The sequence below is a fragment of the Kribbella sp. NPDC004536 genome (genome assembly GCF_042873835.1).
Taxonomy (GTDB): Bacteria; Actinomycetota; Actinomycetes; order Propionibacteriales; family Kribbellaceae; genus Kribbella.
This window is the reverse complement of sequence record NZ_JBIALY010000001.1, coordinates 2,347,940-2,403,615: the sequence shown is the minus strand read 5'-3', so window position 1 is coordinate 2,403,615 and position 55,676 is coordinate 2,347,940. Positions and strand designations below refer to the sequence as shown.

The window sequence follows — 55,676 nt, the reverse complement described above, 5'->3', positions numbered from 1 at the left end:
CACGGATCGCGAGGTGGACTGAGGCTGTCGAGCTCGAACCGGCGGAGCTGCGCGGGAGAGGAACCCGCACAGGTCAGGCGAGCGTCGACGGTGTCGAGGTGGGCTGACACCTCTACGGTCAGTGTGCCGTTGGTGGATGCGAGGAGGATTCGCCAGCGCTGGTCGGAGAGCGCGTGCACGTCCTGCGGAAGGAGGTTGCCAAGAGCAAGCGAATGGCCGGCAGCGCGGGCGAACTCCTGCGCGGCCTGCACCGGCGGTACGAACGCACCCGATCCGCGGAGGAGCTCGGGTACGACGTCACCGTCGTCGTAGCGCCGCGCAACGTCGAGGGCCTGCGCCGGTGAGACCTGCCCGTAGAACAGGCTGTGCGGCAACACCACCACGTTAGCTGCGAACCGATCCCCACCGATATGGCTGCACTCCCAGGTCCGCTCCGGATACGCCGCGGCAAGAGCAGCTGCCACGGGACGTCCGCGCACGGCACAGCACGCGTCGTGGCGGCCATGCGTACACACCAGATACACGGGCTCGCTGCTCGGACTACCAAGACGATCCGCGGCCGCCAGCTCGCTGCTCGTGGTGCCGAGCCCATCCGTTGCCGCCGGCTCGCCTACGTTGTCTAGGACCGTTAGTAGGTGGTCGTCGGAAGGCAGTTCGCCCCAGCGGACAGCCTCGCGGCCGGGGCGGGAGTCGATCAGGCCGAAGCGACGGGGTCGGGTGCGGTCGACCCGGCCATAGCGGCGGATCAGTACTGGACGGATTGCAAGAGCTCGACAGCGGCGGGCCACCTCGTCGCCCAGGTGCGGCAGGGAGGTGAGGGCCTGACGGGGCCAGGGAGTGTGGGACTCGATCAGCAGCCAGCGTTCGGCGGGCGGAGCGGTGGCGGTCAGGGAGTCGCGGCGGAGCTCGGCCTGGGCTGCGCAGCCGGTTTCCGGGCGGTACCTGACGTCCACAACACCTCAACTAACAGGACAAAGCCAACAGGGGCGAAGCTGACACGGCGGAACTGGCCGGGCAAAGCTGACGCGGCGAAGCTGACGCGGCGAACTGGCGGGGCAAGCTGACACGGCGAAGCTGACACGGCGGGGCTGGCCGGGCAAAGCTGACGCGGCGAAGCTGACACGGCGAGTTCACCGCGCGTCGGCGACGACGACGACTGCCTCGGTGAGGAGGCGGCGGACCAGCACCAACTGGTCGGCGTCGTCGAGACCGGGTAGGTCGCCGACCTTGCAGTCGGCGCCGGACGTGAGCTCGGCGACCGCCGCGGCGGTACTCGGCGGAAAGGTGATCGTGCGGTCCGGGAGCTGCAACACGACCGGCCCGCCCGACGCCAGCGGACCGCCCGGCACGAGCCGACCGCCCGACGCCAGCGGCTCGCCCGGCGCCGGCGGATCACCCGGCACGAGCGGATCGCCCAGCGCCAGCGGACGACCCGACGGCAGCGGATCGCCCGGCGCTAGCTCGCCCAGCGGTAGCGGACCACGCGGCGCTAGCGGGTCGCTCGGCAGGAGGCGGCAGGGGAGGCCGGGGCGGAGGCGGACCGTCGTTCCCACGGCCAGTGACGCGATCGACGCGGCATGCGCCAGGGGTGGTAGCGGGGCAGGGCGGTTGCTCGACCACGTACGGCGTCGCAGTCGGTCGGCCAGGGCATCCGCGGTCGCCGCGTGGAGCTCCTGCGTGAGGAGGTCGATCACCTCCGGCAGCACCTGCGCCAGCTGCTCCGGGGCACCAACGTCGAAGCCGAGTGGCAAGGCAGTACGGAGCGACGGCTGGTTCGCGGCAAGTGCGGCCAGCTCCTGCACGAGCAGGTACCGCGTGAGAGTGTGCAGGCCGACCGTGAGGTGAGCACTCACTCCACCGAGCGCCTTCGCCGAGTGCAGGAATCCCCGAGGCACGTAGAGCGCGTCACCGGGGCGCAGTACCTCGTCGATCACCGGGGCTTTGTCACGTGCGGCAGCCTCAACGGCGCGGGAGTGGTCGGTCCACGGCTGGTTCCGCAGCGGATCGGCGTACACGGGCTCGTGTACCGTCCAGTGCTTCTCGCCCGCGACCTGCAAGACGAACACATCGTGTACGTCGTAGTGCGCGGAGAACCCCTGCGACTCGGCAGGGGTGATGTACGCGTTGATCTGTACCGGGTGGCCCGCGTCGGCGGCCAGCTGCGTCGAGAAGTCGACCAGCGCCGGCCAGGTCCGGTGCAGCGCCTGTAGTACGACGGTGTGCCCGCCGGCGAACAGGGCGGCCACCTTGTCGTCCCGCACCTGGTCGGCGATCTCCGCACCGGCGCCTGCGGATCCGGTGAACTGGTTGTCTCCGACGACGGCGCCGTTCTTGGCGATCCGCAGGAACGGCGTCCGGAGACCGCGGCGGGACAACAGCTCGTCCGCGGCGTCGAGGCTGAACAGGTCGTCGAATGGCGCAGGTAAGTCTGGGCCGTGTGACAGCAGGGCCTGTGAGCCCCAGTAGGAGCGGGCGAACTCGTCGAGGTCACCTGCTACACAGCGCCGGAGTGCCGGGCGTTCGTCGCGCAGTGATCCGCCGCCGTTGGGCTGCGGATCCTGCGGGAACGGCCCGGCCCCCGGCACCGTACTCACCAGCTTCCGGAGTTCCCGCCGGCGCCGCCGTCCGCGCCACCATCGGCACCACCGTCGGACCCGGAACCACCACCCGAGCCGGAGTCACCGCCCGACCCATAGCCACCGTCCGAACCGGAGTCACCGCCCGAACCCGAGCCGTCGTCGGAACCCTCCGAGCCGCCCGACCCGTAGCCGCCGGCACCACCGCCGGCACCACCGTCGGCGCCACCGTCCTGGCCGCCCGCCGAAGCGCCACCGTCGGCCGGCCCCTCGCCGCCCGAGTCACCACCGGAGCCGCCGGAGCCGTAGCCACCACCGTCATCACCGCTGCCACCGTCGCCGCCGGAGCCGTACCCACCGCCACCGTCGCCACCGTCGCCGCCGGAGCCATAGCCACCACCGTCATCACCGCTGCCACCGTCGCCGCCGGAGCCGTAGCCACCGCCGCCGGCACCGCCATCGGCGCCACCGTCAGCCCCACCATCCGAGGAACCACTACCCGAGCCACCGTCCGACGAGTCACCGTCCGAAGACCCGCCGCCGTACCCGCCGCCCGACTCTTCCTCAGAGCCGCCGCCGTAGCCGCCACCCGGAGCAGCCGACTCGCCTCCGCCCGAGCCGCCGTACCCGCCGGCACCACCATCAGCACCGCCGTCGTGGCCGCCCTGGTTGGCGCCGCCGTCGGCGAGGCCTTCGCCACCTCCGGACGAGGTGTTCATGTCGTCGTCGTTGAGACCCATCGTGCTACTCCCTTCGCGAACGGCCAGAAAGTTGCCCCGTGACATCAAATGGGCACCTGGCCATCTTGTGCGCAAAGTGCAGTTCAGCTAAACCCCCTGGCGCGTTACAGCGCCAACTCGATTACCTCGGCGAGCACCTTCACGAATCCGTCGGTGACGTCCTCCGGCCGGACGGCGATCCGCAACCAGTCCGGCCCCAGCCCGGGAAACGTGTCCCCGCGCCGCACCGCAAACCCCTGTGCACGAAGGGATTCCCGCACCCGAGCCGCCCCCGGAACCTGCACCAGCACGAACGGCGCCCGGGCCGCTCCGTACGTCGAAACGCCATTAACGGTACGCAAACTGTCAATCAAATGGACACGTTGCCGTTCGATGTCCAGCGCCGCCTGCGCCGCCTCGTCGACAGCACGCTCGTTGCTGCAGGCAATTGCCGCCGCGAGCGCAGGAGTGGACACCGGCCAGTGCGGCTGCACGGCGGCCAGCTGCTCGATCAGGCTCGCGCCCGCGAGGACGTACCCGACCCGCAGCCCGGCCAGCCCCCACGTCTTGGTCAGGCTGCGGATCACCACCAGCCCTGGGATCGGCGCGCCGGCCAACGACTCGGGTTCGCCCGGTACGGCATCCATGAACGCCTCGTCGACGACCAGGATCCGGTCCGGCCGTGCGAGTTCCCGCAGGTCGTCGGCGCGGTGCAGCACCGACGTCGGGTTGGTCGGGTTGCCGATCACGACGAGATCCGCATCGTTCGGGACGGCGGCCGGGTCCAGTACGAACCCGTTCTCGGGCCGCAGGACCACCCGGTCGACCAGGTGCCCGGCCGAACGCAGCGCCGCCTCCGGCTCGGTGAACTGTGGATGAACCACCACCGGGTGCCGCGGCCGGAACGCCCGCGCGATCAGTACGAACGCCTCCGCCGCGCCCGCGGTCAGCAGTACCCGGTCCGGTGCGACCCCGTGCCGCGCAGCAACCGCGCGTACGGCCGCGTCCGCCCGCGGGTAGGCCGCCAGGTCGGTCAGGCTCGCCGTGACCGCGTCGAGCAGCCAGGGTGGCGGCGTGCCCGCGCGCACATTGACGGCGAGGTCGATCAGCCCCTCACCGACCTCGAGATCGCCGTGATGCTCCAGATCAAACCCATCCAGCACGCTCAGGAGGCTAACGGGTCAGCAAGTCTTCCGGACCACGGGGCGTGTCCTGGTCAACGCGGTGTGACGGAGTAGCGGCGGTTCTGCAGTGACGGGTTGCGCTTGCGTACGTCGGCCAGCCGCTCAGCGGAGACCTCCGCGTACGCGTGTCCGTCCGACTCACCTACTGATGCGAGGGCGATGCCCTGCGGGTCCACAACCTGGCTGAGGCCGCAGTACTTCTTGCCGTTCTGTGCGGCGGCTGCGACGTAGCAGGTGTTCTCGATGGCTCGCGCGGTGAGCAGCGTGGTCCAGTGGTGTTCCTTTAGCGGTCCACGTACCCAGGCGGCAGGTACTACTAGGACCTCCGCACCGGCGTCCACGAGCGCACGGGAGAGCTCCGGGAAGCGCAGGTCGTAGCAGGTCATCAGGCCGAGCGTGCGGTCGCCGACGTGGATCACTACCGGTGCCACGTCGCCTGCCGTGAGCTGGTCGGACTCTCTGTATCCGAAAGCGTCGTACAGATGGATCTTGCGATAGGCGCCGAGAAGTACGCCGTCAGCACCAACAGCGAGCAGGGTGTTGTACGGACGGTTCTGATCGCAGCTGCGCTCGAACATGCCGGCCACGATCGCCACGCCGTGCTCCACCGCAGCCTTCCGCAGGGTCGCGACGAACTCCCCGTCCAGGGGCTCTGCTGCGTCCGCCACCGACTCCCCGTCGACAGCGAAGTCGGACATCATCGCTTCCGGCAGTACGACGAGGTCCGGCCGACCCTCCGCCGCTTCCGCGACCAGACGGGTGACCAGGTCGCGGTTGGCGGCCTTGTCATAGCTGCTGGCGGTCTGCACTACGGCAATCCTCATCTCTCCATGGTGCCGCACCACGCCATGTCAGGGTGCGAGACTGCGAGCGTGGAGTTTGACGCACTGGTGTTGGCGGGCGGTGGGTCCACTCGGTTCGGCGGGGTGGACAAGGCGATGCTCGTGTTGGACGGGGTCTCGTTGCTGGATCGGGTGTTGACGGCCACCGCAGCGGCTGAGGAGACCGTGGTGGTCGGGGCGATGCGGACGGCGTACCGCCCGGTGCAGTGGACGTTGGAGGATCCGCCGGCGGGCGGGCCGGTGGCCGGGCTGGCGGCGGGGCTGGCGTACGGAGCAGCGCCTGTCGTCGTGGTGGTGAGCTGTGACCTGCCCTGGATCACCGCACAAGACGTAGACCAGCTCGTGAACGGGCTGGGCGACCACGACGGGCACGGACTGCGTGACACCGCAGGCCAGGAGCAGCAGCTCGCCGCGGCGTACCGGCGTACCGCTCTGGCCGACGCCATCGCACAAGTAGGCGACCCTCGCGACAAGTCGGTACGACGTACTCTCGCCACCCTCGACCTCGCCTGGACCGAGCCGACTCGGGCAGGCGACGACGTCGACACCTGGGCCGACCTGGACGACTGAAAACCGCTGGACGCCGCCCGTAGGTTCAACAGCATGGACGTCGCGCGACTGGTCGAGGACGCACTCCACACCAAGGCCAGCACCACAACGGAACGCACCGGCGGTCAGCTGAGCACCGTGTACGAAGTGCAGACAGCAGACGGCCCCGTGATCGTGAAGGTCTACGCGCCCGAGTGGCGTTGGAAACAAGCGAAAGAAGTCCATGTCTACGGCATGCTCGAGCCAGTGGTCGGCGGACACGTCCCGAACGTCCTACATGTCGGCGACGGCGTCACCATGCTCAGCAAGCTCGACGGCGTACCGCTTTCGCAAGTAGAACCAGCCGACTGGCGTACTACGTACGCGCAGCTCGGCGAGCTACTCCGGCGGATCCACAGCGTCGGGCAACCGGAGTACGGCTACCTGACCGACCAGATCCTCGACCCGTTGCCGGACAACGACCAGTACATGCGCCGCCAGTTCGCCAAGAAACTCGACGAGTTCGAAGGCGATCCGGAACTGCAGGAGAAGATCGCAAAGTACGTCGAGCAACACCAGCACCTGTTCGCGGACAACAAGTCGGCCGTCCTGTGCCACAACGACTTCCACGAGGGCAACATCCTCGTCGACCCGGCGACCGGGCAGGTCAACGGCTTCATCGACGTGGAGAACGCGATCGCCGCCGACCCGTTGATCGACCTCGCGAAGACGATCCAGTACTCGGCGCACGACGACGCCGCGAAACTCGCGGGCCTGTACGACGGGTACGGCACCGTGCCGCAGGACCGGATCGACCTCTACCGGCTGTACCACTCGCTCGAACTCTGGGACTGGTTCAAATCGACAGGCGAAACCACTTACCTGGACAGCATCGCCCAGGACATGGAGAAGCTCGTCAAGTAGGTTGAGAACCATGCGAGCTGTCGTGTGTAACGGTGCCGGCGGAATCGACGTACTCGGGATCGGCGAGCTGCCGGACCCGGAACCGGCCGTCGACGAGGTCGTCATCGACGTCGTCGCCGCCGGTGTGAACCGCGCCGACCTGTTGCAGCGCCAGGGCTTCTACCCGCCGCCACCCGGTGCGCCCGGGACGATCGGGCTCGAGGTGTCCGGCCGGATCGCCGAGGTCGGCGCCGAGGTCGAGGGCTGGTCGGTCGGCGACGAGTGCTGCGCGCTGCTGGCCGGCGGCGGGTACGCCGAGAAGGTCGTCGTACCGACGCCGCAGGTGATGCCGGTACCGGACGGACTCGACCTGGTCAGTGCGGCCGCGCTGCCCGAGGTCGTGGCGACGGTCTGGTCCAACATCTTCATGACCGCACACCTGAAGGCCGGCGAGACGCTGCTGGTGCACGGCGGCTCGTCCGGGATCGGGTCGATGGCGATCCAGCTCGGCGTCGCGCACGGCGCGCGGGTGCTGACCACGGTCGGCAGCAAGGAGAAGATGGAGTTCTGCACCCGGCTCGGTGCGGACGTCGCGATCAACTACAAGGAAGCTGAGTGGGCCTCCGTGGTCAAGGAGGCCACGAAGGGCGCGGGCGCCGACGTGATCCTCGACATCATGGGCGCGAAGTACCTGAGCGACAACGTGAAGACGCTCGCGTTCGACGGGCGTCTGGTCGTGATCGGCATGCAGGGCGGCGCGACCGGTGAGCTGGACCTCGGCCGGCTGATGAGCCGCCGCGGTTCGATCATCGCGACCGGCCTGCGGTTCCGGTCGGTCGAGGACAAGGGCCGGATCCTCGCCGAGGTCGTCGGCCACGTCTGGCCCCTGATCGAGGCCAAGAAGGTCCTCCCGGTCGTGCACTCGACGTTCCCGCTCGCCGAGGTCGCCAAGGCCCACGAGACGTTGGAGCGGTCCACCCAACTCGGCAAGGTCCTCCTCACCACCTGAGGCGGACCTCCAACACTCACCATCGTCCGGCGGCGCGGCCGCCCCACGCTCAACGCGCCCACGTTCGCGCGGCGCAGAGCCACATAGTGCGTGCTGGAGGTCCGCACCACCGGCTCATGGGGCCGTGGGCAGGTTGGCCGCGACCCATTCGGGGTCGGGCTCGACCAGTTGGATCACGTCGATCCACGTGCCGGCCGGGTCGCGGACGAAGAAGTGCCGCTGGCCGAACGGCTCCGTCACCGGCTCGCCCTCGAGCCGTACGCCGCCTTCGCGGAGCGCATTCGCGACCTTGTCGGCGTCGTCGACGATGAAGCCGAACACATTGGTGCTCTCGGTCAGCGCCGACACCGCGGCCGGCACCGTCGGGTGGCCGCGTTCGCAGATCGCGAGTTCCCAGTCCGCCGTACCGCGGCGGACCGTGACGAACCAGCCGAGGTCCAGCCCGATCTGCAGATCCAAGTATTGCGTGTAGAAGGCGGCGACGTCCGCGGGCCGGTCGGTGACCACGGTCGCGCCGAATACTGCAGGTTGCATACGTTCTCCTGACTACTACAGCTGTCGTTGTTGTGTACGACAGTTGTAGTGGAACTCTGCTAGCCTGTCAACATGCCCCGGAACCCGGAACGCCGCGCCCAGCTCGCCGACGCCGGCCTCGCCGTACTCGCCGCCGAGGGCGCACGCGGCCTGACCCACCGCGCCGTCGACGCCGCCGCCGAACTCCCGGCCGGCACGGCGTCCAACTACTTCAAGACCCGCGACGCCCTGCTCGGCGCACTCGGCGAGCGGATCTTCGAGCGCCTCGCCCCCGACGAGGCCGTCCTCGAACCGCTGGCCAAACGCGAGCCGGGGATCGAACTCGCAATCGACTACGTGCACTACATCGTCGAGCGCCTGCTCGCCCGGCCCGAACTCACGCTCGCCCTGTTCGAGCTCCGCCTCGAGGCCGCCCGCCGCCCCGGCCTGCACGAGATCCTGTCCCGCACCCTCCGGCAGGGCTTCGACGCCGACGTCGCCTTCAACGCGCACGCGGGCCTGCCCGGCGGGGCCGAGGAGATCCGGCTGCTGCATTTCGCGATCGACGGCCTGATGCTCGACCAGCTCGCCCCGGGCACCGGACGCCCGTACGACGTGGACGCGATCACCGCCCGCCTGGTCCGCCGCCTGAACCGCGAGGATTGACGCCAGCATACCCAGTATGCATACTCAGTATCCATGTCGATCAAGCATGGATTGCTGGCTCTGCTCCAGGACGGGCCGAAGTACGGCTATCAGCTCCGGGGCGAGTTCGAAGCCGCCACCGGAGCGACCTGGCCGCTGAACATCGGCCAGGTCTACACGACGCTGACGCGCCTGGAGCGCGACGGACTGGTCCGGGCCGCGTCCAACGAGGGCGACGGCCGGTCGATGTACGAGATCACCGACGCCGGGCGGACCGAGCTCGCGAAGTGGTTCGAGACCCCGGTGACCCGGGAGTCGCGGCCGCGGGACGAGCTCGCGATCAAGCTCGCGCTCGCCCTCGCCGTACCGGGCGTCGACGTCAGCGCCGTGGTGCAACGGCAGCGGATGTCGACGATGCAGTCGCTGCAGGAGCTGACCCGGCTGAAGCGGAACAGCACCGACGGCGAGATCTCCTGGCAGCTCGTGATCGAGTCGATGATCTTCGGCGCCGAGGCCGAGATCCGCTGGCTCGACCACTGCGAGGCGATGCTGTTACGCCACCGCGGCAAACCACGGACCATGCCCCAGACGTACGACGTACCGAATGAGCAGGAGGCCCGCTCGTGATTCTCGACATCCGCAGCCTGACCCGGACGCACGGCGAGGGCGAGCAGGCCGTACATGCCTTGCGTGGCGTGGATCTGAGCGTCGCCGCCGGCGAACTGGTCGCCGTGATGGGCCCGTCCGGTTCCGGCAAGTCGACGCTGCTCACCTGCGCCGGCGGTCTGGACCGGCCGAGCAGTGGCGAAGTACTTGTCGACGGCAACGACCTCGCGACCCTCAGTGCGAACGCGGTGGCCGCGCTCCGGCGGCGCCGGATCGGGTACGTGTTCCAGGACTTCAACCTGATCCCGGCGCTGACCGCCGGCGAGAACGTCGCGCTTCCGCTGGAGCTGGACGGCACCCGGACCCGGAGCGCCCGCAAGTATGCGGTCGCCGCGCTGGAAGAGGTCGGCATCGGCGACCTCGCGGACCGGTTCCCCGACGACATGTCCGGTGGCCAACGGCAACGAGTCGCGATCGCCCGCGCGATCGTCGGCGAGCGCCGCCTGCTGCTCGCGGACGAGCCGACCGGTGCGCTCGACTCCGAGACCGGTGAAGCCGTACTGCGGTTGCTCCGGGATCGTTGCGACCAGCACGGAATCGGCGGCGTACTCGTCACCCACGACGCCCGCCACGCCGCCTGGGCAGATCGCGTCGTCTACCTCCGCGACGGCGTACTGGTCGGACAAGCCGGTCCGCTGGCCGGCGCCGACGCGCTCCTCCAGGACACTCACTGATGGGCCCGGCCCTGCGGATCGCCCGGCGGACCGCGCGAAGATCGCTCGGCCGGACGATCCTCGTCGCCGCACTGATCGGCCTGCCGGTCCTGGCCGCGAGCTGGCTGGGCATCGTGCTGAAGAGCGCGAGCCCGACCGGCGAGACGCTGGCGAACAACACGATCGGGCGCGCGGACGGGCGGCTCGACGTCACCCAGTACGACAAACTCCAGGTGCCGCCCGGCGAGACGATGCTGTACGGCGAACCGTCGCCGGCCGAGGGGCACGACAAGGCCGTACGGACACCGGCGTCCTTCGACCCACTGCCGCTCCTGCCACCGGGGAGCAGGATCGCGCGACAGCTCGTCGACTCCGGGATCGCCGAGCTCCGTACGCCGGACTCGAAGACGTCGGCGACGCTGATCACCGGTGACGGATCGAGCCCGCTGGCGACCGGGACCGTGAAGGTCGACAAGGGCCGGATGCCCGCAAAGGCCGACGAGGTCGCGATCTCGCCGTCGCTGGCTGCCAGGCTCGGTCCGGCCGGCACGGTGACCAGCGCGGACGGTACTAAGTACACGGTCGTCGGCATCGCGCGGATGATCACCAGCCAGAGCACGCCGACGATCTTCGGTACGCCGGACAACGCCTTGGTGGACACGGACCAGACCCGCACCGTCCAGTACCTCGTCGATCTTCCGGACGCCACCGACGCGGACCAACTGAACGTGAAGCTGGTCGACCAGGGACTATATCTCTTGCCGCGGGCAACGATCATCGACCCGCCGCCGTCGCCGTACGGCACGACCGCCGACGACATCGGTCCGTACGCGGCGATGGCACTGGTGATCGGCTTCGGGATCCTCGAGATCGTGCTGCTCGCCGGTACGGCGTTCGCGGTCGGCGCACGCCGGCAGACGCGGGAACTCGGCCTGGTGATGGCCGCAGGCGGTACGCCGCGAGACATCCGCCGAATCGTCATGACGCAAGGGCTGTTCGCCGGCCTCGTCGGAGTGCTGGGCGGGCTCGTGCTCGCGGGCGTCGCGGTGTTCAGCGCGAAGCCGGTGTGGGAGGCGATGACCGACTCGATCTTCACCGCGTGGCAGATCCCGTGGAGCACGATCATCGGCATCGCCGTGCTCGGTGTCGGAGCGGGAGTCGCAGCGGCCGTCGTACCCGCGATCAGCGCCGCGCGGCAGGCGCCGATGGCCGCGCTGGCCGGTCGGTTCACGGTCACGGCGAAGGCGGCGCGGATCCGGATCTTCGCGGTGATCCTGCTGGGTGCCGGGCTGGCGTGCGTGTTCGGCGGCAGCGCACTCATCGCGGCCGCGCTCAGGTCGGCGCGGCATTCGTCACTCGGGACGCAGGCGACGGCGACACCCATCGGACCGGTCGCGCTGGTGCTGATCGGGATCACCGCGACGATCGCCGCACTGGTGTGGATGCTGCCGAGCCTGGTCGCGAAGGCGGCCGGTCTGGCGCGCGCGTTGCCGTTGAGCGGGCGGATGGCGTTGCGGGACGCGTCCCGGCACCGGCACCGTACGGGACCCGCTACGGCGGCGATCATGATGGCAGTCGCCGGTACCGCGGCGGTTGCGTTCGCGGCGGCCAACTCGATCGCGGCGGACGCGGCGAACTACGTCGCCGCCAGCCGGCACGGGAACGCCGTACTGCGGTTCGAGCAGGGAGTCCCGGGTGCGCTGACGTACAAACCGGAGTTGATCACCAGCCTGGACGCGATCCTCCCGGTGCGCCGGCAGCACGAGCTCGGCTACGTACAGCTGCCGAACACGAGGGCCAACCCGTACGGCTACGTCCCGGTGCTCGCGGTCGCGACGCCGGAGAACTTCGAGGGCTCGACCGGTTTCAGCCTGCAGGCGGCGGATCCGGCGTTCGTCGCACAGTTCGGGGAGTACGGCGAGCAGGCGGCCGCGGCGATGCGGGCCGGCAAGGTGGTCGTGCCCGGCGTACCGCTGAAGCCCGGGCAGACAGTTGCCATGCACAACGATGACAGCGAGAAGTACCTGAAGAACCTGGACGCGGTGTCGCTCGGCAAGCCGCCGCCGGTGCAGTTCCTCCGGGACACCGCGCTGATCAGCCCGGACGCGGCGCGGAAGCTGGGCACGATCCAGGTCTCCGAGGTGCACTTCGAGCTGAACCGGGAACCGACGAAGGACGAGCTCGCCGCAGTCAGCCGGATCCTCGGCTCGGACCAGGGACTGGTGGTGGAGAAGGGCTACCAGAGCCCGGGAAAGCTGTTCCTGATCGGGATCCTGATGGCGGCCACTGTGGTGACGCTCCTCGGCGTCGCGATCTCGGTGTCGCTGTCGGCCGCCGAGGGCCGGGCCGACCTCGCCACGTTGGCCGCGATCGGCGCCCCGCCGCGGCGGCGGCGGTCGCTGGCGGCGGCCCAGGCGTGGGTGCTCGGACAGCTGGGCTGCGTGCTGGGCGTGGGGGTCGGCGCGCTGTACGGCTACACCGCGCACGCCGCGTTCGGGTCGCCGCACTTCGTGGTCCCGTGGGCGGAGATCGGCGGCATCGTGCTCGTCGTACCGCTGTTCGCCGGCCTGCTGGCCTGGCTGCTGACGCGCTCGCGGCTACCGATGGTCAGCCGGATCCAGTAGTGCGAGCTCGGGGTAGGCGACGGGGTACGGCGGTGTGCCGGTGATGCGCCATTGGCCGCAGGTGCATCGCTGGTACACCACCAACCCTTCGCTGACCTCGTGACTCGAGACGGAACTCCAGCGGTGCCGGTGGGTGTCGGTCATGTACCCATCGTGATGTAATGGCATTATGCATCTCAACCCTTACGGTGCGGACGCGGTCCTGCTCGCCGTGAACCTGGCCACCCGCCCGGCGAACACGCCGGAGGAACTGGCCGCGCGCTGCGAGGAGAGCGGCGTCGAGAACCGGCTCGTTCGTGCCCGCCGGGTGACCGCCGAGGATCTCGCCACCGTTCGTACGGCACTCGACGAGTGGCTGCAGGTCGTTGACGCCACCGACGAACAGACCCGCGTCGATCTGGTGAACGCGATGCTCGCCAAGTACACCGAGCACCCACGCCTCACGAACCACGCCGGAGACGGCTGGCACATGCACTACCGCCCGGCCAACGTTCCCGTCGGTTGGCTGGTCGCGACATTGATCAGCACCGGTACGGCGCTACACCTGGCGGGCCGCGGCGTCACCCGGCTCGGCCGGTGCGCAACGGACGGCTGCGACAACGTGTACGCCGACCTCTCCCGTACCGGCCGCCAGCGCTACTGCAGCCCCGCCTGCGCCAACCGGGACGCCGTACGCCGCCATCGTGCGCGTGTGACGGACGCCTAGGATGGGGAGATGAGCGAGAGCAGCAGCGAGGGCCGGGAAGTTCCGATGGCCGGGGCGCGGACCGAGGACGGCAAGGTGCTGATCGTCGGGCCGGACGGCATGGCCGTCGAGGGACCGCCGCGCTCCGACCGTGACGAGCACGACGAACACGACGACGAACCGCGTTCGGTCACCGAACTGGTGGAGCAGCCGGCCAAGGTGATGCGGGTCGCGAACATGATCCGGCAGCTCCTCGAAGAGGTGAAGTCGGCACCGCTCGACGAGGCCTCCCGGGCCCGGCTGCGGTCGATCCACGAAGCATCGATCAAGGAGCTCGAGAGCGGCCTCGCGCCGGAGCTGGTCGAGGAGCTCGAGCGGCTCAGTCTCGACTTCACCGACGACAGCACCCCGACCGACGCCGAGCTGCGGATCGCGCAGGCGCAGCTGGTCGGTTGGCTCGAGGGCCTGTTCCACGGCATCCAGACGGCGTTGTTCGCGCAGCAGATGGCCGCGCATCAGCAGCTGGAGCAGATGCGCCGCGCGCTGCCCGGCGGTCAGCAGCTCCCGACCGACGGGCAGTTCCCGGACGCGCCGCAGGCCGGCACCGACGGTCCCGGCAGCAGCGGGATGTATTTGTAGAACGCCTTATTTCAAAGGCTGGAAGAACCCCTCGAGGACGGCGGCGACGCCGTCCTCGTCGTTTGCCGGGGCAATCCGGTCGACGAGCGCGAGCACCTCGGGGTGCGCGTTCGCGACACCGTACGACGTACCGGCCCAGGCGAGCATCGGCAGATCGTTGACCGAGTCCCCGAAGGCGATCGTCTCGGCCGCCGAGATCCCTTGTGTGGCGGCGAAATCGGCCAGCATCGCGGCCTTGCTGACCCCGGTGGCGGAAATCTCCACCAAACCGTGACCTCCGCTGTGGCTGGCCGTCACTCGTTGGCCCACCACCGGATTCACCAGCGCGAGCAGGTCGTCGGAATGCAGACTCGGATGCCGCACCAACAGTTTCGCGGCCGGTTCGGCCACCAGTACTTCGACGTCGGCGATCAACGTGTCGTCGGGTTTCGGCCAGCGATTGAGGTAGACCGGTTCCTGTCCGTAGCGGTCCGGTCGCTCGATGGCGAACTGTACGTCCGGGATCGCGGCCCGGATCGCGTGCGCGACCTCGAGCGCGACGGTCGGGTCGATCAATCGGGTCCGGATCGCCTTACGGCGCAGGACGTCGTACAGAATGGCGCCGTTGGCAACAATCGCGACACCGTGGCCGCCGACCAGGTACGACAGGTCGTGCAGCCACCGAGGTGGCCGGGCGGTGACCATCACGAAAACACTTCCGGCGGCCTGGGCCGCGAGCACCGCCGCGCGGGTGCGTTCGGACACCGTGCCGTCACTGCGGACGAGAGTCCCGTCGAGATCGGTAGCTATCAGGCGGGGGTACTGCGGAGCACTCACAGGCCAACCGTAGCCGCGAACGACCCCGTCGCGCATTACCCTTCCAACGACCTCGAGCGCAAGCAGTCGGCGGCCGGATTCAAGTCTTTTTGACTTATCTCGTTGAGCTTTTGACAACGTCATCAGACCGTTACGGCAGGATGCTGCAAAGGCAGCAAGTTCCCCTGCGCCGCAGGGTTGGCGCATGATTCCATGCCTAGGTCTGGCGGGGAACCGGGGGCTGTTCGGCCGCGTCGTATGCGTGTTCTGGATCAGCGCGACTGATGCCGCCCCACCTCCGGAAGCACACACAAACGCCGAAGAACTGTTGTGGAATTGGCTGCAACCAAAACCGCGGCAGTGGCGTCAAGAGTTATGGATCGATGCGTCCCACGCCCGGGACGACACGGTGGGCCGGCAACAAAGTGCTGGTTCACCGGCTAGTGGAGCCGTGCGAACGAACGTCGTTCACCGTTCGTTCACTCGGGTCCTGATACTTGGGGAGCCTTGATGACCGTCAACAGCGCCAATCTAGCGGGACCAGGGGGCAGTAGCTCTCGAGCGGCTGTCGACACATCTTCCATCAGGGAAGGGGCCATGACCGGTTGTATCGCCCGTTCCGATGTCTTTCAGCACCGTCTGATGGAAGAGCCGCCGCCTGCATCTGCCACCCGACGTACCCGTGAGCGGTACGAACAGCTCGTCCGCGAAGCGAAGGCGCTGTGCGCCTCCTGCCCGCTCTTCACCGACTGCCTGTACAGCGCGGTCGCGGAGCACGACGTGAGCGGTTTCGTCGCCGGAACCACTGCTGCACAACGGCGTTCGATCCGGAACCTGCTCGACGTCGAGGTGCAGGCCGACGACTTCGACCAGCTCGCCGGCGCGCGGGGGACGCGCCGGCCGGTGAGCCACGAAGAAGTCCTGCGGCTGCGCACCCAGTACCCGAACGACAGCCTCGAGTCGCTGGCGATGCGCCTCGGCTGCTCGCTGTCGACGGTGAAGCGGCACCTGCGGCGTGCGCGTCGCGGTCAGAGCCCGGCTGCCAAGACGCCGCGGCCGCGCCCGGAGGTCAGCGCCGTACTGGACGCATTCGACACGGTCGTCGAGCAGCACCAGCCGCGCCGAGGTGGTACGCGAGTCGCCTGATCTGATACTCGGCCCGCCAGCGGACTATCAGGTCAAAGGCCCGGAAACCCTGTGAACGCAGGGTTTCCGGGCCTTTTTGTTTGTCAACTGTCAAGGTATTCGGTTCTCGCCGAAAGGCCTTGCGTTGTCAGAACCAACGGTTCAGAATGGCCGCTGCGCCGTCGTCCTGGACGGACTTCGTCACCTCGTCCGCAGCCAGTTTCACTTCGTCCGGCGCGGATCCCATCGCCACGCCACAGCCCGCGTAGGTGAGCATCTCGATGTCGTTGCGTCCGTCACCGATCGCCAGCAGACCGGACGGGTCCAGGTCGAGCTGCGCGAGCGCGACCTTCAGCCCGGTCGACTTGTCCACACCTTCCGGCGCGATGTCGAGCCACGCGGTCCAGCCGACGAAGTAGCTGACGCCGTGCAGGCCGAGGCGTTCGGCCAGGTGGACGAAGTCACTCTCGGACTGATCCGGGTCCCGGATGATCAACCGGGTCACGGGTTGCGGTGCGAGCTGCTCGTCGGTGACCACCCGGATCCGCGCGTTCGCACCCAGGTCGCCGTCCGGGAACGGCGCGGTGACCAGGTAGCTGCCGTCCTGGTCCTCGACGGCCATCCGGGCGTTCGGGGCGTACCGGCGGACCGACGCGATCACGGTCGCCGGGTCGAAGGTCCGCTCGTCGACGACCGCGCCGTCCGGGTAACGCAGCGTGCGCGCACCGTTGCTACAGACAACGAATCCGCCGGATGGCAGCCGGAGCCGCTGGGCGATCGGCGCGGTGGTCGACCAAGCCCGACCGGTAGCCAGCACGACCGGCACCTGCTCGGCGGTACGGCGGACCGCGTCGAGGACTGCCGGCGACAGGCCGTCGTCGTGGTCGAGCAGGGTTCCGTCGATGTCCAGGGCAACTACTGTGGGTTTTCCGGTCATTTGGCGACCGGTTCGAGGACCTCACGACCGCCGACGTACGGCTGCAGGGCGGTCGGTACCCGGACCGAGCCGTCGGCCAGCTGGTGCGTCTCGAGGATCGCGACGATCCAGCGGGTGGTGGCCAGCGTGCCGTTCAGCGTCGCCACCGGCTGCGTCTTGCCGTCGGCGTCGCGGTGCCGGATGTTCAGCCGGCGCGCCTGGAAGTCCGTGCAGTTCGACGTCGAGGTCAGCTCCCGGTAGCGCCCCTGCGTCGGCACCCAGGCCTCGCAGTCGAACTTCCGGTACGCCGAGATGCCGAGGTCACCGGTGGCGGTGTCGATCACCCGGTAGCTGAGCTCCATCTTGTCGAGCATCTCCTTCTCCCAGGCCAGCAGCCGCAGGTGCTCGGCGGCCGCGTCCTCGAGAGTGCAGTAGGAGAACATCTCCACCTTGTCGAACTGGTGGACGCGGATGATCCCGCGGGTGTCCTTCCCGTGCGACCCGGCTTCCTTGCGGTAGCAGGACGACCAGCCGGCGTAGCGGATCGGACCATTGGTCAGGTCGAGGATCTCGTCCATGTGGTAGCCGGCGAGCGCGACCTCCGACGTACCGACCAGGTAGAGATCCGGGTCGGCGAGCCGGTAGACGTCGTCGTGCGCGGACAGATACCCGGTGCCGCCCATCACCTCGGGCTTGACCAGGGTCGGGGTGATCATCGGCGTGAAGCCTGCCTCGACCGCCTGCTGGATCGCCAGCTGGAGCATGCCGAGCTGGAGCAGCATCCCGACGCCCTTGAGGAAGTAGAACCTGCTGCCCGAGATCTTGGCGCCGCGCTCCATGTCGATCGCGCCGAGCAGCTCGCCCAGCTCGAGGTGGTCGCGGGGCTCGAACCCCTCGGCCGCGAAGTCCCGCGGCTTGCCGATCTCCTCGACCACGACGAAGTCGTCCTCGCCGCCGACCGGGGCCTCGTCGGACACCAGGTTGGGCAGCGCGGCGGCGAGTGCGTCGTACCGGCTGCCGGCCTCGTTCGCGGCGGCCTCGTTGGCCTTCACCTCGGCGGCCAGCGTCTTGGTGCGCTCCAGCAGCGCGGTCCGCTCGTCGCCCTTCGCCTGGGCGACCTGCTTGCCGAGCGACTTCTGCTCGGCCCGGAGCGCCTCGAAGGCGGAGATGGACGATCGACGCTCACTGTCGGCGACCAGGATCTGGTCCACCACCTCGGTACTTTCGCCGCGTTTGGTCAGGGCGGCGCGTACGACATCGGGGTTCTCACGGAGCAGTTTCGCGTCAATCACACCCTGAGGGTATCGGGGCGTGTCTGAAGCGGCGAAGTCTATTCGGGATGATGGGGTGGCGACACGTCACCATCGAGGGGGATCTGAGCGGGCCGATGAACCACCACCCACCCAGTACTGCGGTCGGCCGTGCGCTCACGGTCGTACTGGGCGCGCTGCCGTTCACGGTGCTCACGGTGCTGGTGTTCAAGCACTGGGGGCCGCTGGCGCAGTGGGACCAGTCGGTGGCTGCGCGGGCCGCGTCGTACGGGGCCGCGCACGAGGGGATCATCGACTTCTGGCAGGTCGTCGGTGCCGTCGTACTGCCCTGGACGTCGCGGGCGGTGATCGCGATCGTCGCCGCGTACCTCTGGCGTCGGAGGGCCCGGCTGCTCACGTTCTGGCTGCTCACCTCTGCCGTCGCGGAGCTCGTTCTGGTCCAGGTCGTGAAGGCTGTCTTCGAACGGCCACGCCCGGTGCAGATGCTGGTCGACGCTGACGGGTTCTCGTACGTGTCGGGGCATGCGGCGGCCGCGTTCGTGATGGCGGGGGCGCTGGGCGTCGTACTGCCGTCGGTGCGGGGCTGGCGGCGGCGGTTCCGGCTGTTGGTGCTGTTGCCGGTGATCGCGGTCGTCTGGATCGCGTCCGCGGACCGGATCGCGCTGAACGTGCACTACGTGTCCGACGTACTCGGTGGCTGGGCGCTCGGGTTGGGGATCCTGACCGCGACGTCGATCGGGTTCGGCCTGCGGCCGGGGCTGCGGCGGCGCCGGCGCCGGACGGCCTCGGAGAGTGACGGTACGACGGCTCCGCCGCGGGCCGCGGTCATCGTGAACCCGGTCAAGATCGGCGACGGCGTCGCGTTCCGGCGGAAGGTGACCCGCGCGCTCGCGGTCCGCGGGTACGACGACCCGCTCTGGCTGGAGACCCGCGAGGACGACGCCGGCAACGCGATGGCGAAGCAGGCGATCGAGTACGAGTCGGACCTGGTACTCGTGGCCGGTGGCGACGGTACGGTCCGGGTGGTGTGCTCGGCGCTCGCGCACACCGGGATCCCGGTCGGCGTGATCCCCGCCGGCACCGGGAACCTGCTGGCGCGGAACCTGCACATCCCGCTCGACCTCGACGACGCGCTCGAGCGCATCCTCGAAGGCCGCGACCGGCGGATCGACCTGGTCGCCGTCCACGGCGACGAACTCGACAACGACCGGTACGCCGTGATGGCCGGCCTCGGGCTGGACGCCGCGATCATGTCCGACGCGCCGCCGCACCTGAAGAAGCAGATCGGCTGGACCGCGTACCTGGTGTCCGCCGCGAAGAACGTGAACCACCCGTCGGTCCGAGTCCAGCTCACCATCGACGACGCCGAACCGATCGAACGCCGTGTCCGTACGGTCGTCGTCGGCAACGTCGGCATGCTCCAGGCCAACATCCCGCTCCTCCCCGACGCCCGCCCCGACGACGGTCTCCTCGACGTCGTCGTGATCGCCCCGCGCCGCGTCACCCAGTGGCCGATCGTCGTCTGGCGCCTCCTCACCCGCACCAACCGCAGCGACATGTACCTGGAACGCTTCACCGGCCGCAAAGTAGAAATCCACGCCGCCGTAGACGTCCAACGCCAACTCGACGGCGACCCCATCGGCCCCGGCCGCTACCTGGTAACCGAAATAGAACCCGGCGCCCTAACCGCCCGAGTCCCCAAACGCAGGTAGAAGAGTTCAGAGGGGACTGGGATACGCCCTCGCGGCCCTGCCCAACTCCGTCGTCACGTACTACTCCTCGCTCCCACCCACCCAACTGTTCCCCCGCCCCGCGCCCAACCGCACAAACCCGGGCGACCTGCCCCGTTTGGGACTAGGTCCGGTCCAACAGTTGGTGTCGGTGACGCCAGGCGAGGGTCAGGCAGGCGGCGCTGGTCTGGCCGAGTCGTTCGCGGGTCAGCAGGCGGTCCACGGTGGTCTCGTCGAAAGGCAGGCCGTGGATGGATTTGTTGCCGTCGAGCGAGCGTACGACCTCGCCTTCGGGGTTTCTCGAGACCAGGTCGCGGAACAGTTTGTCGAAGGTCGACGCCTCGATGACCGCTACCGTGGCGATCGAAGCGTTCAGGCTCAGCGCGTCCAGTACCACGCCGAGGACGTACGCCCGGATTGTGCCCGCCGCCCTGGCGGCGCTCATGTCGCGGAAGAACGGCCAGACCTCGTAGTCCACGGGAACGCCGCTGCTCCCATCGTGTTCCGGGTGACCGAGCAACTCCTCGCTGAACTCGCGCACCAGGTTTCGCCACAGGTCCAGGTCGGCGACAACACTCTCCGCGGCGATGCTGGCCGGCTGGAACTCACCCGCCGGCAGCAGGCTGTAGTGACGACCGTTGGTGACCTGGGTCGGGTCGCGCCGCAGCAGGAAGAAGGTCGCGGTCCCGGCCGCTCGATCCAGCCGGAGCGTCAACGTCGAGATCCCCGGATTGACCGCCCGCACCGCGAGGTCGAACGGGTCCTCGATCAGCGAGCGGAACGGCAGGTGCGACCAGTCCAGCCGCCCCGCCAACTCGGCCTGGGCTGCCTCGTGTCCGAGCGGCTCCGACACATCGAGCTTGTCGAAGAACGTCGACAGGCCGAACGTCAGGTCGCCCCGTCCGCCCGTCCAGCTGACGTCAGTCAGTCGGTAGCTGTGCCGATTCTCGAACAGAGCGGGCGGCCGCAGGTACCGGATCGCAGCCGTGTACTGCGAGAACGCACGCCCAGGAGCCCGCAACGGGAGCGTCGGCCGCACCTCCGCCTCCTGCCCGGTGATCCGTGGCGGCGGCAGATCGGGAATCCAGTGGAGCGCGACGTCCGCGAGCGGCACGGGCTCGGCAGGGATCCAGTCTGCCGGGGCGATCGCGGGTACTCGATCCACTCGCAGGTGGTCGTCGTACAGGTACGCCGTACGAGCGGCGAGCCCGATCCCACTCTCGATGAGGTAGCGACGAACCCTGCTCCATTCCTCCTGGCTGGCCTGTACCGCAGAGTCGACTGACGGTCGTACGCGCGCTGAACCTGCGCCTTCAGCCGTGGCCACGAGCAGGGCGAACCTGCGTTGAACTGCGTCGTCCGCATCCGCCAGCGCCCGGTCTAGTACCTCCTGCAGAGCCGGGGACAGTACCGTCTCGGGTTTGGCTTCCCAGTACGCAACCGTACGAACCGCCGCACCCAAGCGCGCGGCGAACGCCTCGTTCGTCATCCGGAGCGAAGCACGCAGCGCCGACGCTCGACGACCGGTCCACCGGTCGACTACCTGCACGTATCGGTCCCTTCCGCCCATGGCAACCGAACCCGATGCGCCGCCGTTGCACCGGCATTGCACCGAGACTTCATCGCACTCCTGCCCCACCGAGGATTCACTAACTCTATGAAATCAGCAGCCCACAACTGGACTTAACAGACCGGCGCGGCCGACGTACTGATGCCTCATCCGGGACCGAGGGTCGCAGGCTGACCGAAAGAGAACACGACATGCCGTATCCACCGATCGATGACGGACGCTCATCGAGCCTCCTGCGGTGATCGACCGGGACCGCGCCTACTGGTACGCACGAGGCTTCATCGCCGGCAACCCGCCGCTCGGCGGTCTGCTGCTGTCCTACCTCGAAGACGACTTCCCACCCGGCGCCAACGCCGCTGACGCGTTCGTAGCAGCTGACACGCTGGCGCTGACGTTCGCAGACGCGTTCATCTGCTGCCCGCACGGCGACATCGAGCTGGCCTTCGTTCAGTGGATGACGCGCGCACTGTCTCAGGGCCGATAGGCCACGACTGCGTGACGCGGGACGGGTGACAGCAAGCCGTCGGCGTCAGCCCGACGGGGCTGTTCGATCAGCTCGGGACTCGTCCGAGTGACCACACTCGTACGACTTCGTCGACCTCGTACATGACTCGGTGGTCACCGACGTGAAGGCGGTAGATGAGGCTGTCACCCCAGTGCACGCAGCCCGGCGGTGTCGGGTTCTTCACCAGACCTTTGACAGCGGCGAGCACCTGGCGGGCAGCGGCAGTGTCCTCGGCGGCGAGGGCGCGATAGCCGTCGATGAAACCGGCCTCGAGGACCAGCGGACGAACGGTCACCGGTCCTGGGCTGCCTCAGCCTCGGCGAGGATCTGCTCCATCATCGGGATGCCATCTTCGGCCGGGATCCACTGCGGGCCCCGTGCGTTGATCTCGTCGATCAAGCCCTGGTCCGCGGCCTCCTCGAGCGCCTGGAACCGGGCCAGCATCTCGGCGGAGATCACCGCAGCCGCGACCTTGCCGTGGTCGGTGATCATCACCGGCTCGTGCCCGTACCGGGCCGCGTTCACCATCTCCGCTGTGTGGCGATTCGCCTCGGTCATGCTGTAGGTCGTCGACATGGCGCCACAATACTCCTGAATCTCAGGAAATTACGTAGATTCAGGACTACCGGCCGCCGGCCCGCAACACGTCGGCGGCAGCCCGCAACACGTCGGCATCCCGGCGCCAGCCTGAAGCGGATGCAACCGCGCCAAGCGGGGGCGGGTGGGAGCGTGTGGAGTAGGTGCGGGAGCGAGCGGAGCGAACGGAGCACCTGCGGAGCGCGCGGGGGTTATCTCAGTCAGTCGACGGTGGGGCCGGCTTCTTTGGCTAGGGTTTCTATTGCTTCTTCTTCTTCGGGGGAGAGTTTGGACTCGCTGGTGAAGGCCCTGACCTCTTTGGCGTACGTACGGGCATCGGCGCGGCTGTTGATCGACGTGAGGACTACTCCGTCGCCGTGGTCGTCGAGGAGGGCCAAGGACCAGGACAGTTTGCCGCCGGTGTCGCCGAAGGCGTCGTAGCGGACGATCGCGAGGTGTTGGAGCGTTTCCTTGAGTTCGCCGCGGGTGACTTCGAGGTCCTTGCCGAGTCTGCGGAGCTCCGATTTCACCGTGCCGGGCTTCGCCTCGGGCTGGGCCGGCTGCGGTTCCGGTTCGGGGAGCGCGACGGGCGCGGTCTTCTCGGACGGGACCGTCCGCGCCCGGAGGGCCTGGATCGCGAACACCAGGGCAAGCACCGCCACGAAGAGGGCGGCGACCCCGAAGGCACCGGCTAACGTCGAAGACACGGAACTAGAGCCTAAGGCATCGACTGTTGTGCCTGAGTGTTCAGGTGATCGCACAGCGTGGGCGGTACGGGACGGATGCGGCACCTCGGGCCGCGGCAACGTAGATTCGCGGCGTGACACATTTGCCTGATCAGGGCCCACAACCGGGCGTTCACGACCTCGGGTACGCCCGGCTCGACACCGACCGGCTGGAGCGTACCGGCGACGCCGAAGTCGTGTACGGCGCGGGCAAGACGCCATCTCAGGTCGTGGAACTCCTCCGCACCCTGCACGCCACCCACCCGGGTCACGCCGTGCTCGCGACCCGGTTGACGGACGAGGCGCAGGCCGCGGTGATCGCCGCGCTGCCGGAGGCCGTGGTCGATCCCGTCGGACGTACGGCCGTCCTCGGCGAACCGCCGGCGCAGGCCGGGACGGTGGCTGTCGTGGCGGCTGGTACGTCGGATGCACCGGTCGCGGCGGAGGCGGCGACGACGGCTCGGGTGTTCGGGGCCGGGGTCGACGTGATCACCGACGTCGGCGTGGCCGGGCTGCACCGGATCCTCGGGGTTCGCGAGCGGCTCGCCGAGGCGGACTGCCTGATCGTGGTCGCGGGGATGGAGGGGGCGCTGCCGAGCGTCGTCGGCGGGCTGGTCGGCGTACCGCTGGTCGCGGTGCCGACCTCGGTCGGGTACGGCGCCTCGTTCGGCGGGCTGGCGGCGCTGCTCGGGATGCTGAACTCGTGCGCGCCCGGGGTGTCGGTCGTGAACATCGACAACGGGTTCGGGGCCGGGGTGTTCGCCGCGCGGGTGGCGCGGCAGTCGGTTCCGCGCGAGACCAAGGAGGTCTGATGCGTACCGCCTGGCTCGACTGCTCCGCCGGTGCCTCCGGCGACATGCTCCTCGGCGCCCTGATCGCCGCCGGTGCCGACCTCGCCTACATCAACACGGCAGTAGCTGCCGTAGACCCGTCCCTGTCGGTCACGGTCACCCAAACCTCCCGCCACCAGATCGCCGCCACCAAGGCAACCGTCGAGGTCAACGGCACCCCCCACCCGGAGAACATTCCAGAGACCGGCCATGGCCACGGGCATGGACACGGACATGGACATGGCCACGGGCACGGCGCTGAGGTGGCGGCGCCCGACGACGAGCTCGGGGGCGGGGTGCCGGGCGAGGATGGCGGCGGTCTGTTGGGTGGGGGCGAGCGGGCTGCCGGGTCGGCCGGCCGGCATGGCCGCGGCGCCGACCATGGGCCGACGCGGGCTTGGGCTGACGTGCGGCGGTTGCTGGAAGGGGCGGTGCTCGACGAACCGGTGCGGGTGCGCGCGTTGGATACCTTCGCGCGGCTAGCCAGGGCTGAGGCGGGGGCTCATGGGGTGGAGCCGGATACGGTGCACTTTCATGAGGTTGGGGCGTTGGATGCGATTGCCGACATCGTGGGGGTTGCTGCTGCGGCTGTGAGTCTCGGGCTGGAGCGGGTTGTGGTGTCGACGATCGTGCTCGGTGGTGGGAAGCAGGTGCGTGGGCAGCACGGCGGTATCCCGATTCCCGGGCCGGCGGTGCTGCACCTGGTCTCCGAGGCGGGTGCACCAGTGGTCGGCGGTACGGCGCCGTACGAGATGACCACCCCGACCGGCGCCGCGCTGCTCGCCACGCTCGCGGACGAGTACGGCATGATGCCGCCGATGCGCGTCACCACCACCGGTGTCGGCGCGGGCGGTCGGGATCCGGTCGAGGTACCGAACATCCTGCGCGTGATCATCGGCGAGTCCACCGACCAACCGGCGACCGAGCTCGTGTACGAGACGAACGTGGACGACCTCGACCCCCGGCTGTGGCCGCAGGTGCTTGCGAAGTTGCTCGCGGCGGGCGCCGCCGACGCGTGGCTGACCCCGATCCTGATGAAGAAGGGCCGCCCCGCGCACACCCTCTCGGTCCTCGTCACCGGCGCGAACGCGGATGCCGTACGCCGGGTGGTCCTGACCGAGACGTCCGCGATCGGCCTCCGCGAGTACCCGATCCGCAAGCACGCCGCGGACCGCGAGTTCACGACGATCAAGCTGGACGGCCACGCGATCAGCGTGAAGATCGCGCGGTACGACGGCCAGGTGGTGAACGTACAACCGGAATACGACGACGTGGTCGCGGCCGCGGCCGAGCTCAACCAGCCGGTGAAGCTCGTCCTCGCCCGCGCGATCGCCGCCGCCGAAGCGCTCTGGAACTAACCGACCTCGGCGGCCTTCTCGGGCAGGGGTTTCTGCTTGCGGCGGGGCCAGTCGTACGGCCACCACTGGGCGCCGTTGCGGCGCGCCCAGATGATGATGCCGACCAGCACCGCCAGCTCGATCGCCGGGCACAACGTGTCGCGCAGGCGCGCGCTGAAGAACTCCAGCGAGTGGGACAGGCTGGCCGCGACCTGCCGCGCGTTCGGGTCGCGGCCGGGGACGTACGCGATCGCGAGCATCGTCGTACGGACGACCATCAACCCGTCGACCTTGGACGCGGCGACCGCGGCGAGCGCCGCCCACGCGATCACGTCGTACCAAGGCAGCGAGTACATCGCGGTGAGCGACCAGGCGATCGCGTAGATCGCCGTGTACCGGATGGCGGCGGGGGTCGGGTCGTCCGGATGCGTCTGCGGCACCAGCGACTTCGGGAAGACCTGTGACAGCAGGATCGCGATCACGACGAGCCCGACCCACGCCAGGATCGCGATGAACGTCCGGACCAGGCCGTTCGGCAGGAACAGCGTGAAGAAGCTGAGCAGCACCTTGTGCGGCGTGCCGGTGGAGATGAACGACGTCTGCGACCGCGCCTGCTGGAACGCCTGCAGGCCGACGATCGCGTACAGCCCGCCCATCGCGATCGCACCACCGCCGCAGAAGTACATGCACTTGCGCCGGTCGGCCCGCAGCGCCCACAGCATGGCGACTCCGACGAGACCGATCGAGAGCTTCGTACACCCCGCGACGCCGATCATCAGCCCGGCGAGGAACACGTGCCGCCGGAACAGCCACAGCGCGAGAACGGCGAACATCACCGCGATCGAGTCGTTGTGTGCACCGGCCAGCACCGCCCACAGGAGCAGCGGGTTCGCCAGGCTGAGCATGATCACGCGACGCTTGGCAGGGAGGTCCTTGCCGACGAGCTTCACGAGCACCAGCCCTGTGACGACGAGGCTGATCGCGACCGACAGCTGCAGCATCCAGACCGTGAGCTGCGCCGAGTCGCCGCCGATCACCGACGACAGCCACTGCACCCACGTCGCGATCGGCCCGTAGACGCTGCGCGCTCCCTGCCACGGCCGCTCGGTCGCGGCGATCACCGGGTCGTACCCGAGCCGGATCGTGTCCGCAGGGGAAGCCGTGTACGGGTCGCCGCCGAGCGACATGATCCGGCCGTACGCCGCGTAGATCAGGACGTCGCCCGAAGCCATTGGCGGCACCAACGTGATGGCTGCCGTCGTACCGATGCCCAAGGCAATCAACCGGTCGACGCGCGGCGCCCAGCCGTGCCGCAACGCCTTGGTGGCAAGGTAAACGCCGTACCCGCCGAGGGCGATCGCGACATAGATCAGCACCGAGACGAGCCAGTCGTTCGGCTTGGCGTCGAACCAGTACGACGGGAGCCAGGGATGCCGGTTGGTGAGCGTCAGCACGACGACCGACGGCCCGAGCAGACCGACCGCGACGATCAGCGCCGTACACGCGAGGTAGAGGGCGACTGCGCGGCGGCCGTACTTGTTCCCGAGCTGGAGATCAGTGCTCATTGCGCGGTCTTCCGCGGGAAGAGGCTGCGCAGCGACGGTCCACCGCCGTCCGCGGGCAGCGCACTGCGGGCGGCGAGTGCACGCCGGACGTGCAGGTACTGCTTCGCGCGATGCAGTTGCCCGCGCAGATCTGTCCCGGTCGCCCGGTGCCGGACGTCGATCGGCACCTCCACGATCCGGAACCCCTTGCGCCCCAGGTCGATCGTCAGCGCGGTCTCCACCCCGAAGCCCGGGGCAAGCGGTACGGCGGAGTCGAACGCAGCGCGGGTCAGGCAGCGCTGACCGGACAGCGGCTGCTCAGGCGCCCAGCCGATCGCCTCCTGGATCCCCGCACGCGAGAGCCGTACGACGAACCCGTGGCCGCCGGCCTTGGATCCGTCGGCGCGCACCTGGGCCGGCAGCGTGCCGATGGTCATGTCGGCGCGCCCCGTCTGCACCGGCTCGATCAGCGGACCGGCTCCGGCCGCGGTGTCGGTCAGGTCGGCGTCCAGGAACAGCAGGTGCCGCGGGCGGGACCCGTCGCGCTCGGCGACCGCCGCCGCGCCGGTCTCCATCGCGGCCGCCTTGCCACGGTTCTTCTCGTGCCGGACGACGACCGCGCCGGCCTGCTCGGCCACCTCGGCCGTACGGTCCGTGGAACCGTCGTCGACGACCACGACCAGGTCGACGCCGATGATCTTGTGCACCGCGTCGACGGTCGCCGCGATCCGGTCGGCCTCGTCCTTGGCCGGGATCACGCAGGCGACAGCACGCTCGAACGGCTCGGCGGACACGTTCTCGCCAGGCACGTGGTCGGGCGTTTCACCAGGCCCGGGGTCGGGCAGAGAATCAGCGGACACAGCACCGCAGCCTAGTTCCTCGGCAGCCGATCGTTCGCGTCAGTATCGGCTGCCTGTGGATTTCTCGTTCTTTCGAACGAGCCGGTGGAAACGGCTCGTCAGGAGCGCACCCGGTCGTACAGCAGGCAGAGGGCGCCGGACTCGGTCGGGGTGGAGTCGGTCAGCTTCCACGACGTGGCCGGCAGGCCGTCCTCGAACAGCCGGGCGCCGCCGCCGACGAGTTCGGGGTCGAGGGTGATACTCAGCCGGTCGATCTCGTCGGCTGCCAGCAGCGCCCGGATCACGCTGGAGCTCGCCAGCACGATGATGTCGCCGCCGTCCTGGTCACGGAGCTGCTTGACGACGTCGGCGGGCTCACCGTCGGCGATCCGCGAGTTCTGCCACGGAGCCTCGGTCAGCGTCGTGGAGAACACAACCTTCTCGGTCTCGTTCAGCCAGCGGGAGAAGGCCCGGTCCTGCGGGGCGGCGTTCTCGTCGTCGGCGACCGCCGGCCAGAAGCCGCCGAAGCCCTGGTAGTTCTTCCGGCCGAGCAACGCGGTCGTCGCCGCGCCGGTGACCCGGATCATGTGGTTCCGGGCGCCCTCGGTGATCGCGTGCGGCACGATCCAGCTCATGTCGTAGTCGCCGCCGGCGCCGTTGACCCGGCCGTCGAGCGAGAGCGAGAAGTTGGCGACAACGGTGCGTGTCATTTCAGGTACCTCTTCCGGTCCGGGGCGCCGCGGTGGCGTCCTCACAACCCAAATCCTGCTGCCGCCAGGGCGGCGGAACATCTGCCACCTGGCCGATATCGGGTCGCCGGCCGGATTGGCCATCTCCCAGAAATTGTCGGACAATCAGACAGATTGGTTGCGGTAGCGTGGTGACACATCGCGGACGAAGGGCGGGCGGATGACGGAGACGCGGCAGGACGGGGTGGCGTACGGCGTCGACAGCGAGGTCGGCCCGCTGCGGACGGTGATGCTGCACCGGCCGGGGAACGAGCTCCGGCGCCTCACCCCGCGGAACAACGACAAACTGTTGTTCGACGGCATCCCCTGGGTCGGCCGGGCGCAGGATGAGCACGACGCGTTCGCCCAGGCGCTCCGGGACCGCGACGTCGAGGTGCTGTACCTCGGCGAGTTGCTGACCGAGTCGCTCAACCACCCCGAGGCGCGCGCCAGGGCAGTCGCAGGCGCTATCGAGGACCTGCGGCTGGGCGAGACGCTGCGCGACTACCTGCGGGCGTCGCTGAGCGACCTGGATCCGGCTGCGCTGGCTGAGGCGCTGATGGCCGGGGTCCGGAACGACGAGGTCCACGCCGGCGGGCTGGTCACGTCACTGCTGGCGCACGAGGACTTCCTCATCGACCCGCTGCCGAACCTGCTCTTCACCCGCGACTCGAGCGTGTGGATCCGGGACTCGGTCGCGGTCACGTCGCTGGCGATGCCAGCCCGGATGCGCGAGACGCAGCTGACCGAGCTGATCTACACGTTCCACCCGCGGTTCGCGGGCGCCGACAAGGTGTACGACCACCAACTGGAGCACGTCGAGGGCGGGGACGTACTGGCGCTCGGCCCGGGCGTACTTGCTGTCGGAGTCGGCGAGCGGACCACGCCGGCGGGTGTGGAGCGACTGGCGCGCCGGGTGTTTGCGAAGGGGCTGGCACACACGGTGCTCGCCGTACCGATCGCTCAGCAGCGGGCGACGATGCACCTCGACACCGTATGCACGATGGTCGACACCGACGCGGTGCTGATGTACCCGAACATGGCGGAGGAGATGCGCGCGCTCGCGGTCACCACCGACGGCGAGCAGCTGCACGTCGCGGAGCCGGAGCCGTTTCTGGTCGCGGCCGCGAAGGCGCTCGGGATCGACACGCTCCGGCGGATCGATACGGGCCTGGACCCGGTGACGGCCGAGCGCGAGCAGTGGGACGACGGGAACAACACCCTCGCCCTGGCGCCGCGGGTCTGCATCGCGTACGAGCGCACCGTCGAGACCAATGCGCGCCTGGAGGAATCCGGCATCGAGGTCCTCCGGATCTCCGGCTCCGAACTGGGCTCCGGCCGCGGCGGACCGAGGTGCATGTCCTGCCCGATCCTCCGCGCTCCGGCCACGGTCTGAACCGAGGTCGGGTGAGCCCGGCGACACGCGGAGTGAAATCGGGGGTTGTGTTGCGGGGCGGGCCTGAGTACTCTTCATGCCTAGGCCCAGGCCCTGTTGCTCCCCCGTCAGCAGGACTTGGGCCGTCCACGTTTCTGGGCCAATTTGAACGATCATGGCCTAGACCACTCTCAGTAAGCGGAACGCCCGGCTGGACGACCAGCCGGGCGTTTGCTTGTGGGTCTTGTGGGGTCAGCGGATGGTGAGCTGGCGGCTCGCCAGGCCGGCCTTCGCGGCACGCTCTGCGGTCGTCAGCGGCGCCTCGGTGGCCAGCGCCTTCTCCAGGGCGGTGGCGAAGTCGGCGGCGGGCTTCTCCACGTCGGCGGCCGACGTACCCTCAGGCAGCTCCCAGACCGGCGCGAGCACGCCGAGCGCGCGGAACGAGCCGATCAGGCGGCTGCCGTCGACGATCGCCGACGAACCGGCGGCGTGCAGCCGGGCGAGGGCGTCCAGCAGGGTGTCCTCGCTGTACGGGAGCACCCAGCGCAGGTAGATGCGGTCGCCGATCTGGGTCCAGTACGCGGCGTCGACAGACTCCAGGCGCACCGTCGGAGCGGCCGCCGCGTTCGCGCGCTCCAGGCCGGCGGCAACCTCGCCGGTCGGGTCCTCGACGTTCTCGCCGACCCAGTAGTCGAAGCCCTCGTGGACCTTGACCTCCAGCGGCTTCGTGGTGTCGATCAGGTCCTGCAGCCGCGGGCCGTCCTTCATCAGGTCGCCGACCTGGATCGGGTTGCCCGGCTCGGTCCGGAGCGCGGCGATGATCGCGTGGCCGAGGTCGCGGCTCGGGTCGCCGGACGAGGCGTGCGTCTGCAGGCCGATCCAGATCGTCTCGTCGTCGCGGACCAGACCCGGCATCGCCATCGGCAGCAGGGTGACGAGGTTGACGACCTTGCCCGCGTTGTCGCCGACGAGCTCGACCTGCACGGTGCCGGACGGGACGATCTCGCGGAACGCGATCAGGTCACACTCCGCCGGCAGCCCTTCGAACGGCCGCACCACGAACGTGTCGGTCGCCTGGGCCAGATCCTTGCCGTGGCACTGCTTGAACCGCTTGCCCGAACCGCACGGGCAAGGTTCCCGCGGCCCGACGTCGACCAGGTCGGCCGGGTCGAGCGTGACGGTCGGAGTCGTGTTGTTCGCGCGCTGCCGCGACTTCTTTCCCATAACCCCGCAGTCTTACAGCCGCCCCGGCCCGAGGGCCAACCGGCAGGGACCTAACTGGGGATGACGGCGTGCACGGTGCGGTGGTGAGCGCCGGTACGAACGTTCCAGCCGGTGGTCAGGACGTCGACGATGGCCAGGCCGCGGCCGCCGATCGACTCCGGGTGCGGGTCGCTGATCCGGACCGGTTCGGTGTCACCGCGGCCGTCGGTGACCTCGACATGGATACCGGCCTTGTCGATCCACCAGGCGGCACGGACTTCACCGGCCGGCAGCGGCGGGGCGTACCGGATCGCGTTCGAGAGCAGCTCGGACAGGACCAGCTGGGCGTCGTCGGAGGCGGCGCGGGCGACCCGGTAGCGCTTCAGGTAGACGCCGAGACGGCGCCGGGCATCCGCTACCGCGGACACTTCGTGCGGCAGTACGACGTCCACGACGCTGACGTCGGCGGGCAGGGTCGCAGAGGACAAGCAGGGTCTCCTCGATGATCGGTTCAGCCATCAGAACTTCTGCCCACGATCCCGGCCCGGAAAACACCCGCGGGTATTCCGTTACATAGCCTCAGCAGAGCCCGCACCTAAACCTCCGGAAACCGTAACGAAATCGACGGAATTGAACGTTGCAATAACCGCTCGCATTCGCCCCGCTACCTATCCGCACCACGTGACACAGCCCACACAATTCCGCCCCGGCGTGTCACAAACTTCCTGGGCCGCCAGAGCGTCCTACCTCCTCACCCAGCACTCGCAGGGCGGTGGATGGGTGGTCGGTGATTACTGTGTCGACGCCGAGGTCGCCGCAGTGGCGGAGGTCGGGTTCGGCGTTCACGGTCCAGACGTGCACCTCGTGACCGTGTTTGTGGGCGCGGTCGACGTACTCGGGGTGGGCTTTGACGATTCCCAGGCCGGGGCCGGCGTACGAGACTCCGGTCGGGAGGGAGCCGTCGCGGAAACGGAGCGGGAGGCGGTCCATCAGCAGGACCGTCCGCAGGCCGGGTGCAGCCGCCCGGATCCGGCGTAGCGACAGCCAGGAGAAGCTCATCACCCGGACCGGGGACTCCGTTCCGAGCCGCGGGTGCGCCCAGCCGAAGCGTTCCAGGGCCTCGATCAGGCGGCGTTCGACGAGTCCGGCGTACCGGGTCGGGTGCTTGGTCTCGATCGCCAGCTCGACCGGGCGACCGGCGTCGCGGACGGTCGCGAGCAGTGTCTCGAGCGTGAGCAGCCGCCGGGCGTCCAGGTCGGCCAGTTCCTCGGGGTGCTTCCACGAGCCCCAGTCGTACGTCTCCAGCTCCGAGAGGCTCTTGGTGGACAGCACGCCGTGGCCGTTCGACGTACGGTCGATCCGCCGGTCGTGGACGCAGACGAGGTGCCCGTCCGCGGTCAACCGGACATCGCATTCGAGTCCGTCGGCGCCGACGTCGATGGCCCGCTTGTACGCGGCGAGGGTGTGTTCCGGATCGTCCGCGCTGGCTCCGCGATGGGCGACAACGCGCGGGGGTTTCCGCATACGGAAACTCTTTCACACCGTCGGCGAAGATTGGTGCCATGGACATGCGGGCGATCGTGCTGGACGGTCCGGTGGAGCCGGAGGAGTTACGGGTACGGCGGGTCGCGGTGCCCGAGCCGCCCGCCGGGTGGGTGCGGATCAAGGTGGAGGCGTTCGGGCTGAACCGGTCCGAGTACCACCTCCGGGCCGGGTTCGCGACGAACGCGCGGTTCCCGGTGATCCCGGGGATCGAGGCGGCCGGGACCGTCGACCTGGCGCCGGGCGGCGAGTTCGCGCCGGGGCAGCAGGTGGTCGCGATGATGGGCGGGATGGGCCGCGAGTACGACGGCGGGTACGCCGAGTACACCGTCGTACCGGCGTCGTCGGTGATCCCGGTACGGACCGACCTCGACTGGGCGACGCTCGGCGCGCTGCCGGAGATGCTGCAGACGGCCCACGGCTCGCTGTACACCGGCCTCGGCATCGAGCCGGGCCAGTCGCTGCTGATCCGGGGCGGTACGTCGTCGGTCGGCGTGGCGGCAGCCGTACTGGCGAAGGAACAGGGGCTGACCGTCTTCGCCACCACGCGAAATCCACAACGTACACAGGTTTTGCGGGACCTCGGTGTCGATCACCCGATCGTTGACGACGGCAACGTTGCGGAAAAGGTCCGGGACCTTCTCCCGAACGGTGTGCACGCGGCCCTCGAACTGGTCGGCACGAATGTCCTTCCGGACACGTTGAAAGCGACCGCTGTACACGGCACGGTGTGTTTCACCGGAATGCTCAGCGACACCTGGACGATCCCCGACTTCTACCCGATGGACTACATCCCGAACGGCGTCCGGCTGACCGCGTACGGCGGCGAGAGCTCGGACCTGCCGGCCGCGGCGTTCCAGCGGTACGTCGACCTGGTCGCGGCCGGCAAGCTGCCGATCCGGATCGACCGAGTCTTCACGCTGGACGAGATCGGCGCGGCGCACCGCATCATGCAGGACGGCGCCGCGATCGGAAAGCTCGTCGTACGGGTGGATTGAGGACCTGCAGGCCACCACAATCGGCGGTCGGGGCACGCGCACTGCGGGCTGCCGCGCCGCGAGGGCGATTGTGATGGCCTGGCGATCCGGGGCTGGTGCTGGGCCGGCCACCTGACGGGTCCAGCACCAGCCGGCTCAGGCGGTCGCCTCCTGCAGCACAGGTGTACGGCCGGCCGGGCGGGGCAGGCCGTAGTGGTCGCGCAGTGTCGTGCCGGTGTACTCGGTCCGGAAGAGGCCGCGGGCCTGCAGGATCGGGATGACCTCGTCGACGAACGTGGTGAGCCCGGACGGGAGCACCGGCGGCATCACGTTGAAGCCGTCGGCCGCGCCCGCCTCGAACCAGTGCTGGATCGCGTCCGCGACCTGCTCCGGCGTACCGGTGAACGTCCGGTGCCCGCGTCCGCCGCCGAGCCGGCCGATCAGCTCGCGGACAGTCAGCTGCTCCCGCCGCGCCAGCGTCACGATCAGCGTGTACCGGCTCTTCGCGCCCTCGATCTCGTCCTCGTCCGGCAGGTCGGCCGGCAACTGCTGGTCGAACGGCAGGTCCTCGGGCGACAGCCGCAGCGTCTTCGCGAGCTGCAGTCGCGCGTACTCAGGCTGGATCAGCGAATCCAGCCGATGCTCCAGCCGCTCCGCCTCCTCGACCGTGGACCCGATCACCGGCACGATCCCGGGCAGGATCTTCACCTCGTCCGCGTCCCGCCCGAGCGCTACCGCACGCGCTTTGAGGTCCTGGTAGAAGTCCTGCGCGTCCTCCAGCGTCTGCTGCGCGGTGAACACCGCCTCGGCGTACCGCGCCGCCAGGCCCTTGCCGTCCTCGGAGGAACCGGCCTGCACGATCAGCGGATGCCCCTGGGGAGACCGTGGGACGTTGAGCGGTCCGCGGACCTGGAAGTGCCGTCCGACGTGTTCGATCGGTACGACACGCTCCTGCACCGCCCACACGCCCGACTGCTTGTCGGCGATCGCCGCGTCGTCCTGCCACGAGTCCCACAGCTTGTACGCGACCTCGAGGAACTCCGCCGCCCGGTCGTACCGCTCCGCGTGCGCCGGCTGGTCGGTGAGGTTGAAGTTCAGCGCCGCCTCCGGACCGGCCGTGGTGACGACGTTCCACCCGGCCCGCCCACCGCTCACGTGGTCGACGCTGGCGAACCGCCGGGCCAGGTTGTACGGGTCGTTGTACGTCGTGGACGCGGTTGCGATCAGCCCGATCCGCGAGGTCACGCCGGCCAGCGCGGTCAGCAGTACGGTCGGCTCGAGCGAACCGGCCGGCCGCCGCCCGACGTTCCCGAACAGCACCGGCGAGTCGGCGAAGAACACCGAGTCGAAAAGGCCTCGCTCGGCCTCCAAAGCCAGCTTCTGGTAGTGCGCCACCGAGGTGTTCGCGAACGGATCGCTCTCCGGCAGCCGCCAGGACGCCTCATGGTGTCCGGTGCTCATCAGGAACGCGTTCAAGTGCAGCTGCCTGCTCATACCGAAACTCCCAAAGCGTCGAGAAGCCGCGAACGGACCGCGGCGAATCCTGGATCGGCCGCACTCCGCGGCGCACTCAGTTCGATGATCTCGGTGGCGACGATCCGGCCGGCGTCGAGCACGATCACCCGGTCGGCCAGCACGATCGCCTCGTCGACGTCGTGTGTCACCAGCAGTACGGCGGGCTGGTGCGCGGCGCACAGCTTCCGCAGAAGCACGTGCATCTTCAACCGGGTCAGCGCGTCCAGCGCCCCGAACGGCTCGTCCGCGAGCAACAGTTCCGGCTCGCGGACCAGCGACCGCGCCAACGCGAGCCGCTGCTGCTCACCACCGGACAGCTCGTTCGGCCAGGCCTTCTCCCGGCCGGCCAGCCCTACTTCTTCCAGGCTCTTCCGCCCGCGGTCCTCGGCCGAGCCCAGCCCGAGCACGACGTTGTCGAGAACCCTTGCCCACGGCAATAACCTGGAGTCCTGGAAGACGACGGACACGTTCTGCGGCACTGCGATCTCGCCGGAGCCCTCGACGTCGTAGTCCAGGCCGGCGAGCGCGCGCAGCAACGTGCTCTTCCCGGAGCCGCTCTTCCCGAGCAGCGCCACGAACTCGCCGGGCGCGATGTCCAGGTCCAGCCCGTCCAGTACGGCGCGATCGTCGTACCGGCGGACCAGCTCGCGGACCTGGACGGTTACGAGGCCAACGTTCGACGCCATGAGAGCGCCCTCCTCTGGATCAGGCGGACGACCCCGTCGGAGAGCAGGCCGAGGACGCCGTACACGACCAGGCCGACGATGATGATGTCTGTCTGCCCGTACGTGCGGGCCAGCTCCATCATGTAGCCGATGCCGCTGGTGGAGTTGATCTGCTCGACGACGACCAGCGACAGCCAGGCCCCGGTGACCGCGAACCGCAGCCCGAGCAGGAACCCGGGCAGTGCGCCCGGGAGTACGACGCGCCGGATGAACTGCCACTGCGACAACCCGACGGTCTGCGCGAGTTCGACGTACCGGCTGTCGATCGTGCGCAGGCCGTTGTGCGTGTGGATGTAGATCGGTACGAACACCCCGAGCAGGATGGTGACGACCTTCATCGACTCGCCGATGCCGAGCCAGAGGATCAGCAGCGGCAGCAGCGCCAGCGACGGGATCGCGCGCTTGATCTGGATCGGCCCGTCGAGGACTGCCTCGCCGAGGCGGGACAGGCCGGAGACCAGCGCGAGTACGACTCCCAGCACGATGCCGAACGCGAGGCCGAGCAGGGCGCGCTGGGCGGAGGTCCACAGGTTCGACTGCAGACGACCGTCCGAGATGAGTTCGCCGGCCGTGCTGACCACGGTCCACGGCGCGGACAGGATCCGTTGGTCGATCCAACCAGCGGCCGAGCCGACGCTCCAGATCACCAGCAAGAGCACCGGTCCGATTGCGGCACCGAACCTGATCGGCTTCCCCGGTCCGAGCCGGCGGCGCCGTACGACGGGACTCGCGGCAGCCCGGGTCCGCAGCCCGGGCAGCGTGGTCGCACTCATTTGGCACCCGCCTTGATCGCGTCGGCGGCGACGGTCTGGAACCGCAGGTCGTACAGGTCCTTCGCCTGGATCACCGGGTTGCCGGTCTCCTTCGCGAGCAGTTCGATGGTCTGCTGCTGACGCTCGATCGCGTCGCTCCAGTCGGCCGGGATGTCCGGGTGGCCGGCGTTGTCGACCAGCCACTGGCCGTCGGCCGCGCTGAGGCCCTGGTCCTTGACGTAGTACCCCTCGATCCACTCCTTGGGGTGCTTGTCGATCCAGATCTGGGCCACGCCCCAGGCGGCGACGTACGCGCGGATCGCGGCCGCCTTCGCCGGGTCCTCCAGCGACTCGACCGGACCGTACAGGTGACCGGCGTCGTCGCGCAGACCGTGGTCGATCGTGGTCGCGCCGTCCTTGCCGTACTTGGCCAGGTACCGCTTGATCTGTACGCCGCCGATCGGGGCGACGTCGACCTGCTTGCCGGCGAGGGCCTGTACGTAGACGTCACCGGTGCTGGGGATCTCGATCAGCTTGACGTCGTCCTTGGTCAGCCCGGCCTTCTTCAGCACCTTCAGGATCAGCGCACCCTGCGCCTGACCGGGGCTGTACGCGATCTTCTTGCCGCGCAGGTCGGCGAGCGTCTTCACCAACACCCCGGGCGCGATGCCGAGCTTGTAGATCGGGTGGTTGATCGGGTCCTGCCGGAACTTGGAGGCGACGATCCGCACGTGCAGACCGGTCCAGGTCGCGTTGATCGGCGGGATCTCGGCGACCGAGCCGAGGTCGAGCGCGTGCGCCCGGAACGCCTCGGTGGTCTGCGGGCCACCGCTCAGGTTCGCGAACTGTACGTACTGCGAGACCTTGTCGTACTGGCCCGAGAGCTTCAGCGCGACCTCGGTGGTGGGATCGCCGACGACGATCTTGGTGCCGGCCGGCACCGTGGTCGGGAGCGCGGCATCGAGCGAAAGCTTCGCGGCGCCATCGGCGTCGGCCTTGCCGCTGCAGCCGGTCACTGCGACGGCCAGGAGGGCAAGGACTGTGATGAGACGTTTATTGGACATGGTGGGCTTTCGCGTAGTTGCCGTCGTGGTAGAGCAACGAGTCGTGCTCACGACGTTCGGTGTGGGTGGCGAGACGGGCGACGACCAGGTAGTGGTCGCCGACGGCGAAGCGGTGTTCGACCTGGGCACGCAGGAAGCTCGGCGCATCGTCGAGCGCGGGCTCCCCGGTGGCCAGCCGGGACCAACGGGTCGGCGCGGCGAACCGGTCGATCCCGCTGGTCGCGAACCGGCCGGCGATCGCGTGCTGGTCGGCGGACAGGAAGTTGATCACCAGGCTGTTCGCCGTACTGACGGTCGGCCAGCTGGACGCGCTGGTGGCGATCGCGAACGAGACCAGCGGCGGCAGCAGGCTGACCGAGACCAGTGAGGTCGCGGTGAACCCGACCGGGCCGTGGCCGGCGTCCGCGGTGATCACCACGACGCCGGCGGCGTGGCGACGGAACACGGACTTGTAGACGTCGGCGTCCACAATCCGCTCCTCGGAACGGTCAGGGACCACGGACAGGGCAGGACGATGCAAGGCGGGAACGGACATGTCTCTCCCTTGAGAAGGAAGTACGAGGCGAGAATGGGGAAGCGCGTCACCGACAGGTGGCGCTCGCCGTCCGCAGCAGATCGATGACGCGACGGCGGGTGAGGTGTGTCGTCGTCATGTCAGCTATCTTCGCATCAATGTCTATCGGCTAACTAGACAATCTCGTGATCCGGACTCACACGCCTGACCGGGCATGCGTTCTACTTACGTGATGACTACGGGGCTGCCACCGTTCCAGGCGCTGGTCGACGCGCACTGGCGGGACGTGGCGCGGCTGGCCCGCGCGATGGCCGGTCAGGACGGCGACGACGTCGCGCAGCGCGCCTGGGAGAAGGCGTACGCGGCGTACCCGACGCTGAAGTCGGCGAAGAACCTGCGCAGCTGGCTGCTGACCATCACCGCCCGGTGCGCGACCGACGTCCACCGGGCGCGGAAACCGCAACGCCCACTGGAGGACGCGCCGCCGGTCGCGGTCGACGGGCCGGAGGCCGCCGACTGGCCGGACCCGGACCTCTGGCAGGCGGTGAACGAACTACCGGAGCGGCAACGCTTCGCGATCACGCTGAAATACGTCGGCGACCTGGACCACCACGGCGTGGCCGCCGCCCTGGACACCACGCCCGCCGCGTCGCGCCGGCTCGTCAGCGACGCGCTGGCGGCCCTGCGGACGAAACTCGGAGTACACGATGACTGATCTCGAGAGCCGGCTGACCCGGCTGAACACCACCCCCGACCTGAAACCACCCGTCTTCCCCGACGCCGACGTCGCCTACACGCTGCACGACACGCCGATCGGCACGTTGCTGCTCGCGGTCGCGCGCGGGAAGGTCGTCGCCAGCTCGTTCGGCGACGAGGAGACGATGACGAACCGGCTCGCCCGTGCGGTGTCGCCGCGCGTACTGCGGCTGGCTCGCCCGCTGGACGACGTACGCCGGCAACTCGACGAGTACCTCGCCGGACGCCGGCACACGTTCGACCTGGACGTCGATCTCGTGCTGGCGTCACCGTTCCAGCGGCTGGTCCTCGAGGACCTGCCGGCGCACACCAGCTACGGGCGGACGATCACGTACGGCGCTGTTGCCGTCGGCATCGACAAGCCGAAGGCGGCCCGCGCGGTCGGCACCGCGCTGGGCGCGAACCCGGTCTGCGTCGTACTGCCGTGCCACCGGGTGATCGGCGCGAACGGCGCCCTCACCGGATATGCCGGCGGCCTGGATGCAAAGCGTTTTCTCTTGAATCTGGAAGCAAAAAGCTGACGTTCCGGAATTGTCCGGAACGGATTTAGACTGAATGGACAAAGGAGCAGATCCCCAGTGTGGAGTGGGGATCTGCTTCTTTACGTGTCAGCTAGTTTGCGGGGGCGTGGATCTCCAGGATGAGTCGGCGGCGGCCGCCCCACTCGCGTTTGTAGACCTTGTAGTCGGCGATTCCGGCAGCCGCGCAGAGCCGGCCGTAGCTGATCTCGTCGTGGATGAAGTGCACGCTGCTGCGGTTGTCGTCGTGCTCGGTGGTGACGATCCGGTGCTCCGGTCCCTGGCGCATCCCGTTCGCGATCTCGGCTGCGGTCGCCGGTCCCCAGACCGGGCCTTCGATGACCGCGATCCCGCCCGGCTTCAGCACCCGGGAGATCTCGCAGATCGTGGAGATCTGCTCGTCCTCGGCGAACAGTTCGTGGAACGCCGTCCACAGGCAGATCACCGCGTCGAACGAGTCCCACTTGTACGGCAGGTCGGTCATCGAACCGATCGCCCAGTCGATCGCGAGCTCCTCCTCGGCGGCCTGCGCCCGACCGGCCTCGATCAGGTTCGGCGAGATGTCCAGCGCGCGGACGACCTTGCCGCCGCGGCGCAGCGGCAGCGCGACCCGGCCGTACCCGCAGCACAGGTCCAGTACGGACTCGCGGCCGACCAGCAGCTCCTCGACCGCCTTGACGATCGCCGTGTCCCGCTCGGGAGTGGTTCGCGCGGCCAGGCCGTCGGCCCCCAACTCCGCATATTCGGCCCGGCTACGCAGTGCGGAATTCAGCATGCCGCCAGTATTCCGTTGCCGCCGGGTCAGTTGTCCAGCGGCTGGCGCCGTACCCGGCCGAGGAGTACCGCGGCGAGCATCGAGACCACGATCGAGGTGTACGTCGCGCCGAGCCATCCCGGGACCGCGTGGTGGTTGAAGAGGGACTGCTGGATCTTGGTCCAGAACGGGGACCAGCCCGCGACGGTACCGGGGTTCACCAACTGGTACGCGACGAAGCCGATCAGCCACGCGACGGTCGGCTGCCAGCGGAACTTCGCCGTGTCGGACACGTCCCACTTCATCTTGCAGACCACGAAGAAGTCCGCGATCGCGACCGCGAACAACGGGATGAAGACCGAGCCGATGAGGTACAGGAACTGCGTGTAGTTGCCCAGGTCAATAAACATCGCGATGCCGGTGGCAACGACCCCGATCGCCACCGAGATCCACCGGCGGTCGATGTGACCGACGAGATTGTGCAGGGACATCGTCGTCGAGTAGACGTTCGCGTACGCCTCGTCGACCTCGTCGACCAGCAGTACGAACAGCGCGATCGCGCCGGCCGGCAGCGTGACGAGCGCGGTGATCACGTCGTCGGTGTTCGTCTGCAGGGTCGCCACCGCGACCACACCGAGTGCGTAGTAGATGATCGCGGCCAGACCATAGCCGAGCGAGGAGCCCGCGAAGGCAGCCTTGTTCGTCCGCGAGTGCCGCGTGTAGTCGGCGGCCAACGGCGCGAACGAGACGACCCCGGCGGCAGCCAGGTCGACCGCCGGCCAGAAGCCGTACACGCTGTCCTGCGGCAGCGCGTGCGCCGGCTTGCTGAGCACCTGGACGAACAGGTATGCCGAAGCGATCAGTACCAGCCAGACCATGAACTTGCGGAGCAGCCGGACGCTGCCCAGCGGCCGGACCGCCATCGTCGTGGCGATCGCACCCGCGAGGAGTACGAACAGCCAACGCCACTTCTCACTCGTCACCGCGACGGCGGCCTGCGAGATGACGATGATCTCCATCGTCGCCCAGCCGATGTTCTGCGCGATGTTCAGTACGGTCGGCGCCATCGATCCGCGGCGTCCGAACAGCCCGCGCAGCGCGGCCATCGCCGGCGCACCGGTCTGCGAACCGAACACGGCGGAGCCGCCGAGCACCAGCGCACCGAGGCCGCAGCCGACGACCACCGCGAGCAACCCCTGCCACAGGGAGCCGGTATAGGCCGCGACCAGCGCGCCGGTCACCGGGCCGAAGAGCGAGATGCCGAAGTTTCCCCACAGCGTGAACTGGGTCAGGAACCCGAGCGTCCGCGGCGCGTCCGTGGTGAGGACGAGCGGCGCCTCGGCCTTGCTTTCAGGACGTACAGCTGTATCGGTCATGAGTGAGCCCACTCCCTACGCCGGCATTACCCGGTCAGGTTCAGGCGGTCGGCGACCCAGCTGTCGCCCTCTCAGCCCGCGCTTCTCGGTGCGAGCTCCCGCATAGGTTTGTGCTGAAGAGCTTAACGCGTCAGCTGCTTTCGGGCAGCGCGGCGGCTCGTTCTATGAGAGCGGCCAGCTCCGGGCCGTTCGTCACGTTCGGCATGTGCGACCCGGTGTCCAGGGTCCGTGCCTCACCGTGACCGAGCTCCGCGAGGTGCTCCAGCCACTCGGCCGTACACATCAGGTCGTACCTGCCGCGGACCAGGACGACCGGGGCCTTGACCTGGGACATGACCGCGGCCAGGTCGTGCTGCCGGGACGCCTCTCCGGCCCGGGCGATCGTCGGCAGCGTCGTCCGGGCGTACTGCGGGCTGATCCGGACCAGCTTCGGTACGTCCGGGATGGCCGACCCGACGAGCCGCACGGCCCGGTCGATCCAGCTCGACATCCGTACGTCGCCGGTCGGCGCGGCCAGGACGAGGGCGTGTACGAGCTCCGGGTAGCGGATCGCGGTCTCCACGACGATCTGACAGCTCGCGGAGTGACCGACGAGGACGGCGCGTTCGCGGATCTTCTCCGCCAGTGCGACCGCGAGCGCACGGGGGTGCAGGTCCTCGCGAGCGCCCGCGGGTTCGCCGTACCCGGGGAGAGTGACCACGTGGTACTTCGTCACGAGGTGCTCGGCTGTCCGTGCGTACGACTCCGGGCCGAGGCCCAGACCGGGTACGAGGACGACTGGTGCGCTCACTCCCAGGGCGCCTTGGCCGGCGGTGCCTTGACGACCGGGTTCGGTACGTCGGGCTTCAGTTCGCGGTACCCGAGGAAGAAGCCGACGGCGACGAGCAGCAGGCCGAAACCACCCCAGCCGTACGCCGTGGGCAGCCGGTACACCGTTCCGTCGTTGCCGCCGAGGCCTGTGGACAGCACCATGACCAGCCAGACCAGGATCGGGATCGCGGACACCGCGACCAGACCCAGCCCGACCAGCTCGGCAGGACCGGGGTTGCGACCGACCTTGCGGCGGGCCAGTACGTCCCGGAGCCACATCACCAGCGCGCCGGCGCCGACGACCACCAGCATCAGCTGGCCGATGGCGTCCAGTACGTCGGTGCGGAGCGGGTGGTTGAGGGGTGAGCCCGGTGCCTGCGAGATCTCCCGGAGCGCGACTCGCTGGACGGTCAGTACGAGCAAGCCGTAGATGGTCGCGATGAACGTCGCCAGCCCGACCACACGGGACGCACGGGGGTCACGTGGCGCCTCCCGGCCGTACGTCGGCAGCTCATGCGACTCCGGGGTGGCCGGCGTACCGAACGGGGTGCCGGGGCGGTAGACCGGAGGCTGGTGGTACGCCGGGTTCGTCTGCACCGGCGGCTGCTGGCCACCGTAGGGCTGGGGCTGCGCGTACGGGAACTGTTCCGGCGGCGCCTGCTGACCGCTCGCGTAGTTGCCACCGCCGTACGGCGCGGGCGGAGCGTAGTGGTGCTCCTCGCCGGGCGGCGGCTGCTTGTCGGGGTCCTCGTCCCGGCCGTACGTCGGGAAGTCCTGTGACGACATCTGCTGCTCCTCCCGTCGTACCCAGTTTCTCAGGTGGCCTTGACCGTCGGCCAGGCGTTCGGCAGGCAGCCGGCCAGACCCTTGGTCTGCTGCATCATCACCGGCGCGGGGGTCTTCGGCGCCGTACACGTCGAGTGACCGTGGCCGAGCGCGTGCCCGACCTCGTGGTTGACCAGGTAGCTGCGGTACAGGTCGACGTTGCCGTTGTACGCCGGGATCGCGTAGATCCAGCGCTTCGCGTTCAGTACGACCCGGTCCTCGACGCGGCAGGAAACCTCACCGCCGGTGTCGAGCGGGAGGCAGAGCTTGTCGGTCAATGTCGGCGTGGCCAGGATGATCCGCAGGTCCGCGTCCGGCTTGTCGGTCCGCTCGAAGCTGACCGGATGCAGCGCCTGCCAGCCCCGCGGATCGGTCAACGTCTTGTGGATCGCCGCCGCGACCGCGGCACCGTTCACGGTGACACCCTGCTCGATCTCCACGCGGTAGGTCAGCTTGTCGCGGACCCCGTTCGCCTTACTGAACCCAGGCACCACGGCGAGCTTCCCGGTCGACACGAGCACGTTCGGCTTCGCGCCCTTGGGCTTCCGCGTCAAGCTCGGCGCCGGCCGCAACGGGGTGGTGAACTTCTGCGTCGGCGTAGGCACCGGCGTCGGAGTCACCGACACCACGGGCTCTTCGTCCGCCACATCGTTGACCCCCGCAACCGCCTGCGCCGCAAGGCTGCTGCGATGAGCCACGTCCGGATGCGCCACCACCACAGTCGCCGCCACCGCAAGCAAGGTCACCACAACCCACTGCCCGCGATAACCCTTCCGCCGACTGTGCCGCCCACGCGCACCCATCTGCTGGCCACGCCGCCGGGAGGTCATGACACTCGACCCTACCGACCCCAGCCACCCCACGAAACCCCGGTTGCGTTAAGCCGTTCTGGTGCGGAGGAATTTTCCGAAGTGGGGGACGGTGAAGGCTACGGTGCCTCGTTCGGCGGAGAAGACCAGGCCTTTCTTGATCAGGCCGTCGCGCGCGGGGGACAGGGACTGGGGTTTGCGGTTGAGGGTGCTGGCTACTTCGGAGGTGGGGACGGAGCCGTCGTCCACGCCGATGCCCAGCTCGGCCATGGCGCGCATGTACTCGCGTTCGGCGGGGGTGGCTCGTTCGTAGCGGGAGCCGAAGAAGCCCACGGTGAGTTCGGCGGAGGCCTCCGGGGCGGCTACGGCGACGTCCTTGATGGTGATCGGTGAGGTCGGCGCGTGGTCCCAGGTGGAGTGGGCGAAGGCCTGGACGAAGTACGGGTAGCCGTCGGTCTGCGCGTACAGCTCGTCCAGGGCCTCCTCGTCGTACTGCACTCCTTCGCTCTCGGCCGGGATCAGCAGCGCGCGGTCACACGCGTCCCGCGCCAGGCGGTCCACGCGGATGTAGCGGAACAGCCGCTCCGAGTACGACTTGCTGGCGGACAGTACGGCCGGCAGGTGCGGCAGACCGGCGCCGACGACGACAAGCGGCGCGCTCTGCTGGGAGATCTCGTGGCAGGCAGCGCACAGCGCGGACAGGTCGTCCGTGCTGATGTCCTGCATCTCGTCGATGAACAAGCCGACCCCGACGGTCAGGTCGCCGGCCAGGTCGGCCGCGTCGGTGAACAGCTCGATCAGGTCCATCTCCAGGTCACCGGAGTCGGCCCGGCCCTTCGCAGCGGCCACGTCCACCGGCGGGTGCCAGCGGATCCCTTTCCGGTCGTTGGCCGCCGTACGCAGCGCGAACGCCTTCAGGACGGCGCTGAACTGGTCGACCTTCTCGTCGTCGCGGTGCCGGTGGCCGAGCTCGCGCATCGCGGTGTGCAGCGCCTGCGCGATCGGCAGCCGGATGCTCTGGTCCGGCCGGGCCTCGATCTTCCCGGTGCCCCACGCGCGTTTGATCGCCTGGGACCGCAGGGTGTTCAGCAGCACCGTCTTGCCAACGCCCCGGAGTCCGCTGAGCACCAGGCTCCGCTCCGGTCTGCCTGCAGCGACACGTTCGAGTACCACGTCGAACTGCCGCACCTCGGTGTCGCGTCCGGCCAGCTCAGGCGGCCGCTGACCGGCGCCGGGCGCATAGGGATTCCGGATCGGATCCATGCTTTCACTGTATGAGCCCGTCTAGCGTTTTCCGTAGATTGACCGATCAAGGACCAGAGCGTGTCGCTGGGGGTGTCTACGGCTTTCTAGTGAAATGACTAGAAAGCCGTAGACACCACGAGCGAGGCCAGGACCACTATGGTTCCGCCATGGTGGAGTGGGCTCCGCAAGCAGGGGCGTTGTACGAGCGGGTGCATCAGCAGTACGTCGGTGGTGCGCGCAAGCTCGAGGCACTGATCAACGAGCTGATCGGCGAAGAGGAAGGCATCAACTACCTCACGGCGACCGCCCGGGCGAAGGACCCGGAGTCGTTCCTGGTGAAGGCCTCGAAACCGCACCCGGACGATCCGGCCCGGCCGAAGTACGACGACCCGCTGAACCAGATCACCGACCTGGTCGCGGCCCGGGTGATCACGTTCCTGGTCGAGGCGGTGGACCGGGTCTGCGAGGTGATCGAGGCCGAGTTCGAGATCGTCGAGCACACCGACATGGGCGCGCACACCCGCGCACAGGGCGTCTTCGGGTACGCCAGCAAGCACTACCTGGTCCGGCTGAACGAGCACCGCCGCGAGCTCCCGGAGTACGCCGTGCTGAAGAACCTGGTGATGGAGATCCAGGTCCGGACGGCGGTCCAGCACGCGTGGGCGGAGTTCGAGCACGACATCCGGTACAAGCTCGACATCCCGCCGGACCGGAAACCGGAGTTCGACCGGCGGTTCCTGCTCGCGGCCGCGTTGATGGAGCTGGCAGACAACGAGTTCACCGAGATCGACCGCCTGTACCGCGAGTTGGCCGCGACCGCGTCCGACAGGGCGCCACTCGACCTCACCACGGCGACGCTGACGACGTACCTGAACCGCCGCTACCCGGACGCGCCGCACGCCAAGACGACGCACTACGCATGGATCCTGGGCATCCTGCATCGCCTGGGCGTCACCACGGAGGAGCAGCTCACCGAGCTCCTCACAGGCATCGACAGCGAAGCAGTACAAGCCGCCATGACCCATCGGGCTCCCGCCGGCACCGTGCGCCGCCTGGACGACGACCTACTCGCCGCGAAGGGCCCGGCGTACCTGGAACTGTTCCCGGACGAAGACCGCCGCCAGAAGATCCTCAAGGGCCGCCTGAAAGCCCTGACCCGGGCCGGCCTCACCACATCCTGACGAACTCTTGTCAGCACGCTCCCTGCGGCGATACTGAGCTCAGGGGGGAGTACAGCTATGGATTCGTCGTCTTCAGGCCTGAGTGATTCGGCCAAGTTGATCGCGTTCACGTTCATCACGGTGGTGATCTGCCTGCCGCTGGTCGGCTACATGGTGCTGAGCTGGCTTCCGCTGAAGGTGAACGCCACCGCGACCAAATTCACGGGGCGGTACTGGGCGTGGCATCTGGCCCACGTGACGGGGAAGGTACTGGCCTCGCAGCGGTACACCGAGACGACCACGACGACCGAGTACCCCGCGTACCCGGGCTACGGTCCCGGGACAGTCACGAGGAGGACCGACGTCTACGACACGCTGTTGCTGCGTCTCCCCGACAACCGGCAGTGGAACGTCGAGGTCGTGAACTTCGACGTCACCGCGTGGCCCGGCCAGGTGGCGACCTTCTGGACCGCGCACAAGGGTCGCAAGCGGTTCACGTTCGCGGTGCTGAACCACTCCACCAACCAGCAGGGCGTGAACGACCAGAAGGTCTTCGAGATCATGTTCTCGCAGACCCTCCAGATCCTCTTCGTGTTCTACCTGTTCGGCATTGCCGTGCCGATCGCGTTCCTGTCCGTGTTCGGCGGGCGCGGGGTTCCGTTCCTGCTGTGGTTCGTCCTGCTCGTCCTGTTCGTCGTCGGCCAGCGACGAGTTCGCCGCAAGTTCAACAAGCGCGGCGTGGCAACCCTCTGGCAACACAGCCGACCCGAAGCGCAACCACTCATGTATCAATAGCTATGCCGGAAACACCCCCAGGACGTCGAAGATCGTCTGGTCCACTGTGTTGCCGTTGCGGTCCGTGGCCTCGACGTGCAGCGAGATCGTCTTCGTCCCACGCGGCGGAACGAGCAGCGCCTGGTAGACGCTCCGCAGATTGACTCCAGCGACTGCCGCCCAGGTCTTGCCGCCGTCGTAGCTGACTGTCACCCTCACCGACCGGTACGACGCCGGCGCCTGCTGACCGGCTGTGCGTTCGTAGTACGGCTTGATCTGCAAGGGCACCACGGGACCGCGCACTCTGTTGGAGCTGTCTGTCGGCGCGGAGTAACGCAGGTACAGCAACTGCTGTGGCGCACACGCGAGATCGGTCTGTTCGGCCCACGCCTGGTAGCACGTCGTGTTGCCGAGGTTCGACGTATCGACATGTGCGGAGTTGAACGTCCACTCGGAGTGCTGCCTGGCGCTGTACTTGTACAGGTCGTACCGCGCCATCGGTCCAGTGGTCAGGTCCGTGTCGAGCACCAGTTTGTACCGGCGTGCGGTCGCCGGCAGGTCGAACGAGGGCAGTGCACCGCCGTACAGAGTGCCCGGGATCTCCTGCCCGTCGGCGTACAGCTTTGCCTGGGCACCGAGCAGTCTGAGCGATGCGACGACGAGCGGATCGGGGTTCGCGTACTGCGGGACCACGACCAGCCGGTCTCCGTCCCGGCAGGCGAAGCAGAAGCCCATGTGGGTGAGATTCGTCGCGGTAGGCGGTACGTCGGACGGCCCGATTCCGCGCGGCGCGCCGAGCCACCGTTCGTCCGGCATCCGGCCCGGCCGCAGGATCGTCCGCCGCTCCTCGAGCGACGCCAGGTCGTACTCGGTGCCGGCCGACCTGATCCATTGCACGTCCGGACCAACCGGCCAGAACAGCTCCTCTCTGGTCTGCGGGACCTTGTTGAAGTACGTCTCCCACGTGAACAGCGTCGGCTCCATCTCCTTGCTGAACCGAGCACCGACCTGCGCCTTGGCACCGCGAGTCTCCGGATGCCACTCCGGTGTGTAGCTGCTCCGGATCCGCGCCATGTCGCGGTCGTGGACCCGGAAGTCCAACGACGCCGGAACCTGCGCGAACGGATGCACCACGTGGTAGACGAGTGGCGAGTCCGGCGTACCGGTGAGCGTGACTGTCACCGGACCGCGGGCGAGTACCGCACGCAGCCGCGCACCCTCGAGCTTGTCGATGCCGGCGATCGGCAGGACGTCGCTGTCCACCAACTGTGGATACAGCTCGCACTCGCCGGACTCCTGCAGGATACCGACGGCCCCGGCGGCCTTGAGCGCGGCGATGTCGTCGACGTTCAACGTGCAGTCGTAGCCGCCGTTGCCCCAGGTGAAGGACATCAGCACGAGCTTGCCGCGGACACTGCTCAGCTCGGCCGGCTCCAGCGTTGCGCCGACGTCCACCAGGGGAAGCTTCTTCCAGACGCCGTCGAAGCGGGAGTTGCCGGTGCCGTAGTAGTCCGGGTAGTTCGGGATCAGTGACAGCCCTCTGCCGTTGTGGGAGTCCACCGTCAGCTGGACCCGGGGCAGACCGCGCGTCGAGGTCAGGTTGACCACGAACCTGCCCGTGCCGACGGGCTTCGTCGGTGACATCAGCAGCTCACCGTCGGCGTACTGGGACAGTGTGTCCACGAGGACCAGTCCCCAGTCACCGGCGACCGGGTCCCGTCGCTGCGTGACACCGCCACTGAGTGGCTGTGTCGGAGTGTCTGTGCGGACCCGGTACGGGACAGCGTCCTTGTCGTCGAACGTCAGGTGCAAAGGACTCTGGACATCGACCTCGGGATCGGACATCAGCACGTGCTCGAGCCGCTGCGACGGCTGCAACCTGTCGTGCCGTACGGCGATCCAGTAGCGGCCCGGCACCAGCTCCAGCGTGAGCGTGGCGCTCATCCGGTCCGGAGCGATCCGCGCGTACACGTCCTGCTTCGTCACCGTCTTGTCGTCGACGTTGTACGCCACGATGTTCGCGCCCATCATCATCGGCGCACCGGACACCACGTCGATCTGGACCGGGAAGGTCTTCCGCGCCTTCCGCACCGCGATCGGAGTCCGCACCTGTACGCCGTCAGCACTCGCCACGACCGCACCGGAGGCGAAGCCCGTCGCCAACGCACCCGCGTGCAACGTCAGCTCCACGGTGGCCGTCCCGTGTGCAGGTACGACGACCTGTCCTGGCACTGACACCGCGGTGGAACCGTGGAGCGAGCTGCTCAGGCTCAAGGTCACGTCACTCGCGCTGTCGTTGCGATAGCTGACCGGCCGGACCAGATCGCCCTGCTCGGAGTCCGGGACGCGCCCGTAGTCGATGCCGGCGGTCGTGGCCACCACTTGCTGGCTGACGGCCCGGGCGACATCGACCCGTCCGGCACCCTGCTCGAAGACGGAGTACCCGTCGTCCTTGCTCGTGCTCATCAGCGCGGCCTTGAGCTGGTCCGCCTTCCAATCCGGATGCTCCTGCGCGAGGATCGCGGCCGCGCCGGTCACGTGCGGCGTGGCCATCGACGTACCGTCGGCCGCGGTGTAGTAGTCGTCGACCGGGGAGCCCATCGAGGTTCCGGCCGCGCGGGCGGCGACGATGGCGGAGCCCGGACCGGCGATGTCGGGCTTGCTCACGTGGTCCGGGTACAGCAGCGGGCCACGGCTGGAGTAGTAGGCCAGCTTGTCGCTCTTGTCGACGGCGGCGACCGTCAACGCGGACCGGGCCGTGCCGGGGCTGCTGATCGTCGACGCGCCGTACTGCCCATTGTTGCCTGCGGCAATGACGAACAGCGCACCGGACGACTGTGTCAGGCGATCCACGGCCAGGACCCCGGCGTCCTGCGACTCGTCGCCGGCGGCGTCACCACCAAGGCTCAGGTTGATCACCCTGGCGCCTTGTGCGACCGCCCACTCCATCCCGGCGATGATGTCGGACTCCTCACCGGTGCCGGTGTGGTCCAGCACCTTGCCGACCATCAGGTCGACGCCCGGTGCAACGCCCTTGTACCGGCCACCGGACGCGGCGCCGGAGCCCGTGATGATCGAGGCGACGTGCGTGCCGTGGCCGAAGCCGTCGGAGAGATCTGGGTCCCTGGTGAAGTTCTTCGACGCGGTGACACGGCCCTTCAGATCCGGATGGTTGGCGTCGATGCCGGTGTCCAGGACGGCAACCTTCACACCGCGACCGTCGTACCCCGCCGCCCACGCCTGCGGTGCGCCGATCATCGGCACGCTCTGGTCGAGCGTGGCGTGCACCTTCCGGTTCAGCCAGACCCGGGCGACGCTCCGGCCGAAGGCGGCCCGCTGGTTGGTGCCCTCGCTGATCGCGGCCCAGAACGCGCCCGCCTGCGTCTTGGGGACGTCGGCCGCGGTGGCGTGCAGACTGGTCAACTGAGTCGTCGGAGCGACTCCCGGAACCGCGTCCGCCTGGCTGCGGAGCTTCGTGACCGGTACCGCCGACGAGAGCTGGGTGATCACCGGAAGCTCATCGGTCGCTTCGTCGGCGTATCCGTTGGCGACCAGGTAGCCGATGTCGAAGAGGCTCTCGTCGAGCGCACCGGAGGCGATGAACGGAGCCGCGTCCTCGGGTACGACGACCTGCCGGTCCTTCGACTCGGTCAGCCGCAGGACCGGCCGGAACCCGTTGGACCGTACCGCGGGCTGCATCGAGACCTGGGTGACGCCGTCCGGTGCAGGTGTCAGCGTGATCTTGTCACCGGTGATCAGCGTGACAGTGGTCGGGCTGGTGACCCGCGGCAGGCTGGTGGTGGTCGGCACAGAGGCCTGCTCGGGTCGTGTGGCCTGAGCATCGGCGGCCGACAGCACAACCGCTACGAGGGCCGTACCAAGCAGGGCTGACAGGACTGAGCGAGCTGGGCGGGACATGGCGGCTCCTGAATGGCGGGGTGCTAGGAGCGTCACCGAGGCGATTCACGGGTGTAAAGGCATCCGCAGGACCTGTCTAGGCCATTGACCGGTATCAGACATAGCCTGAGCCCGTGCTGGAGAGCCTTGGCATCGACCCCGCGCAGGAAGAGCTGTACGAACAGGTCCTGACCGACCCCGGCCGCACCGCCGCGGAACTCGCCGGCACTCCGGCCCGGCGGCACGCTCTCGAGCAGCTGGTCGCGCGCGGGCTGCTGCGCTGCGTGGACGGGCAGCACACCGCCGTACCACCCGAGCTCGCGTTGCAGCGCCTGCTCGACGAGCGCCGCGCCGACCTCGACCGCACGGCGGCACGCGTCCGCGAACTCGAGCGCCTGCACCGGGCCTCACCCGGGGCGGCCCGGCAGACGCCGGTGGAACTCGTGCCGGGTGACCAGGCACCCGAGTACGCACTGGCGCTGCACGCTGCCACGCAGTACGAGCTGCGTGCCTTCGAGACGCCGCCGTACGGCAAGCGGATCGTCCCTGCTGACACCGTGCCGGTCACCACCGCCATTCACCGCGGGGTCAGGCACCGCATCGTGTACAGCCGCGACGCTGTCGACGAGCAGGGGCTGGAGACACTGCGGACGACCCTCGCGGTCGGGGAACAGGCCAGGGTCGTCGGCGACGTACCGGTCCGGCTGGCCATCTTCGACGACCAGGCCGCGACGATGCCGGTGACCACCGGACGCCCGGTGACCGAGGGACTGTTGGTGATCCGGCCGAGTTCGCTGCTGGACAGTCTGATCGCACTGTTCGAGCAGGTGTGGGCCGGAGCACTCCCGTTGCACCTGGAGCCTGCCACGGTCACCGATCCGGACGACGACCGGACCCTGATCGCGCTGCTCGCATCCGGCATGGGAGACCAGGCGATCGCCCGGGAACTCGGCATCAGCCTGCGGACCGTCGGACGGCGGGTCCGGCGGGTGCAGAGCAGTCTGAACGCCGCGACCCGCTTCCAGGCCGGAGTGGCGGTCGGGCTGAGCCGGTCCCGGGTCGGGTGACCGGACCGCAAAACGGTTTGACGGACTGTCGGCAGGGCCGCCTAGGCTTGATCCATTCGCCTGGTCAGGCCTCCTTTTCCACCCCTCTATGCCTCATTGCGAGACGTCATGTCGTTGCGCCTCATTCCGTTCGCCGATCCGGGTGTGCCCGATACCCGGTCCGGCCTCCGACTCATCCTCTGGCTGGAACACCAGCAGCTCCGCGGGCAGGCCCTGGCGGTCTTCTGGGGACTGGTGTACTTCGGTGGCATCGCCGCCGCTCCGGTCGCGGTCGGGCTCGCCGTGCAGGCGGCCATCGACCTGTCCTGGCCCAAGCTGATCCTGTCCGGCGGGCTGCTGCTCGTCTTCGGCGCGGCCAAGGCCGGCGCCGACTCGTACTTCCACAAGGCCGTCGTGACCAACTGGATCTGCACCGCGTCGCGCCTGCAGCAGTTGCTGTTCCGCAAGGCGGCCGAGCTCGGTTCACTACTCACCCGCCGGATCGCCGCCGGTGAGGTGGTCCAGGTGAGCAGCGGCGACGTCGAGAAGATCGGCTGGTTCGTCGAGGTGGTCGGCCGGTTCGTGGCCGCGCTGCTGACCTGCTTCGCGGTCGTGATCGGCCTGCTGCTGTACGAACCGCGGCTCGGCCTGGTGGTCGCGATCGCCGTACCGGTGCTCGCGTTCTCGATCGTCCCGCTGATGGGTCCTGCGGAACGCCGCGCGGACGAGCAGCGGGCCAAGGGCGGCCGGGCCACCGAGCTCGCCGCCGACACCGTGGCCGGTCTGCGCGTGCTGCGTGGCATCGGCGGTGAGCAGCTCTTCCTGGAGCGCTACCGCGACGCCTCCCAGCAGTACCGCAGCAGCGCCGTGCGCAGTGCACGGATGTGGTCGCTGATCGCGGCGCTGCAGGTGCTGCTGTTCGGCCTGTTCCTGGTGCTCGTGGTCTGGATGGGTGTCCGGCTGGTGACGTCCGGCCGCATCTCGGTCGGCGAGCTGGTCACCACGTACGGCTTCATCACGTTCATGCTGGTGCCGCTGCACACGTTCGAGGAGACAGCGAGCGCGTTCATCTTCTCGAAGGTGTCGGCGCGCCGGGCCGCGCGGGTGCTGTCGCTGAAGCGCACCGACGAGACCAAGGCCGCCGGCGAGGCACAGCTGCCGGAGGGTGACCTGCTCGACCCGGTCACCGGACTGCACGTGCCGTCCGGGAGCTTCACCGCGGTCGTCAGCGGCAACCCTGACGCGGGCGGTCTGCTGGCCGACCGCCTGGGCGGTCACAGCCCGAGCAGTACCGACGAGGCGTCCGTGCTGCTCGACGGTGTCGCGCTGGATGACCTCCCGCTGGAGTCGGCGCGCACGGTTGTGCTGGTGCAGGACAAGGACCCCGTGCTGCTGTCGGGGACAGTGCGCGAGCTGTTCGACGTACCGGCCAGTGGTGCGGTCTCTCCGGAGACCGCGCTCGACGCGGCGCAGTGCGAGGACATCCTCGACGTACTGCGGCAGACCCTGCCCGCAGGTGAGTCCGACGCGATGAATGCGGTGCTGACCGAGCGCGGCAGGTCTCTGTCCGGTGGCCAGCGTCAGCGGGTCGCACTGGCACGGTCGTTGTACGTCGACCCGCAGGTGCTCGTGCTGGACGAGCCAACCAGTGCGGTGGACGCGCACACCGAGGCGCGCATCGCGGACGGTCTACGACTGCTGCGGCACGGCCGGACCACCGTGGTGTTCACGTCGAGCCCGCTGATGCTGGACCGCGCCGAGCGAGTGGTGTTCGTACCGGACGGCCACGTGGCCGCCGTTGGTACGCACCACGAGCTGCTGCACGCCAACGCGCAGTACCGCGCTGTCGTGACCCGTGAAGAAGAAGCAACGTTCGAGGAGTCCTTGTGAAGCGCCCGGAGTACGACCCGGCAGCCCCGCAGGAAGTAGTGCGGCTGCCGGTAGCGCAAGGTGCGACCGTACGTGCCTACGTCAAGACTCTGTTCCGCCGGCACCGCCGGCAGTTCCTGTGGCTGACCGTGGTGAACACGGTGGCGGCGCTGAGCGGCATGGTCGGCCCGTGGCTGCTCGGCAACGTGGTGCAGAAGCTGTCCGAGGGCCGCACCGACGTCAAGCTGCCGTCTGTCGTGATCGGCTTCGTGATTGCGCTGTTGGTGCAGACCGTGTTCGTCCGGATGACCCGGCTGCGCGGTGCGGTGCTCGGTGAGGAGATGCTCGCGGACCTCCGGGAGGACTTCCTGGTCCGCGCGGTCGGCCTGCCACCGGGTGTACTGGAGCGCGCCGGGACGGGTGACCTGCTGTCCCGGATCACCACGGACATCGACCGGCTGTCGCACGCGATGCGGGACGCCGTACCGCAGCTGACGATCGCGATCATCTGGGCGTCGCTGCTGATCGGCGCGCTGGTCGTCACCGCGCCGGCGCTGGCGATCGCGGTCGTGATCGCGACCCCGATCCTGATCATCGGCGGCCGGTGGTACTTCCGCCGCGCACCATCGGCGTACCGGTCGGAGGCGGCCGGGTACGCCGCGGTCGCGTCGGCGCTGGCCGAGACGGTCGACGCCGGCCGGACCGTCGAGTCGCACCGGCTCGGTGGCCGCCGGATCCAGTTCGGTGACACCCGGATCGGCCAGTGGGTCGCCTGGGAGCGGTACACGCTGTACCTGCGGATGATCCTGTTCCCGGTGATCAACATGACCCACACGGTCGCGCTGGCGGCCGTGCTGGTGATCGGTGGCGGGTTCGCGATCCAGGGCTGGCTCACGGTCGGTGCGCTGACCACGGGCGCGCTCTACATCCAGCAGCTGGTCGAGCCGGTCAACATGATGATCCGCTGGTACGACGAGCTCCAGGTGGCGCAGGTGTCGCTGTCGCGGCTGGTCGGCGTCCGTGAGGTCGAGGAGGCCGCCACCACGAGCGAGGCCGAGCCGGACGGGCGGACCGTACTGGCCGACGACGTCCGCTTCGGGTACCTGGAAGGTCGCGACGTGCTGCACGGCGTGACGCTGACCGTGCAGCCAGGTGCACGGGTTGCGCTTGTCGGACCGTCCGGTGCGGGCAAGTCGACGCTCGGCCGGTTGCTGGCCGGCATCTACTCGCCTCGCGTCGGCGACATCACCCTGGGCGGTGCGGCGCTGGACCGGATGTCCGCGGAGCAGGTGCGCAGTCACGTTGCCCTGGTCAACCAGGAGCACCACGTGTTCGTGGGCAGTGTGCGGGACAACCTGCGGCTGGCGAGACAGGACGCGTCCGACGCGGACCTGTGGGCGGCGCTGCGTTCGGTCGACGCCGACGGCTGGGTCGCCGGGTTCGACGACGGGCTGGACACCGAGGTGGGGTCCGGTGGGGTCTCGCTGACCCCC

General features: G+C 68.9%; 56 protein-coding genes and 1 riboswitch (3 of these 57 only partly in view). Of the genes, 24 read left to right on the top strand and 32 right to left on the bottom strand.

Features of this window, described 5'->3' with window-relative positions:
* Positions 1-22 carry the 3' end of a gamma carbonic anhydrase family protein gene (locus ACFYRU_RS11960; RefSeq protein WP_387656457.1) on the top strand. The gene continues 572 nt to the left of window position 1, outside the view, so only the last 22 of its 594 coding nucleotides appear in the window; the start codon falls outside the window, past its left edge; it ends in the stop codon at positions 20-22.
* On the opposite strand, the gene ACFYRU_RS11955 is transcribed toward ACFYRU_RS11960, so the two are convergent.
* From ACFYRU_RS11955 to ACFYRU_RS11935, 5 genes are all read right to left on the bottom strand, one after another.
* On the bottom strand, positions 1-953 hold the 5' portion of the coding sequence (locus ACFYRU_RS11955) for a sucrase ferredoxin (protein ID WP_387656454.1). Its footprint begins 1 nt before the window's first position; 953 of the gene's 954 nt are visible here — the first part of the coding sequence; the start codon lies at positions 951-953; only part of the stop codon is in view: it crosses the left edge, with 2 bases visible at positions 1-2. The two genes, ACFYRU_RS11960 and ACFYRU_RS11955, sit on opposite strands and share 23 nt — an antisense overlap.
* A gap of 177 nt (positions 954-1,130) precedes the next feature.
* A complete protein-coding gene (locus ACFYRU_RS11950; protein ID WP_387656451.1) occupies positions 1,131-2,594 on the bottom strand; it encodes a JmjC domain-containing protein in 1,464 nt (487 codons plus the stop codon).
* Complete coding sequence (locus ACFYRU_RS11945; RefSeq protein WP_387656449.1) at positions 2,591-3,316, bottom strand: hypothetical protein; 726 nt, start codon at positions 3,314-3,316, stop codon at positions 2,591-2,593. The genes ACFYRU_RS11950 and ACFYRU_RS11945 overlap by 4 nt, the downstream gene beginning before the upstream one ends.
* Positions 3,317-3,420: 104 nt before the next feature.
* Complete coding sequence (cobC, locus tag ACFYRU_RS11940; RefSeq protein ID WP_387656446.1) at positions 3,421-4,458, bottom strand: Rv2231c family pyridoxal phosphate-dependent protein CobC; 1,038 nt, start codon at positions 4,456-4,458, stop codon at positions 3,421-3,423.
* A 53-nt stretch (positions 4,459-4,511) separates the two neighbouring features.
* Positions 4,512-5,303: a carbon-nitrogen hydrolase family protein gene (locus ACFYRU_RS11935; RefSeq protein ID WP_387656443.1), complete on the bottom strand. Its 792-nt coding sequence runs from the start codon at positions 5,301-5,303 to the stop codon at positions 4,512-4,514.
* 48 nt (positions 5,304-5,351) lie between these two features.
* On the opposite strand from ACFYRU_RS11935, the gene ACFYRU_RS11930 reads away from it, so the two are divergent.
* The 3 genes from ACFYRU_RS11930 to ACFYRU_RS11920 are packed head-to-tail and all read left to right on the top strand — an operon-like array spanning position 5,352 to position 7,761.
* Positions 5,352-5,891 (top strand): molybdenum cofactor guanylyltransferase, encoded by a 540-nt coding sequence (locus tag ACFYRU_RS11930; protein ID WP_387656440.1) that lies wholly within the window; start codon positions 5,352-5,354, stop codon positions 5,889-5,891.
* A gap of 33 nt (positions 5,892-5,924) precedes the next feature.
* Complete coding sequence (locus ACFYRU_RS11925; RefSeq protein WP_387656437.1) at positions 5,925-6,773, top strand: phosphotransferase family protein; 849 nt, start codon at positions 5,925-5,927, stop codon at positions 6,771-6,773.
* A gap of 10 nt (positions 6,774-6,783) precedes the next feature.
* Positions 6,784-7,761 carry an NAD(P)H-quinone oxidoreductase gene (locus ACFYRU_RS11920; RefSeq protein ID WP_387656434.1) on the top strand — a complete coding sequence of 326 codons (978 nt, stop codon included), beginning with the start codon at positions 6,784-6,786 and terminating at the stop codon, positions 7,759-7,761.
* 114 nt (positions 7,762-7,875) lie between these two features.
* On the opposite strand, the gene ACFYRU_RS11915 is transcribed toward ACFYRU_RS11920, so the two are convergent.
* Complete coding sequence (locus ACFYRU_RS11915) at positions 7,876-8,295, bottom strand: VOC family protein (protein WP_387656431.1); 420 nt, start codon at positions 8,293-8,295, stop codon at positions 7,876-7,878.
* Positions 8,296-8,367: 72 nt separating this feature from the next.
* Between ACFYRU_RS11915 and ACFYRU_RS11910 the strand changes: the two genes are divergently transcribed.
* From ACFYRU_RS11910 to ACFYRU_RS11885, 6 genes are all read left to right on the top strand, one after another.
* Positions 8,368-8,940 (top strand): TetR/AcrR family transcriptional regulator, encoded by a 573-nt coding sequence (locus tag ACFYRU_RS11910; RefSeq protein WP_387656429.1) that lies wholly within the window; start codon positions 8,368-8,370, stop codon positions 8,938-8,940.
* Positions 8,941-8,973: 33 nt separating this feature from the next.
* Positions 8,974-9,546: a helix-turn-helix transcriptional regulator gene (locus ACFYRU_RS11905; protein ID WP_387656427.1), complete on the top strand. Its 573-nt coding sequence runs from the start codon at positions 8,974-8,976 to the stop codon at positions 9,544-9,546.
* The gene (locus tag ACFYRU_RS11900) at positions 9,543-10,259 is read left to right on the top strand and encodes an ABC transporter ATP-binding protein (RefSeq protein WP_387656424.1); all 717 of its coding nucleotides are present in this window, start codon (positions 9,543-9,545) and stop codon (positions 10,257-10,259) included. Before ACFYRU_RS11905 ends, ACFYRU_RS11900 begins: the two co-directional genes overlap by 4 nt.
* On the top strand, positions 10,259-12,862 hold the full coding sequence (locus ACFYRU_RS11895; RefSeq protein WP_387656422.1) for an FtsX-like permease family protein: 2,604 nt from the start codon (positions 10,259-10,261) through the stop codon (positions 12,860-12,862). The genes ACFYRU_RS11900 and ACFYRU_RS11895 overlap by 1 nt, the downstream gene beginning before the upstream one ends.
* A 169-nt stretch (positions 12,863-13,031) precedes the next feature.
* Entirely contained in the window at positions 13,032-13,568 is a 537-nt protein-coding gene (locus ACFYRU_RS11890) for a CGNR zinc finger domain-containing protein (protein ID WP_387656419.1), read from the top strand.
* 9 nt (positions 13,569-13,577) lie between these two features.
* Positions 13,578-14,186, top strand: a complete 609-nt coding sequence (locus ACFYRU_RS11885; RefSeq protein WP_387656416.1) for a bacterial proteasome activator family protein — start codon at positions 13,578-13,580, stop codon at positions 14,184-14,186.
* A gap of 6 nt (positions 14,187-14,192) precedes the next feature.
* On the opposite strand, the gene ACFYRU_RS11880 is transcribed toward ACFYRU_RS11885, so the two are convergent.
* Positions 14,193-15,002 (bottom strand): HAD family hydrolase, encoded by an 810-nt coding sequence (locus ACFYRU_RS11880; protein WP_387656413.1) that lies wholly within the window; start codon positions 15,000-15,002, stop codon positions 14,193-14,195.
* 621 nt (positions 15,003-15,623) lie between these two features.
* Here ACFYRU_RS11880 and ACFYRU_RS11875 point away from each other — a divergent pair.
* Positions 15,624-16,127: a WhiB family transcriptional regulator gene (locus ACFYRU_RS11875; RefSeq protein WP_387656410.1), complete on the top strand. Its 504-nt coding sequence runs from the start codon at positions 15,624-15,626 to the stop codon at positions 16,125-16,127.
* Between the two features lie 127 nt (positions 16,128-16,254).
* On the opposite strand, the gene ACFYRU_RS11870 is transcribed toward ACFYRU_RS11875, so the two are convergent.
* Positions 16,255-17,043, bottom strand: a complete 789-nt coding sequence (locus tag ACFYRU_RS11870; protein WP_387656407.1) for an HAD family hydrolase — start codon at positions 17,041-17,043, stop codon at positions 16,255-16,257.
* The gene (serS, locus tag ACFYRU_RS11865; protein WP_387656404.1) at positions 17,040-18,314 is read right to left on the bottom strand and encodes a serine--tRNA ligase; all 1,275 of its coding nucleotides are present in this window, start codon (positions 18,312-18,314) and stop codon (positions 17,040-17,042) included. Before serS ends, ACFYRU_RS11870 begins: the two co-directional genes overlap by 4 nt.
* A gap of 47 nt (positions 18,315-18,361) precedes the next feature.
* Here serS and ACFYRU_RS11860 point away from each other — a divergent pair, with 47 nt between their 5' ends.
* Positions 18,362-20,005, top strand: coding sequence for a diacylglycerol kinase family protein (locus tag ACFYRU_RS11860; RefSeq protein WP_387656401.1), 1,644 nt, complete (start codon positions 18,362-18,364; stop codon positions 20,003-20,005).
* A gap of 142 nt (positions 20,006-20,147) precedes the next feature.
* Here the strand turns inward: ACFYRU_RS11860 and ACFYRU_RS11855 are convergent, their stop codons facing one another.
* Positions 20,148-21,572 (bottom strand): hypothetical protein, encoded by a 1,425-nt coding sequence (locus tag ACFYRU_RS11855; RefSeq protein WP_387656398.1) that lies wholly within the window; start codon positions 21,570-21,572, stop codon positions 20,148-20,150.
* 259 nt (positions 21,573-21,831) lie between these two features.
* On the opposite strand from ACFYRU_RS11855, the gene ACFYRU_RS11850 reads away from it, so the two are divergent.
* Positions 21,832-22,077 carry a hypothetical protein gene (locus ACFYRU_RS11850; RefSeq protein ID WP_387656395.1) on the top strand — a complete coding sequence of 82 codons (246 nt, stop codon included), beginning with the start codon at positions 21,832-21,834 and terminating at the stop codon, positions 22,075-22,077.
* A 67-nt stretch (positions 22,078-22,144) separates the two neighbouring features.
* Here ACFYRU_RS11850 and ACFYRU_RS11845 read toward each other — a convergent pair whose 3' ends face one another.
* The 3 genes from ACFYRU_RS11845 to ACFYRU_RS11835 all read right to left on the bottom strand — a co-directional run bounded on the left by ACFYRU_RS11845 (position 22,145) and on the right by ACFYRU_RS11835 (position 23,381).
* Complete coding sequence (locus tag ACFYRU_RS11845; RefSeq protein ID WP_387656392.1) at positions 22,145-22,393, bottom strand: type II toxin-antitoxin system RelE/ParE family toxin; 249 nt, start codon at positions 22,391-22,393, stop codon at positions 22,145-22,147.
* Positions 22,390-22,674: a type II toxin-antitoxin system Phd/YefM family antitoxin gene (locus ACFYRU_RS11840; RefSeq protein ID WP_387656389.1), complete on the bottom strand. Its 285-nt coding sequence runs from the start codon at positions 22,672-22,674 to the stop codon at positions 22,390-22,392. Before ACFYRU_RS11840 ends, ACFYRU_RS11845 begins: the two co-directional genes overlap by 4 nt.
* A 221-nt stretch (positions 22,675-22,895) precedes the next feature.
* Positions 22,896-23,381 carry a DUF4446 family protein gene (locus ACFYRU_RS11835; protein ID WP_387656386.1) on the bottom strand — a complete coding sequence of 162 codons (486 nt, stop codon included), beginning with the start codon at positions 23,379-23,381 and terminating at the stop codon, positions 22,896-22,898.
* Positions 23,382-23,494: 113 nt separating this feature from the next.
* On the opposite strand from ACFYRU_RS11835, the gene larB reads away from it, so the two are divergent.
* Positions 23,495-24,211, top strand: a complete 717-nt coding sequence (larB, locus tag ACFYRU_RS11830; RefSeq protein WP_387656383.1) for a nickel pincer cofactor biosynthesis protein LarB — start codon at positions 23,495-23,497, stop codon at positions 24,209-24,211.
* Positions 24,211-25,587 (top strand): nickel pincer cofactor biosynthesis protein LarC, encoded by a 1,377-nt coding sequence (gene larC, locus ACFYRU_RS11825; RefSeq protein WP_387656380.1) that lies wholly within the window; start codon positions 24,211-24,213, stop codon positions 25,585-25,587. The genes larB and larC overlap by 1 nt, the downstream gene beginning before the upstream one ends.
* Here larC and mptB read toward each other — a convergent pair.
* The 3 genes from mptB to ACFYRU_RS11810 all read right to left on the bottom strand — a co-directional run bounded on the left by mptB (position 25,584) and on the right by ACFYRU_RS11810 (position 28,659).
* Positions 25,584-27,131, bottom strand: a complete 1,548-nt coding sequence (gene mptB / locus ACFYRU_RS11820; protein WP_387656378.1) for a polyprenol phosphomannose-dependent alpha 1,6 mannosyltransferase MptB — start codon at positions 27,129-27,131, stop codon at positions 25,584-25,586. The genes larC and mptB overlap by 4 nt on opposite strands.
* Positions 27,128-27,970 (bottom strand): glycosyltransferase family 2 protein, encoded by an 843-nt coding sequence (locus ACFYRU_RS11815; RefSeq protein WP_387656375.1) that lies wholly within the window; start codon positions 27,968-27,970, stop codon positions 27,128-27,130. The genes mptB and ACFYRU_RS11815 overlap by 4 nt, the downstream gene beginning before the upstream one ends.
* Positions 27,971-28,068: 98 nt before the next feature.
* Entirely contained in the window at positions 28,069-28,659 is a 591-nt protein-coding gene (locus ACFYRU_RS11810; RefSeq protein WP_387656372.1) for a dihydrofolate reductase family protein, read from the bottom strand.
* A 199-nt stretch (positions 28,660-28,858) separates the two neighbouring features.
* Between ACFYRU_RS11810 and ACFYRU_RS11805 the strand changes: the two genes are divergently transcribed.
* Positions 28,859-30,073 (top strand): arginine deiminase, encoded by a 1,215-nt coding sequence (locus ACFYRU_RS11805; protein ID WP_387656369.1) that lies wholly within the window; start codon positions 28,859-28,861, stop codon positions 30,071-30,073.
* 231 nt (positions 30,074-30,304) lie between these two features.
* On the opposite strand, the gene ACFYRU_RS11800 is transcribed toward ACFYRU_RS11805, so the two are convergent.
* From ACFYRU_RS11800 to ACFYRU_RS11790, 3 genes are all read right to left on the bottom strand, one after another.
* Positions 30,305-31,276: a DUF5926 family protein gene (locus tag ACFYRU_RS11800; RefSeq protein WP_387656367.1), complete on the bottom strand. Its 972-nt coding sequence runs from the start codon at positions 31,274-31,276 to the stop codon at positions 30,305-30,307.
* A 50-nt stretch (positions 31,277-31,326) separates the two neighbouring features.
* Complete coding sequence (locus ACFYRU_RS11795) at positions 31,327-31,743, bottom strand: ATP-binding protein (RefSeq protein WP_387656364.1); 417 nt, start codon at positions 31,741-31,743, stop codon at positions 31,327-31,329.
* A gap of 226 nt (positions 31,744-31,969) precedes the next feature.
* Positions 31,970-32,779 carry a glycerophosphodiester phosphodiesterase gene (locus tag ACFYRU_RS11790; protein WP_387656361.1) on the bottom strand — a complete coding sequence of 270 codons (810 nt, stop codon included), beginning with the start codon at positions 32,777-32,779 and terminating at the stop codon, positions 31,970-31,972.
* A 38-nt stretch (positions 32,780-32,817) separates the two neighbouring features.
* On the opposite strand from ACFYRU_RS11790, the gene ACFYRU_RS11785 reads away from it, so the two are divergent.
* Positions 32,818-33,795: a zinc-binding alcohol dehydrogenase family protein gene (locus ACFYRU_RS11785; protein WP_387656360.1), complete on the top strand. Its 978-nt coding sequence runs from the start codon at positions 32,818-32,820 to the stop codon at positions 33,793-33,795.
* A gap of 135 nt (positions 33,796-33,930) precedes the next feature.
* Here the strand turns inward: ACFYRU_RS11785 and ACFYRU_RS11780 are convergent, their stop codons facing one another.
* The 6 genes from ACFYRU_RS11780 to ACFYRU_RS11755 are packed head-to-tail and all read right to left on the bottom strand — an operon-like array spanning position 33,931 to position 38,483.
* Positions 33,931-35,268: an LLM class flavin-dependent oxidoreductase gene (locus ACFYRU_RS11780; RefSeq protein WP_387656357.1), complete on the bottom strand. Its 1,338-nt coding sequence runs from the start codon at positions 35,266-35,268 to the stop codon at positions 33,931-33,933.
* Positions 35,265-35,975, bottom strand: a complete 711-nt coding sequence (locus ACFYRU_RS11775; RefSeq protein WP_387656354.1) for an ABC transporter ATP-binding protein — start codon at positions 35,973-35,975, stop codon at positions 35,265-35,267. Before ACFYRU_RS11775 ends, ACFYRU_RS11780 begins: the two co-directional genes overlap by 4 nt.
* Positions 35,951-36,787, bottom strand: coding sequence for an ABC transporter permease (locus ACFYRU_RS11770; protein WP_387656351.1), 837 nt, complete (start codon positions 36,785-36,787; stop codon positions 35,951-35,953). Before ACFYRU_RS11770 ends, ACFYRU_RS11775 begins: the two co-directional genes overlap by 25 nt.
* The gene (locus tag ACFYRU_RS11765; RefSeq protein WP_387656348.1) at positions 36,784-37,830 is read right to left on the bottom strand and encodes an ABC transporter substrate-binding protein; all 1,047 of its coding nucleotides are present in this window, start codon (positions 37,828-37,830) and stop codon (positions 36,784-36,786) included. Before ACFYRU_RS11765 ends, ACFYRU_RS11770 begins: the two co-directional genes overlap by 4 nt.
* On the bottom strand, positions 37,820-38,365 hold the full coding sequence (locus tag ACFYRU_RS11760) for a flavin reductase family protein (RefSeq protein WP_387656345.1): 546 nt from the start codon (positions 38,363-38,365) through the stop codon (positions 37,820-37,822). The genes ACFYRU_RS11765 and ACFYRU_RS11760 overlap by 11 nt, the downstream gene beginning before the upstream one ends.
* A 46-nt stretch (positions 38,366-38,411) precedes the next feature.
* On the bottom strand, positions 38,412-38,483 hold the full coding sequence (locus ACFYRU_RS11755) for a putative leader peptide (protein WP_350281628.1): 72 nt from the start codon (positions 38,481-38,483) through the stop codon (positions 38,412-38,414).
* Positions 38,484-38,576: 93 nt separating this feature from the next.
* Between ACFYRU_RS11755 and ACFYRU_RS11750 the strand changes: the two genes are divergently transcribed.
* Entirely contained in the window at positions 38,577-39,059 is a 483-nt protein-coding gene (locus ACFYRU_RS11750) for an RNA polymerase sigma factor (RefSeq protein ID WP_387656342.1), read from the top strand.
* Positions 39,052-39,621, top strand: coding sequence for a methylated-DNA--[protein]-cysteine S-methyltransferase (locus ACFYRU_RS11745; protein ID WP_387656339.1), 570 nt, complete (start codon positions 39,052-39,054; stop codon positions 39,619-39,621). The genes ACFYRU_RS11750 and ACFYRU_RS11745 overlap by 8 nt, the downstream gene beginning before the upstream one ends.
* Positions 39,622-39,712: 91 nt before the next feature.
* Here ACFYRU_RS11745 and ACFYRU_RS11740 read toward each other — a convergent pair whose 3' ends face one another.
* From ACFYRU_RS11740 to ACFYRU_RS11715, 6 genes are all read right to left on the bottom strand, one after another.
* A complete protein-coding gene (locus tag ACFYRU_RS11740) occupies positions 39,713-40,393 on the bottom strand; it encodes a class I SAM-dependent methyltransferase (protein ID WP_387656336.1) in 681 nt (226 codons plus the stop codon).
* Between the two features lie 26 nt (positions 40,394-40,419).
* Positions 40,420-41,748, bottom strand: coding sequence for a purine-cytosine permease family protein (locus tag ACFYRU_RS11735; protein WP_387656334.1), 1,329 nt, complete (start codon positions 41,746-41,748; stop codon positions 40,420-40,422).
* Positions 41,744-41,860: riboswitch (TPP riboswitch) on the bottom strand. Its footprint overlaps the gene before it by 5 nt.
* An 18-nt stretch (positions 41,861-41,878) precedes the next feature.
* Entirely contained in the window at positions 41,879-42,538 is a 660-nt protein-coding gene (locus ACFYRU_RS11730) for an alpha/beta fold hydrolase (protein ID WP_387656332.1), read from the bottom strand.
* Positions 42,535-43,344 (bottom strand): hypothetical protein, encoded by an 810-nt coding sequence (locus ACFYRU_RS11725; RefSeq protein ID WP_387656329.1) that lies wholly within the window; start codon positions 43,342-43,344, stop codon positions 42,535-42,537. The genes ACFYRU_RS11730 and ACFYRU_RS11725 overlap by 4 nt, the downstream gene beginning before the upstream one ends.
* Before the next feature lie 29 nt (positions 43,345-43,373).
* Positions 43,374-44,213 (bottom strand): DUF3152 domain-containing protein, encoded by an 840-nt coding sequence (locus tag ACFYRU_RS11720; RefSeq protein ID WP_387656326.1) that lies wholly within the window; start codon positions 44,211-44,213, stop codon positions 43,374-43,376.
* 48 nt (positions 44,214-44,261) lie between these two features.
* The gene (locus tag ACFYRU_RS11715; protein ID WP_387656323.1) at positions 44,262-45,455 is read right to left on the bottom strand and encodes an ATP-binding protein; all 1,194 of its coding nucleotides are present in this window, start codon (positions 45,453-45,455) and stop codon (positions 44,262-44,264) included.
* Between the two features lie 149 nt (positions 45,456-45,604).
* Here ACFYRU_RS11715 and ACFYRU_RS11710 point away from each other — a divergent pair, with 149 nt between their 5' ends.
* Both ACFYRU_RS11710 and ACFYRU_RS11705 read left to right on the top strand, forming a co-directional pair.
* The gene (locus ACFYRU_RS11710) at positions 45,605-46,618 is read left to right on the top strand and encodes a GTP pyrophosphokinase family protein (protein WP_387656321.1); all 1,014 of its coding nucleotides are present in this window, start codon (positions 45,605-45,607) and stop codon (positions 46,616-46,618) included.
* 57 nt (positions 46,619-46,675) lie between these two features.
* Positions 46,676-47,392 (top strand): hypothetical protein, encoded by a 717-nt coding sequence (locus tag ACFYRU_RS11705; protein WP_387656318.1) that lies wholly within the window; start codon positions 46,676-46,678, stop codon positions 47,390-47,392.
* On the opposite strand, the gene ACFYRU_RS11700 is transcribed toward ACFYRU_RS11705, so the two are convergent.
* Complete coding sequence (locus ACFYRU_RS11700) at positions 47,393-51,181, bottom strand: S8 family serine peptidase (protein WP_387656315.1); 3,789 nt, start codon at positions 51,179-51,181, stop codon at positions 47,393-47,395. It lies immediately after the preceding gene.
* Positions 51,182-51,402: 221 nt separating this feature from the next.
* Here ACFYRU_RS11700 and ACFYRU_RS11695 point away from each other — a divergent pair, with 221 nt between their 5' ends.
* From ACFYRU_RS11695 to ACFYRU_RS11685, 3 genes are all read left to right on the top strand, one after another.
* Positions 51,403-52,335, top strand: coding sequence for a TrmB family transcriptional regulator (locus ACFYRU_RS11695; RefSeq protein WP_387656312.1), 933 nt, complete (start codon positions 51,403-51,405; stop codon positions 52,333-52,335).
* A 108-nt stretch (positions 52,336-52,443) separates the two neighbouring features.
* Positions 52,444-54,204 (top strand): ABC transporter transmembrane domain-containing protein, encoded by a 1,761-nt coding sequence (locus ACFYRU_RS11690; RefSeq protein ID WP_387656309.1) that lies wholly within the window; start codon positions 52,444-52,446, stop codon positions 54,202-54,204.
* Positions 54,201-55,676, top strand: the 5' portion of a protein-coding gene (locus ACFYRU_RS11685) for an ABC transporter ATP-binding protein (RefSeq protein ID WP_387656306.1). The gene runs 303 nt beyond the window's last position; 1,476 of the gene's 1,779 nt are visible here — the first part of the coding sequence; its start codon is at positions 54,201-54,203; the stop codon falls past the right edge of the window. The genes ACFYRU_RS11690 and ACFYRU_RS11685 overlap by 4 nt, the downstream gene beginning before the upstream one ends.

What these genes read in the sequence shown, in the direction of transcription:
- ACFYRU_RS11945 (WP_387656449.1), bottom strand. Translation starts at nt 3,316, where the DNA reads ATGGGTCTCAACGACGACGACATGAACACCTCGTCCGGAGGTGGCGAA.
- ACFYRU_RS11935 (WP_387656443.1), bottom strand. Translation starts at nt 5,303, where the DNA reads ATGAGGATTGCCGTAGTGCAGACCGCCAGCAGCTATGACAAGGCCGCC.
- ACFYRU_RS11925 (WP_387656437.1), top strand. Translation starts at nt 5,925, where the DNA reads ATGGACGTCGCGCGACTGGTCGAGGACGCACTCCACACCAAGGCCAGC.
- ACFYRU_RS11920 (WP_387656434.1), top strand. Translation starts at nt 6,784, where the DNA reads ATGCGAGCTGTCGTGTGTAACGGTGCCGGCGGAATCGACGTACTCGGG.
- ACFYRU_RS11915 (WP_387656431.1), bottom strand. Translation starts at nt 8,295, where the DNA reads ATGCAACCTGCAGTATTCGGCGCGACCGTGGTCACCGACCGGCCCGCG.
- ACFYRU_RS11910 (WP_387656429.1), top strand. Translation starts at nt 8,368, where the DNA reads ATGCCCCGGAACCCGGAACGCCGCGCCCAGCTCGCCGACGCCGGCCTC.
- ACFYRU_RS11905 (WP_387656427.1), top strand. Translation starts at nt 8,974, where the DNA reads ATGTCGATCAAGCATGGATTGCTGGCTCTGCTCCAGGACGGGCCGAAG.
- ACFYRU_RS11895 (WP_387656422.1), top strand. Translation starts at nt 10,259, where the DNA reads ATGGGCCCGGCCCTGCGGATCGCCCGGCGGACCGCGCGAAGATCGCTC.
- ACFYRU_RS11890 (WP_387656419.1), top strand. Translation starts at nt 13,032, where the DNA reads ATGCATCTCAACCCTTACGGTGCGGACGCGGTCCTGCTCGCCGTGAAC.
- ACFYRU_RS11885 (WP_387656416.1), top strand. Translation starts at nt 13,578, where the DNA reads ATGAGCGAGAGCAGCAGCGAGGGCCGGGAAGTTCCGATGGCCGGGGCG.
- ACFYRU_RS11875 (WP_387656410.1), top strand. Translation starts at nt 15,624, where the DNA reads ATGGAAGAGCCGCCGCCTGCATCTGCCACCCGACGTACCCGTGAGCGG.
- ACFYRU_RS11870 (WP_387656407.1), bottom strand. Translation starts at nt 17,043, where the DNA reads ATGACCGGAAAACCCACAGTAGTTGCCCTGGACATCGACGGAACCCTG.
- ACFYRU_RS11860 (WP_387656401.1), top strand. Translation starts at nt 18,362, where the DNA reads ATGATGGGGTGGCGACACGTCACCATCGAGGGGGATCTGAGCGGGCCG.
- ACFYRU_RS11840 (WP_387656389.1), bottom strand. Translation starts at nt 22,674, where the DNA reads ATGTCGACGACCTACAGCATGACCGAGGCGAATCGCCACACAGCGGAG.
- larC (WP_387656380.1), top strand. Translation starts at nt 24,211, where the DNA reads ATGCGTACCGCCTGGCTCGACTGCTCCGCCGGTGCCTCCGGCGACATG.
- mptB (WP_387656378.1), bottom strand. Translation starts at nt 27,131, where the DNA reads ATGAGCACTGATCTCCAGCTCGGGAACAAGTACGGCCGCCGCGCAGTC.
- ACFYRU_RS11810 (WP_387656372.1), bottom strand. Translation starts at nt 28,659, where the DNA reads ATGACACGCACCGTTGTCGCCAACTTCTCGCTCTCGCTCGACGGCCGG.
- ACFYRU_RS11805 (WP_387656369.1), top strand. Translation starts at nt 28,859, where the DNA reads ATGACGGAGACGCGGCAGGACGGGGTGGCGTACGGCGTCGACAGCGAG.
- ACFYRU_RS11800 (WP_387656367.1), bottom strand. Translation starts at nt 31,276, where the DNA reads ATGGGAAAGAAGTCGCGGCAGCGCGCGAACAACACGACTCCGACCGTC.
- ACFYRU_RS11790 (WP_387656361.1), bottom strand. Translation starts at nt 32,779, where the DNA reads ATGCGGAAACCCCCGCGCGTTGTCGCCCATCGCGGAGCCAGCGCGGAC.
- ACFYRU_RS11785 (WP_387656360.1), top strand. Translation starts at nt 32,818, where the DNA reads ATGGACATGCGGGCGATCGTGCTGGACGGTCCGGTGGAGCCGGAGGAG.
- ACFYRU_RS11780 (WP_387656357.1), bottom strand. Translation starts at nt 35,268, where the DNA reads ATGAGCAGGCAGCTGCACTTGAACGCGTTCCTGATGAGCACCGGACAC.
- ACFYRU_RS11775 (WP_387656354.1), bottom strand. Translation starts at nt 35,975, where the DNA reads ATGGCGTCGAACGTTGGCCTCGTAACCGTCCAGGTCCGCGAGCTGGTC.
- ACFYRU_RS11770 (WP_387656351.1), bottom strand. Translation starts at nt 36,787, where the DNA reads ATGAGTGCGACCACGCTGCCCGGGCTGCGGACCCGGGCTGCCGCGAGT.
- ACFYRU_RS11765 (WP_387656348.1), bottom strand. Translation starts at nt 37,830, where the DNA reads ATGTCCAATAAACGTCTCATCACAGTCCTTGCCCTCCTGGCCGTCGCA.
- ACFYRU_RS11760 (WP_387656345.1), bottom strand. Translation starts at nt 38,365, where the DNA reads ATGTCCGTTCCCGCCTTGCATCGTCCTGCCCTGTCCGTGGTCCCTGAC.
- ACFYRU_RS11750 (WP_387656342.1), top strand. Translation starts at nt 38,577, where the DNA reads ATGACTACGGGGCTGCCACCGTTCCAGGCGCTGGTCGACGCGCACTGG.
- ACFYRU_RS11745 (WP_387656339.1), top strand. Translation starts at nt 39,052, where the DNA reads ATGACTGATCTCGAGAGCCGGCTGACCCGGCTGAACACCACCCCCGAC.
- ACFYRU_RS11740 (WP_387656336.1), bottom strand. Translation starts at nt 40,393, where the DNA reads ATGCTGAATTCCGCACTGCGTAGCCGGGCCGAATATGCGGAGTTGGGG.
- ACFYRU_RS11735 (WP_387656334.1), bottom strand. Translation starts at nt 41,748, where the DNA reads ATGACCGATACAGCTGTACGTCCTGAAAGCAAGGCCGAGGCGCCGCTC.
- ACFYRU_RS11725 (WP_387656329.1), bottom strand. Translation starts at nt 43,344, where the DNA reads ATGTCGTCACAGGACTTCCCGACGTACGGCCGGGACGAGGACCCCGAC.
- ACFYRU_RS11720 (WP_387656326.1), bottom strand. Translation starts at nt 44,213, where the DNA reads ATGACCTCCCGGCGGCGTGGCCAGCAGATGGGTGCGCGTGGGCGGCAC.
- ACFYRU_RS11715 (WP_387656323.1), bottom strand. Translation starts at nt 45,455, where the DNA reads ATGGATCCGATCCGGAATCCCTATGCGCCCGGCGCCGGTCAGCGGCCG.
- ACFYRU_RS11710 (WP_387656321.1), top strand. Translation starts at nt 45,605, where the DNA reads ATGGTGGAGTGGGCTCCGCAAGCAGGGGCGTTGTACGAGCGGGTGCAT.
- ACFYRU_RS11705 (WP_387656318.1), top strand. Translation starts at nt 46,676, where the DNA reads ATGGATTCGTCGTCTTCAGGCCTGAGTGATTCGGCCAAGTTGATCGCG.
- ACFYRU_RS11690 (WP_387656309.1), top strand. Translation starts at nt 52,444, where the DNA reads ATGTCGTTGCGCCTCATTCCGTTCGCCGATCCGGGTGTGCCCGATACC.